Below are 53,959 nucleotides of genomic sequence, written 5' to 3' on the forward strand. Positions count from 1 at the left end.
TCCCAGCATCGATATGGGGGCTTGATTGGCGCGACCGCGGCGAGAGTGGATGAGGATGGACGCGGCAGTGCGCATTTTCTGCGCGCTGGTGTTCATCGTTTCCGCCCTGGTGCAACTGCCAGCGGGCGCCGCCATGCGGGCTGCACCGGATATGGCAGCCTATGTTCTGCCCGACGGCTCGCTTCCCGACCTCTGCCTGGCCGGCCATGACGATCCGGATGGCAAGGGCGGCACGAAAGCGCATGCATGCCAGTCCTGCTGTCTCGCCGCGCCGGTGCTTCTGCCCACGCCTCAGGCGTTTCACGCCAAGACCGCGCCTACGTTCCTGGCGCTCTCTTCGCCAGCAGCCAAGCTTTTGCTCGCTCGTCCGGTGCTGCTGGCTGGCTCCGGGCCTCGCGCGCCCCCACCGTTTTCCGCCTGATCTGCCTCTGAAGGGTTGAGTGCCAGCACGCGCACTGTCGACGAGGGGTTCTCGGTCGACGCGTTCGCTCCAGCGGCTGGCGCAACCACCACATCCAGACTTCAAGCAAGGGTAAGCCGCCAGCTGGTCATCGCTGGGCTTTTCCCGGGGGGACACCCATGACGACTGCATCTCTTTCCGGCGCCGCGCGACTGCCCGATGTCGCCGAGCGCGGCATTTCGCTCTACCGCGCGATCTGGCGCTGGCACTTCTTCGCCGGCCTTCTGGTCATTCCATTCATGATCAGCCTTGCCGTGACCGGCGGGCTCTATCTCTTCAACGACGAGATCGACGACACGTTCTTTGCCTATCGCAATATCGTTGCGGTGGGGGAGACGCCGCTGCCGCCCTCGGCGATCGTCGCCAACGCCGTCGAGGCGGTGCCGGGCAGCACGGCAGTTGCCTATCGCACGCCGGCCGTGCCGATCGGTCGGCACGCGTGACGGTGGGCGTAGGCGCAGGGCGCCTGATGGTCTATGTCGATCCCTATACTGCCGGCATACTCGACATGGTCGCCCCGAGCGACGAGTTCAACCAGGTGGTCGAAGACCTGCACAGCCTCGACTTTTTCGGCAAACGTGTCGAAACGATCATCGAGATTGTCGCGGGTTTTGCGCTGCTGCTCGTCGTCACCGGCATTTATCTCTGGTGGCCACGGCAGCAGACCGGCGGTGTGATCACCGTCCGCGGCACACCGGGGCGACGGGTGTTCTGGCGCGACATGCATGCGGTCACGGGCATCGCCTCGGCGCTGCTCATCGTCTTTCTCGCCTTTTCCGGTCTGCTCTGGTCCGGTTACTGGGGCTCGACCGTCAACGGCAAGCTGACGGCGGCTGGTCTGGGCTACCCGGCCGGGCTCTGGGACGATGTCCCGACCTCGACGAAGGTGTCGACCGACGTGCTCTCCAAGGCCGGCTGGCTGGTGGAGAACGCGCCGGTCCCGATGTCGGCGGCCGGCGGCGGCTCAGTCCCGTCCATCGGGCTCGACAGGGCCGTCGCGATTGCCGACAAGGCCGGCATGCTGCCTGGCTATGAACTGGCCATTCCCGCCGACGAGACCGGTGTCTACACCGCGGCGATTTTTCCCGCCGATCTCGCCCGCGAACGCACGATGCACATCGATCAATATTCCGGCGAGCCGCTGGTCGACATCGCCTTTGGCCAGTACCCGCCACTCGGCAAGGCGATCGAATGGAGCATCAACGTTCACAAGGGCCAGGAATGGGGGCTGTTCAACCAGCTGCTGATGCTTGCGACCTGCCTGGCGATCATATTCGTGTCGGTTTCGGCGGTTGTGATGTGGTGGAAACGGCGCCCGGCCGGGCGCATCGGCGTGCCGCCGATGCCGCCGCGGCGTAGTATCTATGCCGGATTGTGGTTGCTGGCGCTACTGTTCGGGCTGGCCTTTCCGCTGACCGGCATTGCGATCATCGTAATGATCGTTGCGGACCAGGCACTGATGCTGGTTCCGCCATTGCGCAGGGTTCTGTCCTGATTTGGCATGGGGCGGCTCGCGCCGCCCCATCTTTCCGGCTATATTGAGCACCGAAATGCAACCTCTGCACGATTTTCCTTGTCTTATTTAGGGACGGCTAACCTTTGGCCGCCTATCGTTGGTTGGGGAAGTCAGACCGATCTCGACATTGTGCTTCCGGAGGCCTTGCTTGGCGAAGAACACGTCCCGCAATCCGCGTTATGCGGCCCTCAATGTGGGCGGCAACGAGGATACGCGCTGCCTGATCGATGCGAGCAATCGTCTGGCCGATGAGATGAGCCGGATATTTCCTTCCGACCCTGACATTGCCGACCGGCATTACTGGTTGGAAACGATCATCAACCACGTGCCCGACTATATCTATGCCAAGGATACCGAGGGCCGGTTCCTCATCGCCAACCAGGTCACTATCGAAGACAACGGACTGGAATCGCTTCGCGACATCATCGGCAAGACCGATTTCGACCTGCATCCGCCACATCTGGCCGAGATCATCGCCACTGTCGAGCGCCGGGTGATCGAGACGGGAGAGCCGATCTTCGGCATCGAAGAGCGTGCGATGGTGACCAAGGGTCGCGATCGCTGGCTGATGACGTCCAAGGTGCCGTTGCGCAACAAGCGCGGCAAGATCGTCGGCATCGTCGGCGTGTCACGCGATATCTCCGACCGCAAGGCGGCAGAACGTTTGCTGGAGGGCCAGGCGCATCTTCTGGAGATGATCGCCAACGGCCGGCCGCTCGAAGAATTTTTCCGCGAACTGATCCTGCTGATCGAGGCGCTGGTGCCGCGGATCCGCGGCTCGATCCTGCTGCTATCGGCCGATGGCCGTCACCTGCTGCATGGTGCCGCGCCGAGCCTGGACGAAACCTATTGTGGCCTGATCCATGGTCTCGAGATCGGCCCGAAAGCGGGCTCCTGCGGCACGGCCGCCTGGCGCGGCGAGCAGGTGATCGTTGCGGATATTCATAGCGACCCGCTCTGGGAGGATTGCAAGGAGGTCGTCACGCCCTACGGCTTCCATGCCTGCTGGTCGACACCGATCCATTCTCGCGATCGGAAGGTGCTCGGCACCTTTGCCCTCTATTCGGAAACCGTGTGCGTTCCCGACGAACCCCAGAAGGAGCTGATCGCCATGGCAGCCCATCTGGCGGGCATCGCGATCGAGCGCAAGCAGGCCGAAGACCGCATCAGCTTCATGGCTCACCACGATGCGTTGACCGGTTTGCCGAACCGGGCGCTGTTCGAAGAGCAGGTCGCCGAAGCCCTGGAAGCGTTGCGCGGAACGAGGCAATGGGCGGTCCTCGCCTTCCTCGATCTCGACAACTTCAAGCTCGTCAACGACACGCTGGGTCATGCGGCGGGTGACGAGTTGCTCAAGGTGACCGCCACGCGCATGCGCGCATCGGTGCGCAAATCCGATATGGTCGTGCGCGTCGGTGGCGATGAATTCATCCTTCTTCTGAACGGCCTGCCCTGCGAGCGCGATGTCGTGCTCGCACGCCTTGAGGATATTCGGGCGGCTATTGCTGCGCCCATGCAGATCAACGGCCGCAGCCTGCAGATATCCTGCAGCATGGGCGTTGCCTGTTTCCCCAACCAGGGCAAGACGGTCGGCGAGCTGCTCGCCAATGCCGACATGGCGATGTACCGCGCCAAGGAGCTCGGCCGCAACAATCTGCAGGTTTTCACCGAGGAGATGGCCGACAAGGCCCACGAAAAGCTGTTGAAGCAGGCGGAGTTGCGCCAGGCGATCGCGGGGCAAGAATTCCTGCTGCATTTCCAGCCGCAAGTGAATATCGAGAGCGGCCGGGTCTTTGCCGCCGAAGCGCTGCTTCGCTGGCGGCATCCCGAGCGTGGCATGATTTCGCCGGGCGATTTCATTCCGCTGGCCGAAGAGACCGGACTGATCGTGCCGATCGGCGATTGGGTGCTGCGCGCCGCCTGCCGTCAGTGCAAGGCGTGGCACGAGGCCGGGCTGCCGTTGCTGATCGTCAGCGTCAACGTTTCCGCACGCCAGTTCCGCGAGCGAAACTGGGCGGCGCATGTCGCCGCCGTTCTCGCCGAGACCGGGCTGGAGCCGCGGTTTCTCGAGCTGGAATTGACCGAGAGCCTGATCATGCAGGACGTGCCGGGCGCATTGGCGACCATGCACGAACTGAAGGCGATCGGCGTGCATCTGGCGATCGACGATTTCGGCACGGGATATTCGAGCCTTAGCGCATTGAAGCGGTTTCCCGTCCGTCGCCTGAAGATCGACCGATCCTTCGTCGAGGATATCCCTGGTGATGTCGACGACAGGGCCATCACCGCGGCGATCATATCGCTCGCACAAAATCTCGGGCTGCGGGTGATCGCCGAAGGGGTCGAAACCCAGGCGCAGGTGGAGTTCCTGCGCCATAGCGGTTGCGACGAGATCCAGGGCTATTTTTTCAGCCGCCCGCTTGCATCAGCGGATTTTGAGGCGCTGTTGCGCCAGCCCGGCTTGAACGCCGACGGCATTTGAGCCACGCCGGCGTAACGCCGAAAAAGCTGTCGGAAACGTGATCCGACGTTTACCGACACAAGCCTCGTTCCAGCCGTAGATGCCAGCATTCTTAAATTGGGCGGGTCTGCGCGAATCGTTTCATTAATCAATTTCGTGCAGCACTCCAGTTCGTCGCGCACTCAAGCCTTTCAGAGTTCGATGTCCTCTTCAGTTATTTTCTCCCGTCGCCAGTTTCTCCGCACGTCCGGTATTGCGCTCGCCTCCGCGGGCCTTGCGAGCTGCACGTCTTCGATGAACACCGATCGCTTCCGCCAGGAAACTGCGCCGATCTTTCGCAATCCTGCTCTTGAAGGGCGTTGGGTCGATCCGCGTGCCGAGGTCATTCTGGAAGGCCCTGCCTATGGAGGTCCGTTGCCGACGGGCCTGCCGCCGCAGAGCGCCTATTTCGGCGATATCTATGCCGCTGTCGACGATGGCGGCAATCAGATCCCGGCCGTGCCTTATCGCCAGATCGATGCACGCTTCTATCGCCAGGAGGTCAGCGATCCCTTCGGCGAGCGTCCGGGCACGATCGTCGTCGATACCGGTGACAGGTTCCTCTATCTGATCCAGCCGGGTGGCAGCGCATTGCGCTACGGAGTTGGTCTCGGTCGCGAGGGCTTTGCCTGGTCGGGCCGCGGCGTCATCCAGTGGAAGAAGAAGTGGCCACGCTGGACGCCGCCCGATTCGATGATCGCGCGCCAGCCGAAGCTGGCAAAGTATTCCGCCAGCAATGGCGGCATGGCACCTGGTATCGACAACCCGCTGGGCGCCCGCGCGCTCTACATCTTCCAGAACGGGCAGGACACGCTCTACCGCGTGCATGGCTCGCCCGAATGGCAGTCGATCGGCAAGGCCGTTTCGTCGGGTTGCGTGCGCATGCTCAATCAGGATGTCATAGATCTCTATGACCGCGTGCGAGGCAAGGCGCCGATCCTCGTCGTCTGAGCTGCGCTTACAGCGCCGCAGGTTGGATCAGTCCGGGCGTTCGACCTGCGCGCCCGGTTTCTGTGCTGCGCAAGATCGGCGCGACAGCCACGATCCCGGCACGTTTCTCAAGTTTTGAAATTTCGACGTTGCCGCCCGCGATCAGACTTCGCTCTCGCCGGAGGAGAGCCGTCGCGTCAGCTGATGTAGGGTTTCCCTGATTTCACGGGCTTCCTCCAGGCTGCAGCCCGACGCCTTGCCGATATCAGCGAGAATGCCGAAAGCCTCCGTCTTGAGGTCATGACCCTTCTCCGTCAGGCTGACGATCACCTGCCGTTCGTCGCCGGGATCGCGTTGCCGACCGACATAACCTGCCGCCTCTAGCCGTTTCAGCAGCGGGGACAACGTTCCCGAATCGAGCCCGATCTCTTCGCCGATACGCTTGACCGTCATTCCGTCCTGTTGCCAGAGCGCCAGCAGCACGAGATATTGCGGATAGGTGAGGCCAAAACGATCGAGGAGCGGCTTGTACGCGCGGTTGAAGGCATGCGCAGCGGAATAGACGGCGAAACAGAGCTGTTTACCGAGCGTCAGCGCTTCGTCCGGGAGCGTGTCGAATTGTGCCGCTTTGATCGTCATCTCAGCATTGTCGCAAATTTGGGCCGAAAATGCAATTTGCAAAATTAATTTGCGCACAATTTAATTTTGCAGTATGTAATTCTCATTCGACAACGAAACGCAAAGGAGACCCCGCCAATGCCCATTCTCTATCGTACCACTGCATCCGCAACCGGTGGCCGCGCCGGCCAGGCCAAGAGCGCCGATGGCGTTCTCGACGTTACGTTGACCGTGCCGAAGGAACTTGGCGGCGACGGCGCCCGCGGCACCAATCCCGAACAGCTCTTCGCTGCCGGCTATTCCGCCTGCTTCCTCGGCGCGCTCAAATTCGTCGCCGGCAAGGAGAAGGTAAAGCTTCCGGAAGACACCACCGTGACGGGCACGGTTGGCATCGGCCCGCGCGAAGACGGCACCGGCTTCGGCATCGACGCTGCACTCGAAATCACTTCGCCGGGCGTCGACAAGGCGGTTCTCGAAGATCTCGTCCAGAAGGCGCATATCGTTTGCCCCTACAGCCATGCGACCAAGGGCAATATCGACGTCACGCTGACGGTCGCCTAGAGCCTTTGCAGGAAAGTGCGAAGCGGTTTTCCGTCAGGAAATGCTTGGAAACAAAGAGGCCGAGCGTTTGCGGCTTCGTTTAAACCGGAAACGCTCTAAGCCTCTCGTTTCGCTAATAAACAATAAAGCCCGGCTCCCGCCGGGCTTTATTGTTTGTCTGCTCAGCTTCGCGCGTCATTGACGGCGAGGGCGCGCTACCCGTTTCCTGCCGCGCGCAGCAGCATCAGGCCTTCTTCAGGAATTCGGTGCGCAGCACGAGGCCCTTGATCTTCTCGACCCGGCACTCGACTTCGTCAGGATTGTCGGTGAGGCGAATGCCCTTGACCACCGTGCCGCGCTTCAGCGTCGTCGAGGTGCCCTTGACCTTCAGGTCCTTGATCAGGGTGACGTTGTCGCCGTCGTTGAGGATGGCGCCGTTCGAGTCTTTCACGTCCATGGGATGTCCTTTCAAGATGCAGGCACGCCCTGATCCGGCGGATCAGGGCGTGCAGAGATGGTCTATTCTATCGCCGCGGCGGACAGCGTCCGCGCCGTTGCGCTGCGGCGCTTCCGCTTTAGAGGAGCCGGGGAAACGCCCTCGCTCCTGCCTTTCCGTATCTCCTGACGGAAAACCGCTTCGCACTTTCCTGGAAATACTCTAGCGCCTGCTCAGGCTGCCAAGGATGCCGCGAACCAATGCGCGGCCAACCTGGGTTGCAACGGTGCGGGCAACCGATTTCATCGCCGCTTCCACCACGGTTTCGCGTTGATATCCGGAGGAGCGCGGACGGGCCTGCTTTCCGGCCGGGGCCGCAGACTCGTCGTCGCCGAAGCCCGGAAGCGTCCAGCGGCCACCGCCGGTATCGGCTTCCACCGGCGCCTGCTCGGCTTGCTGCTGCGCTTCCGCCACCTTCTTGGCGCGCGCGTCAGCATTTCATAGGCCGAATCTCGGTCGAAATCTTCGTCGTACTGGCCACGGACGGGGCTGACATCCATGACCTTCTGCCGCTCTTCCGCCGTCAGCGGGCCGACACGCGATTGCGGCGGGCGCACCAGCGTGCGCTCCACCATCGACGGCGCGCCCCTGCCTTCGAGCGTCGAGACCAGCGCCTCGCCGGTGCCGAGATTGGTGATGACGGTGGCGCAGTCGAACTCCGGGTTCGGGCGGAAGGTGTCGGCGGCGGTCTTCACCGCCTTCTGGTCGCGCGGCGTATAGGCGCGCAGCGCATGCTGGACGCGGTTGCCAAGCTGGCCGAGGATCGTTTCCGGCACGTCGAGCGGGTTCTGCGTCACGAAATAGACGCCGACGCCCTTGGAGCGGATGAGGCGGACGACCTGTTCGACCCGCTCGGTCAGCACCTTCGGCGCATCGTTGAACAGCAGATGCGCCTCGTCGAAGAAGAACACCAGCTTCGGCTTCTCGGGATCGCCGACCTCAGGCAGCTCCTCGAACAGCTCGGACAAAAGCCACAGCAGGAAGGTCGCGTAGAGGCGCGGGTTCATCATCAGCTTGTCGGCGGCAAGCACCGAGATCGCGCCGCGCCCGTCATTGGTCGTGCGCATGATGTCGGTGATCTTCAGTGCCGGCTCGCCGAAGAAATGTTCGGCGCCCTGCTGTTCCAGGATTAGCAGTTCGCGCTGGATCGAGCCGACGGAGGCCTTGGAGATGAAGCCGAACTGGTTGGAAAGCTGGGTGGCGTTCTCGCCCATGTAGTTGAGCAGCGCCTGCAGATCCTTCAGATCGAGCAGCGGCAGGCCGCCCTGGTCGGCGATCTTGAAGGCGATGTTGAGCACGCCTTCCTGAGCGTCCGTCGCATTCATCAGCCTCGACAGGAGGAGTGGACCCATTTCCGACATGGTGGTGCGGACGCGGTGGCCCTTTTCCCCGTAGAGATCCCAGAAAATGACCGGGAATTCCTGGAACTCGTAGGGGTTGGTCGGCAGGCCGATCTGTTCGGCGCGCTTGAGGATGAAGTCTTTGGCCTCGCCGATCGCACCGATGCCCGAGAGGTCGCCCTTGACGTCGGCGCAGAACACCGGAACGCCGGCGTTGGAAAATCCTTCGGCGAGGATCTGCAGGGTAATGGTCTTGCCGGTGCCGGTGGCGCCGGTGATGAGCCCGTGGCGGTTGCCGAATTTCAGCTCGAGATATTCGCCTTTGTTGATCGTATCATCCGGCTTGCGGCTGGCGCCGATAAAGAGCTTGCCTTCTTCCACCATGTGGGCTTCATCTCCGTTTCATCAATGAAAGCGGGCGGTTCGCGGCATGTCTGCCGGGCCCGTCATCGAAATGTGGCTCGTTCCTGTTATAGGCGGTGCTGCTCCACCCGGCAACAAGGTGATTGCGGCGCGCAACCCGAAACCAGCGGAGCTGGTGGCGGCCGATCGGTCGCATTGCCAAGCGGTCACGACCGTGAAACGATTGCCCCGAGCCGCGGAATTGCGCCGCTACGCGATGCGCGGAGAGCTGCTTGAAAGCTGGTGGATTGCCCGGCATTCCATCCATCGTCGCTTGTTATTTCGGAAGCGATCATTTACCTTGACGTCAACGTCAAAATTCAACGAGGAGTTATCCATGAATGAACTGGTCACGCGCGTAGCGGAGAATGTCGGCCTAGAGCCTGCGACGGCTGAAAAGGCTGTCGGCATGATCCTCGGCTTCCTGCAGCGCGAAGCGGCTGACGGTCCGGTCGCCCAGATGATCGAATCGATCCCGGGCGCAACCGACCTGATCGCACAGTACAACGGCGAAGGCACGGGCGGCGGCGGTCTGCTCGGCGGCCTGATGTCGGCGATCGGCGGCGGCGGTGTCATGGCGCTCGGCCAGCAGCTGATGAGCCAGGGCCTCGGCATGGGCGAGATCACCTCGCTCGCCAAGGAAACCATTGCTTTCGCCAAGGAAAAGGCTGGCGCCGATGTCGTCGACGAAGTTGTCGCCTCGGTCCCGGGCCTCAGCCAGTTCGTCTGATCTCTTTCGGCTCTGCTTGAAGAAAACCCACCGGCGCCAGCGCCGGTGGGTTTTTTGTTGTCTTGGTGTCGTACCCTCGATCGACGATAGAGCGTTTCGGGTTTGGACGAAGTCGCAGAAACGCTCTATCTCTTTGTTTTTTACGGATTTCCTGACGGAAAATCGCTTCGCACTTTTCCTGGAAATGCTCTAACCATCGGCACCGTGCTTCAGCCGCCGCGTCATCGCATCGATCTGGCGTTCCGTTTCCCGTACCTCGGTCTGATGAAGCGGCAGTCCCTTTGCCAGGCTCGGCACGACGCTGGCCATCGTCCCAGAGAAAGCAGGCCGAGCCCGCCGTATGCCCAGGTGTGGGGATCACTTCAAAATCCGCGGAAGGCAGTTCGCGATCAGCAAAACCACCGGCCATTCGGCAATGTGCCCGGATCTGCCGGCGTTCCAGGGTCCAAACAGCGGTGCGCCGAGGTGGTCTGAGGCCCAATCGCAGGAGGGCATCGCCTGGTGATGGTGGTTGATGTGCTACCGTGCGATCGCGCCCACCGAAACGAGGCCTTCGGCCTCTTCGGCCAATTGCCGCGAGGCGCAGACGAGCAGGGTGCCAGCATCGCGACGAAGTACGAAGGCGCGACCGGTGAAATTGGGGGCGAAGCTGAGCCGTTCCGCCCCGGCGCCGTAGAGGGTGTCGAACAGATGCTCCATCACGCTTTCTTCTGTTCCTTAACAGGAAGGGCGCGATCAAGAGTTGTCGCCAGCAGGATGCAGGCGAGTGCGCCGATGCCGATGAAGGCCGCACCGGAAGTCCAGCCGTAAACTTCGATCGCGGTTCCGACAGCAACAGGTCCGATGAGCTGCCCGAGATTGCTGCCTTGCATCAAGAGGCCCATCGCCATCGGTGCGGGCGCCGGGCTTGGCGACAGCATCGGTACGGTCGATATCAAGGTCGCAGGGATCAGTCCGCCAATCGCCGAAAATAGCACGCATGATGTAAACGTCAGCAAGTCACCCGACTGCGAAAGGAAGATCCAGAGGCCGGCAGCGCCCATCAGCGTGGCTGCAGTGATAACCAGACGACCGCGGCCGACGCCGCGGGACAGCATGTGGCCGGCGGCAAGATTGCCGATGACGTTGGAAAGCGTGATGAGGGCACTGAGCACCCCAGCCGTTCCAAGCGCGACGAGCAGGATCGGCAGGAAGCTGGACAGGGTGAACGTCATAAGGCTGTAGAGGGCGAAAAGGGCGAAGAGCAGCACCGGCCCTCGGCTTTTCACCGTTGCGATCACGTCCGCGTGGAAGCCGCCAGCGGATGGGCGGGGCCTGCTCTGCGAGGGCGATATCGCTGCAATGATCGTCAACAGGCTGAGGAGCGCGACGAGGCGTTGATCCACCAGATTGCCTGCCAGGAGGCAAACAGAGGACCCGTGAGCATCGCGATTGCCATGCCCGCCGGCATGAAGCAGCTCCAGACCGCAAAGACCAGATCACGCCGCCCGGAGCCGACAATGCGCATGAGGATCGCCGGACCGGCAACGACGACGAGCAGGAAACCGAACCCCTCGAAGATGCGGGACAGGATGAGCAGCGTGAAGTTCTGGCTCGCGGCACCGGTGATGATGCCGAGCAGGAGGATGCCCATGCCGACGCCGAGCATGCGCCGGTCGCCGATGGCCGCGACCATGGCTCCGGCCGGCATGCCGCCGACAACGCCGACGATCGCAAAGACGGAGGTAAGCCAGCCGAGTGCGGTCAGGTCGAGCCCGAGATCGGCCTGCAGCAGGGGGCCGGCGATCAGCCCCTTGCCCACCTGCATTGCGGCGACCATGCCGGCGGCAACGACCGCCGTTACTGCGGTCCAGCTGGTCCTTTCCGGGACGAAAGCGACGACCGTCGACATCAGGCCACCTCCGCCACACGCGCCCGGCCGCGACCAGCGCCCGCGCCAGTTCGGCGACGTGGCGGCCCTGGAAGCGTGCACCCTCCAGATCGTTGGTGCTTGGCTGCCGGTCGCCGCCATTGCCGTCGTCGGCGAGCGTCGAGGCGCCATAGGGCGAGCCGCCGCTGATCTCATCCATGCGCATCTGGCCCTTGAAGCTGTAGGGCAGACCGGCGATCACCATGCCGAGATGCAGCAGCACCGTGTGTGTTGCCAGGATCGTCGACTCCTGGCCGCCGTGCTGGCTGCCGGTCGAGGTGAAGACGCTGCCGATTTTTCCCACCAGCGCATCCCTGGCCCAGATGCCGCCCGCCTGATCGAGGAAGTTCTTCATCTGCGCGGCCATGTTACCGAACCGCGTCGGCGTGCCGATGATGATCGCGTCATAATCGGGCAGTTCGGCAACGCTTGCGGCGGGTGCGTCCTGGTCGCGCTTGTAGCCGGCATTGATGGCGACGGCTTCCGGTACGATCTCCGGCACCCGTTTCACCGCAACGCTGGCGCCTGCGGCCCGTGCGCCTTCCGCAACGGCTGCGGCCATGGTCTCGATGTGACCGTAGGAGGAGTAGTAAAGCACGAGGATCTTTGTCATTTCCGGTTCCCTTGTTGCGCTTGCTTCGGTCTGCGGAGCGTTCGCGGCCGCTGATGTCAGGCAGGATGGGTGCTTTCATCGATCTGAAAAAGTGATATAAAATGCATCAAACTGATCTATGGAATCGATCATGATTGACGCCTTGACCCTGGACCAGATGCGGACTTTCGTGGTGGTTGCCGAAAGCGGCAGTTTTCGCTCCGGCGCTGCCGGCTGTCCCGCGTCCAGTCTGCCGTCAGCCACGCCATCGCCAATCTCGAGGCCGGGCTCGGGGTTTCCTTGTTCGATCGCTCCGGCCACCGGCCGGTGCTGACACCCGAAGGCCAGGCTCTGCTTGCCAATGCGCGCGATATCCTGTTGCGCGTCGATGCCATGCGTGCCCGCGCCCGCGGCCTCGGCGAGGGCATCGAGCTGGAACTGTCGCTGATCGTCGATACGCTGTTTCCGATTGTGACCGTCGGCGCTGCACTGAAGGAAATGCGGGTGGCCTTTCCCTCGGTTGCCATCAGGCTTTCGGTTTCGCCGCTCGGCGGCCCGCTCGATGGCCTGATCGAGCGACGCTTCACGCTCGGGATCATGGTGGGTGAAGATTTTCGCGATCCGGCGATCGGCCGGCAGGCGCTGACGGACGTCCAGCTGATCGCGGTGGTGGCCGCGCAGCATCCGCTGGGTCTGAACGCCGTCAACGGCGTGCTCGGCAGCCCGGAGCTCGCCGACCATCTGCAGATCGTCCAGTCGGATCCCTCGCAGCGATCGGAGGGGCGCGACTTCGGCGTGCTTTCGCCGCAGACCTGCCGAGTCAGCAACCAGGATACCAAACATGCGATGATCCTGGCGGGGCTCGGCTGGGGGCGGTTGCCGCTGTGGCAGGTGGAGCGCGATCTCGCCGAGGGCCGGCTCGTTCGCTTGCCTACGGCCTCGCTCGGCCGCAACAGCCAGGTCGCCGCCGAGGCCTATCTCGTGCACCGGATCGACGAGCCGCTCGGGCCGGCGGCGCGTGTTTTTGGCGACGCGCTTACCCGACTTTGTCGGCGCTGACGGCCGCGCCTATCTCCTGCCGGCGACGGCGAATATCAGCGTGAACATGACCAGTACCATGCCGACCCCGAGCGGACCGGCAGTGGGATTGATCAGCGCCATGAGAAAGCCGGTGGCGCCCGATCCGGCCGCGCTGCCGGCAGCATAGGCCAGCGAAAAGGCGGCACTGCCAGCCACCAGCATGCTGCCGCGATATTGCTCGCCGAGCATGGTCAGCGCTGCCGTGTAGAGGGCGAAGCTGGCAGCGCCGATCAGCGCGAACAGCGCCAGCAAGAGCGGTGCCGACGTCACCAACGGAATGGCGAGATAGCCGGTTGCCGCCACCGCGGCTGCAGTAATCGCCACCCGCCGACGCGGCAACTTGTCGAGCAAGACACCAATGAAGGGCTGCGCCAGTGCCGTCGGCACCGCAAGCACCGTCACGCTCAACGCCGCGAAGGCCTGACTGTGGCCGGACTTGACGAAATAGACCGGCATCGCCGAGATCGCCGCAATATCGGCAAAGCCGAACATCAGCACCATCAGGATCAGGGTCGGCGCGTGCCGGAAGAACGCGAACAGATCGCGCGTCGAAGATGGCTCCGGCCGCGTCCGCGCGCCCATCGTCAGAAGGCCGGTGAGGAAGGCGACGAGCGCGATATAGATCGCCAGCAACGCAAAGCCGAGCCCGCCGCTGGTGCCGAGAAGCGGGATCGCCAGCGGCCCGGCGGCAAAGCCGCCGCACATGCCGGCGCCGTAGAGGCCGGATACCCGGCCGCGCAGCCGGTCCGGGCAGGCGGTGTTGAGCCAGGCTTCGCCCAGCATGAAGACCATACTGACGAAGAAGCCGAGCGCGAAGCGGGCGATGAACCAGACCGGAAGCGAGGAGGTGGACGCAAGTGTTGCGAGGCAGAGGGAACAGCCGCAGAGGCTGGCGATGATCAGCTTGTCTGCGGAGGCAAGTCGCGTCAGATGCCCGAGCAGCAGGGTCGCCGCGGCAAGGCCGGCGGCAAAGCCCATGGCATTGAGACCGATCGTGGCGGCCGAGACGCCGCGGCCTTCCAGCGACAGCGAAATCAAGGGATAGGTGAGCCCTTGCGCGACGGAAAAGGCGGTAACGCCAAGCACGACGGCGATGATGGCCGGCCAATCCGGAGCGATGTCGCCCACCTCAACGGTTTTCGACGTCATCGGCCCCTCCCATCGACAGTGCGTCCCCTGGGGAGATCGGCATCGATCTCCCCAGGGGATCTGCATAGATCATCCGCCGCCGGTTTGGAACTCGACCGGCGGCGGATCGGCAACTATTGTCAGGCGGCCTTGTCCCACACCGGCGACAGACCCTCGGGGCTGACGATGCGGCCGTCCGGACGGGCGAGGCCATGGATCGCCGCCATCTCGCCGTCACCAAGCGCGAAGTCGAAGATGTCGAAGTTTTCCTTCAGGCGCTCGATCGTTGCTGTCTTCGACAGGGTGATGACATCCTTCTGCTGCACCAGCCAGCGCAGCGTCACCTGCGCCGCGGTCTTGCCGTGGCGCGCACCGATGTCCTTCAGCAGCGGATCGTTCGGGATCTTGCCGTTGGCCATGGCGTAGTAGGCTGTGATCGACATGCCGTGCTTGCGGGCCGTGGCGAGCACCTTCGTCTGGTCGAGATAGGGATGGTATTCCACCTGGTTGGTGGCAACAGGCGCGTCGCTGAGTTTCACCGCCTCTTCCATCTGGGCGGTGTTGAAGTTGCTGACGCCGATGTGGCGGACCTTGCCGGCCTTGTGCACTTCATTCAGTGCGCCGATGCGCTCGGCCATCGGCACGTCGCTACCACCCGGCCAATGCAGGAGAAGCAGGTCGACGTGATCCGTCTTGAGCTTCATCAGGCTCTCGTCGACAGAGGCGAGAAAATCGCGATGGGCATATTTGTCGACCCAGACCTTGGTGGTGAGGAAGATATCGGCGCGGGCGATACCCGATTTGTGGATGGCTTCGCCGACTTCAGCCTCGTTGCCGTAGATCTGGGCGGTATCGACGTGGTGGAAGCCGAGCTTCAGCGCTTCCGGCAGCACGCGCAGCACGTCGGCACCGGGCATGCGAAAGGTGCCGAAGCCGAGCGCCGGGATGTTGGCGCCGTTGGAATTGACCGAATGCATGTGGGAACTCCTTGTTTTTGCAGAACGCCCGGCCATCGGCCGGGCGGGAAAGAGGCGAGGGTATAGGTGGGCCAGTTGGCCGCTTGGTCAAGCCGGCTGGGCGACTGTTTCTGCCTTGCGATCGAGTGCGCCGCTCAGAAGCGTCAGCAGCAGCGCGCCAACGACCAGAACGGAACCGACGACCGGCGTCATGCCGAGGCCAAGCGACGAGGCAACGATGACGCCGCCAAGCCAGGCGCCGATGGCGATACCGAGGTTGAAGGCGGCAATGTTGAGCGCCGAGGCGACGTCGACAGCGCCGGGCCGATGCTGCTTGGCAAGCTGCACGACGTAGAGCTGCAGGCCGGGCACGGTGGCGAACGACAGGAAGCCGAGGCTTGCCAGTGTCACCAGCGTCAGGACTTGCGACGTGGCCGTGAAGGTGAAGAGCACAAGGACGACGGCTTGAGCAAGGAAGAGGCCAACCAGCGCCTTCACCGGATCGCGGTTGGCGATCTTGCCGCCGGCGATGTTGCCGATCGCGATCGCGACGCCGTAGAGCACCAGGATCAGGCTGACGGCGCCTTCGGAAAAGCCGGTGATTTCCTGCAGGATCGGCGCCAGGAAGGTGAAGGCGACGAAGGTACCGCCATAGCCGAGCGCGGTCATGGCGAAGACGATCAGCAGCCGACCAGAGCCGAGAACGCGCACCTGGTCGATCAACCTTGCCGGCGGCGCCTTGGTCAGCGTGTTTGGCAGCAGCGTGGCGATGGCGGCAAGCGCTATGACTCCAAGCCCGGTGACAGCCCAGAATGTGGCGCGCCAGCCGAAGGTCTGGCCGATCCAGGTGCCGAGCGGCACGCCGGTGACGATGGCGACCGTCAGGCCCATGAACATCATGGCAATCGCCGAGGCACGGCGATCCTCGGGCACGAGGTCGGCGGCAATGGTCGAGCCGACGGAGAAGAAGACGCCGTGGGCGAAGGCGGAAATCACGCGGGCAATGAGCAGAGGCTCGTAGCTCGGCGCCAGTGCCGCCGCGGCGTTGCCGATGATGAACAGCGCCATCAGTCCGACCAGCAGCGGCTTGCGCTCGATCCGGCCGGTGAGCGCCGTCAGGATCGGTGCGCCGAAGGTGACGCCGAGCGCGTAGACGCTGACGATGAGGCCGGCAAGCGGCAGGGTGATGTTGAGATCGTCGGCAACCGTCGGCAGCAGGCCGACGATGACGAACTCGGTGGTTCCGATCGCATAGGCCGCGATCGTCAATGCGAAGAGTGCAATGGGCATGACAAGACCTTTTCCCGTCCGGCTGGGAGGACCGGGCGTTTTGGTGTTGATGTGTTCGACGGGAATATGAGGGTGGAGAGCTTGCGCGATAATCCGTATAATCGGATAAACGGCTGTGAACTGAATTCATAGGTGAGTGATGGACAACCGCGCCGGTGAAATGGAGGTCTTCGTCGCCGTCTGCGAAACGCGCAGCTTTTCTGCCGCCGGCCGGCGGCTGAGGCTATCGCCATCTGCGGTCAGCAAGCTGGTCACCCGGATCGAGGATCGGCTGGGCACGCGCCTGCTGGTGCGCTCGACCCGGTCCCTGCAATTAACGCCGGAGGGTGAAGTCTACCTGCAACGCGCCCAACGCATTCTGACCGAGATCGCCGAGACCGAGCAACTGGTTGCGGCCGGCGGCCGGCTCTCTCCCCGCGGGCTTCTGCGCATCAACGCATCGGTCGGCTTCGGCGAGCGCTACATCCTGCCGCTCGCGCCGGAATTTCTCGAACGTTATCCGGAGGTGCGCCTCGATCTGACCCTGACGGACAGCCTGATCGACGTGGTCGGCGAACGGGCCGACGTGGCGATCCGCACTGGCCCCTTGCGCGATTCGTCGCTGAAGGCGCGCAAGCTGATGGAGAGCCGGCCGGTGGTGATCGCGTCACCGGCCTATCTGGCCAGACACGGCGTGCCGCAGACGCCTGCCGACCTGGAAAATCACAATTGCATTCGCTTCAACTTCCGCCGCAGCGTCGACGAGTGGGCCTTCCGTGCCCCCGGCCAAACTTCGGCCGAGCTTCTGTCGGTCTTCGGAAATCTGCAGGTCTCGAGCGGCGCGATCGTCCAGCAGCTTTGTCTCGCCGGTGTCGGCATCGGCCGTATCGGCCGCTTCCACGCTGAGCCGGACTTGGCCGCGGGACGGCTGGTTGCGTTGCTGGAGGATTATCGGCCGGACGAGATCGAAACGGTCTACGCCGTCTATGCCGGCCATGAACATCTCGCGGCCCGCATCCGCGCCTTCATCGACTTCCTGGCCGAACGGATCTGATGCATGGCCCGCGGGATGGTGTGTCTTAGTCGGCCTTGACGGCGACGACGAAGAACCTGGGAAAGCGCAACAGCACCCGGCCGTCGCTCATCGCCGGATAGGCGTCACGGATCCGGTCGGTATAGGCTGCAGCAAAGGCGTCGCGTCGCTCAGGCGGCAGCGCATCGAGATAGGGGCGCAGGCCCGTGCCCTTGACCCATTCGACGATCGCTTTGGTGTTCGCCAGCCGGTGATAGTAGATCGTGTGCCAGACCTCGATATGGGGCGCATGGCGCGACAGACGCTCGACATAGACAGTCGGTGCCGGCAACGCATTGCGGCGGATCGTCCGGCCCTCGAAGGCATCGGCGAAGTCGGCGCTGCGGGCCGTTTCTTCCATCAGCAGATGGGTCGGTTGGTCGATATTGTCGGGCATCTGCACCGCCAGCGTACCGCCGGGCGCAAGCGAAGCGGTCAGCCGTTCCAGCACGTCGAGGTGATCGGGCAGCCACTGGAAGACGGCATTGGCGAAGAATAGCGACGCGCCCTTCGGCGGCACCCAGGTCGCCAGGTCAGCCTTCTCGAAGGTCAGGCCCGGCAACCGCTTGGCGGCGGCCAGCAGCATGTTTTCGTCGCTGTCGAGGCCGGAAAGGGAGGCGTCCGCAAATCGCTGGTGGATCAGTTCGGTCGAATTTCCCGGGCCGCAGCCAAGATCGAAGGCAGGACCGGAGGGCAGGTCCGGAACCTGCGCCAGCAGATCGCGTGCCGGCCGCGTGCGTTCGTCTTCGAATTTCAGGTATTGCGACGCCGACCAAGCCATTGAGACAAAACCTCAGATACCGAATTGCAGACTTTCGAGCGAAGGCAGGATCAACGCCGGCCCCTGGTCACGATATTCGTCAGGCATGTCGGCCCGGTTGATCCAGACCGTGCGGAAGCCGAACTTCGTCGCCCCTGCAATGTCCCAGCGGTTTGACGACTGGAAGGAAACCGCATGCGGGTAAAGCCGATAGCGCGTGGTGACGAGATCATAGACCGCTGGTGCCGCCTTGTAGGTCTTCACCGTGTCGACGGAGAAGACGTCGTCGATGACGATCTCGAGCGCTGCATTGTGCACCGCTGCAGCCAGCATATCAGGTGAACCGTTGGAAAGGATCGCGAGCCGCGCTCCGCGCTCCTTCAGCCCTTTCAGAACGGCGGGAACCTCCGGGTAGCAATCGAGCGTCCAATAGGCATCAAGCAGCGGTTTCCTCAGCTTGCGGTCGGCGGAAGGGAAGCGGGAAAATGCGTAGTCGAGCGATTGCTCGGTCAGTTGCCAGAAGTCCTGATAGGCGCCCATCAAGGAGCGCACCCAGGAATATTCGAGCTGCTTGGCGCGCCAGAGTTCGGAGAACGCCTGTCCGTCCGGACCGATCTCGGCGGCATGGCGCCGAACCGCCGCATGCACGTCGAAAAGCGTGCCATAGGCATCGAACACATAGGCCGCGTGGGACATTCTTTCCTCCCGTCTGTCATCCCCGGCCACACAGCGGGACAAAATGTCATACCCCGTAAAAGCGTGGCCGAAAACAAAGGCTTACCGCATTGTGCCGGTGTTGGCACGCCGCGAATACCGTTCTTTTGCGCGATCATGTCAAAGATTTGTGCGTTGCACAACGGCATTGCGCCACCAGGCGTCAGCCTTTGCCTGGTTTCCAGACCTTTGCGGGGAAGCGGAGGGCCTGTTTGGCAAGCTTTCCCTTGAGCCCGAGCGCCGCATCGCAAAGCCCGACCACATGCCGGTTCGGCTTGGCTTCCGGCCGCAGGGCATGCAACGCCGCGGCCGCTTCCTCGGGCGACATGTACCGCGCAAGAATGCCGAGGCTCAGTGCCGTCGCGCGGCCGATGCCGCGCAGACAGTGCACCAGCAGATGCGCATCCTCAGGCAAGCCGTCGATAAAATTGAAGGCCGCCTCGATCGCGTCCGGACGGGCGGCGTCAGGAGCATCGGGGTCGGTGGCGTCGCCGAAATAGAGTTCCAGGTGCTTTTCGGGCGGCAGCTCGATCATCGACAGCAGCCGGCTCGCCGGCGCCCGCATCGAGATCAGGTGCGTCGGTGCCCAGAGCGCCCGATTGTGCCGCGCCTCCGTTTGTGAACTGATGACCATCTGGATGGGCCATCCGTTCGGATGGGCCGGATTGGCATTAAGAACGGGGCTGTAGAGTTCTTCCCCGGTGGCAGCTGCCGCTAGCGCCATGACAGGACCTCGTCGTGATTCTTCCTGTGGTGATTTTGCCCTGAAACCGGTTCTGACTTAAGGGCAAAATCGCATCCGCAGCCAAAAGCAAACAGGCTTTGGAATGTCCCCTTCAGAACCGTGTGATCACGCTGATGCCGAGATCGGTGGCGCGGTCCATCGAAACGAGGGCAGGGATCGCTTCCTCGAGCGAGATCTCGCGGCCGATCAACTGTTGCGGATTGAGCTTGCCGCCAGCGATCATCGACAGCATGGCGTCGTATCGCCAAGCCTGCATGCCATGGCTGCCATAGATCTCGAGCTCGTGGCCGATCACCTGCGCCATTGGGATTTCCGGCGTGGCATGGTCGCCGAGCATCAGGCCCACCTGCACGTGGCGGCCGCGCCGGCGCAGGTTCTTGATCGAGTTGAAGCAGGTGACGGGATGGCCGAGCGCGTCGATCGAGACATGGGCGCCGCCGCTGGTGATCTCCTTCACGGCACCTGCGACGTCGTCCGTGTCGCGGCCGTTGACCGTGGCAACGGCGCCGAGCTTCTTGGCGAAGGCGAGTTTTTCTTCGGAAATGTCGATCGCGATCGGATGTGCGCCAAGTGCAGCAGCAATCATGATCGCCGAAAGGCCGACACCGCCGCAGCCGTGAACCGCCACCCATTCGCCGCCCTTGACCCGTGCCTGGTCGGCGACGGCGCGAAACGAGGTGGCAAAGCGGCAGCCGAGGCTGGCGGCAGTCTTGAAGTCCATGTTCTCAGGCAGATGCACCAGGTTCTGGTCGGCGAAATCGAGTGCGACATATTCGGCAAATGAGCCCCAATGGGTGAACCCCGGCTGGAACTGCGCCTCGCAGACCTGCTGGTTGCCCGAACGGCATTCGCCGCAGCGGCCGCAACCGGAAACGAAGGGTACCGTCACCCGGTCGCCGACCTTGTAGCGCATCACGCCGCGGCCGGTGGCGGTCACGATGCCGGCGAGCTCGTGGCCCGGCACGTGCGGCAGGCGAATGTCGGCGTCGTGCCCCATCCAGCCATGCCAGTCGGAGCGGCACAGACCCGTCGCCTCGACCTTGACGACCACGCCGTTTTCGGTCGGCGTCGGATCGGCAAACGTGCGAATCTCGGGCGTCTTCTCAAAGGCGTCGTAGTACATGGCTTTCATCGGGGCACTCCTTGCGATGTCTGGCCGGTGCGGCGCGACCGTCTATGTGCCGCGCCATCAGAATTTCGTCGACCTCTTCCTCGCCGTCGAGCAGGCCACCTGGAACGCGCCCGATTTCGTGGAACTCTTCGCGCCTGTAGAAGCGGATGGCCGTCTCGTTGTCGGCGCGGGCGACGAGCTCCAACATCCGGATGCCGGTCGAGCGGGCATGGTCGGTCAGGTGTGCAAGAAGCTCGCGCGCCACGCCGGAACCGCGCGCCTCGCGGCGCACATAGACCATGATGATGGTGGCACGGTGCGCCATCCGGCTGGAGCGCTGGCGCATGAGTCCCATCATGCCGACAGGCTCACCCCCGTCGAGCGCGACGAAGACGGTGTTTGCGGCGAGCCTTGCCTGCCATTCCGCCGTCGACAGCCGCGCCCAATCCGCCGCGGTGGAAGCGAAGGCTTGCGGCTCGCGCTGCAGCGCCTCCAGCCGTATGCGGCGGAAGATTTCCACGTCGTCCTGATCAAGATGCCTGATGATGTGCACGTCTGCCCCTTTGCCCTGCGAGAGAGACTACGCGAGAGGCCGTTCCGGTGCCAGAATGGACGCCATGACATTTTTTGATGTACCCATTCACCCCCATGCTGCTTTTTCGAGCTATGGCGGAAGATACGGAAGACAAAACGTGAAGGAGACGCAGATGGCCGTCGATACATCCCCCCGCTCAGTGACCTGGACCTATGTCGACGGCGAATGGCTGTCCGGCAATCCGCCGCTGATCGGCCCGACCTCCCATGCCATGTGGCTGGGCTCGACCGTGTTCGACGGCGCCCGCTTCTTCGACGGCATCGCGCCGGACCTCGACCTGCATTGCCAGCGCGTCAACCGCTCGGCAACGGCGCTCGGACTGAAGCCGACCGTGAAGCCGGAAGAGATCGAGGCCTTGACCTGGGAAGGCGCCAAGAAATTCGACGGCCAGACCGCGCTCTACGTCAAGCCGATGTATTGGGCCGAGCATGGTGCGGCCGGGATGGTCGCCATCGATCCGGAATCGACCCGCTTTGCGCTTTGCCTGTTCGAGGCGCCGATGGGTAACGGCCATGGCGGCTCGTCTCTGACCCTGTCGCCGTTCCGCCGGCCGACGCTCGAATCCATGCCGACCGATGCCAAGGCCGGCTGCCTCTATCCCAACAATGCCCGCATCCTGACCGAGGCGCGGTCGCGCGGCTTCGACAATGCGCTGGTGCGCGATATGCTCGGCAACATCGCCGAAACCGGCTCGTCCAACGTCTTCCTGGTCAAGGATGGCGTCGTGTTCACGCCGGCCGCCAACCGCACCTTCCTTGCCGGCATCACCCGCTTCCGCGTCATGACGCTGTTGCGCGAAGCCGGTTTCGAGGTTGTCGAGGCGACGTTGTCGATGGCCGATTTCGAGGCTGCCGATGAGATCTTCACCTCCGGCAACTATTCCAAGGTCCTGCCGGTCACCCGCCTTGACGACCGTGACCTGCAGGCCGGACCGGTCGCCGCCAAGGCACGCGATCTCTACATGGATTGGGCCCATTCGAGCCAGGACGCCTAACGAGATCGACTATGGCGCGGGTCAGGTTGCCCGCGCCACGGTCGCGGCCCAGGTCTCGACGCTGCGCAGCATCGTCGGCGCATGCTCGGGATCGTCAACGAGTTCGGCCAGTTCCGACAGCCGGTGCACGCCGGTCAGCACCGCGATGCGCCGGCGGTCGAGGGCCCGACCCGTCAGTTCTTCATAGGTTTCGACAATCCGCGCCGTCAGATCCGGCGAAATGAAGTTCGAATAGATGAACTCACGGTGAAGCGGGCCAATGCCTGAATCGGCAAAATCATAGATGCCGTTGAGCCGGCGCTCCCCATGGTCGAAGGCCATGTTCCAGCCATGGCCATCGAAGAAGCCGTAGGTGGAGCCGTGCGGGTCGGGGCCCAGGCGCTCGAAGGCTTCGACAGTTTCCGCCGCCAACGTGGCAAGGTCGGCCGGAAGAGCCGGCAAGGCCTTGCCCCGGATCGTCTCCACCGTTGGTCCGTGAAAGGCTGCTTAGCGCCCCTGCACGATCTTTATGAGGTTGACCGTAGGTTGGCCGGGGCGGACGTCCGCATACTTCAGCCGGCCCGATGCCAGAGCGCTCGTCAACCGCTTGCAGGTCAACGCCTGGACCTTGTTGATCGGAACGCTCATGATCAACGCGCCAGTTTCGAGGTCGGATTTCGACCATCTCTTGCTGATGCAATCCTTCACAATCGCTCTCTGAAGCGCGGGGCTGCCTTGAACCGCCGTCTGCACCGTCTCATACTCGCGCTGGCTTGGGGCGCAGGAGGCTAGGGTCAAAAGGGTAAACGCGAACGAAGCAATATGGATCGGTTTCATGGCAATCTCCGGTTGGAGAATTGCCGGTAATTGTGGCGGCTGTGATTCGCAACCCTGACGTTGGGCGGTGCGGTTTCCGGCCGGTTGCTCGACGATGAGAGCCGGAAACCGCTTGCATGAGCGCTTGTGCGCGCAAGCTCGCGCGAGCCTGCGATCACAGATCGCCGGCGACAGCCTACTTGTCTGCGGCCGGTGCCACGACCGTGACGGTGTCGGCTGCCAGTTCACCGCCGATTTCCACCGTCTTCTTCTGCTTGTCGTAGACGCAGATCTGGGTGACGGCATTTTCGGCGCCCTTGGGCTTGCCCGAGACCAGCGCCAGCCCGAAGCTTTCCGAGCCGAACGGATCGACGACGACGACCGGCTTGTCGAGCGAAGGGGCGGCCGCAATGCACTTCTCCGAAACGTCGGCCCGGAATTCTTCCCAGGCATCGCCTGAGGACGCATGGGCGCCGGTCGCGGCAAATCCGGTTGCTGCCACAAGGGCAAGGGTCAGGATCGGGCGATGCAGCATGTTCAGTCCTTATTCTCAACTGGTTGCAATGGGTGCACGCTGCCCGCGAAACGTGGCGCGAATGTGCTCGGGCCGCGGGCGCTTTCAAAATGATGTTGAAAGTATATTCCGTGGGTTGAGGAAAAATTGGCATCGCATCGGTTGCCTCCGTCAAGGCCGGTGCCTATGTTCCCGCTCACAGATTTCTTTGACGAAATCCCATGCCAAGAGGAGATGCCCACATGGCTTTCGAATTGCCGAACCTTCCCTATGACTACGATGCGCTGGCGCCCTACATGTCGCGCGAGACGCTCGAGTACCACCACGACAAGCACCACCTCGCTTACGTGACCAACGGCAACAAGCTTGCCGAGGAAGCCGGTCTCTCCGACCTCTCGCTCGAGGAAGTCGTCAAGAAGTCCTATGGCACCAACCAGCCGCTGTTCAACAATGCCGGCCAGCACTACAACCACATCCACTTCTGGAAGTGGATGAAGAAGGGCGGCGGCGGCACCAGCCTGCCGGGCAAGCTCGACGCAGCCATCAAGTCGGATCTCGGCGGCTACGACAAGTTCCGTGCCGATTTCATCGCGGCTGGCACCGGCCAGTTTGGTTCGGGCTGGGCATGGCTTTCGGTCAAGAACGGCAAGCTCGAAATCTCCAAGACCCCGAACGGCGAGAACCCGCTCGTTCACGGCGCTTCGCCGATCCTCGGCGTCGACGTCTGGGAACATTCCTATTACATCGACTATCGCAACGCGCGCCCGAAGTACCTCGAAGCGTTCGTCGACAGCCTGATCAACTGGGATTACGTACTCGAAATGTACGAAGCGGCTTCCAAGTAAGCCTTCCCAAGCCTCGACTTCAGGACCCGGCGCTTGCGCCGGGTCTTTTCGTTTGGGGGTGACCGGTGGAGGCGGGATGCTCGGCCGTCACCAACGTGTCATCGCCCGGCGCTACTGCATGTTTCCTTAAATCGTCTTCGATTTAAGGATAAAAACATGCAGCAATTCAAAGTGCTACAGCAACCTTTGCGCATCTAATAGGACGCGCAGCGCTGTAGGGAGAAGCACCATGCACGCAGACACATCACCTCTCCTCCGCTTCGGCGTCATCGCCGACCCGCAATATGCCGCTGTGGAACCGAACCTCGTCCTCGGCCGCTATTATGCCAACAGCCTGACGAAGCTCGCCGAAGCGATCGAGACCTTCAACGCCGAAGACCTCGCCTTCGTGGTGACGCTCGGTGATATCATCGATCGAGGCTGGCAGAGCTTCGATGCGATCCTGCCGCTCTACGACAAGCTTCGTCATCCCAAGCATTTTCTGCTCGGCAATCATGATTTCGGCGTCGATCCGGAGAAGCTCGGGCAGGTTTTCGGCCGGGTCGGCATGCCCTCGCCCTATCAGACATTTGCGATGGCCGACTGGCGGTTCGTGTTGATCGACGGAAACGAGGTCAGCCTTTTCGCCCCGCCACCCGGCGACCCGCGGCGAACCGCAGCCGAGACGTGGATCGAGACGCTGAAATCGCAAGGGGCCGATAACGCCCATCCCTGGAATGCCGCGCTCGGCGACGTGCAGTTCGCCTGGCTGGAGGAGACGCTGCGCAAGGCGGAGGCTGCCGGCGAGCAGGTGGTCGTCATGGGCCACTACCCGGTCTATCCGCCGAACGCCCACAACATGTGGGACAGCCAGCGCATCGTCGATCTCTTCGGTCGTTTCAAAAACGTCGGCGCCTATTTCTGCGGTCACAACCACGACGGCAATTACGGCCTCGCCGACGGCACTCATTTCGTCAATATCAAGGGCATGGTCGAGACGCCGGATACGACAGCCTATGCGATCGTCGAGATCCATGCGGACAGAATGGCAATCCGCGGCTACGGCCGCGAAACGGATCGAACCCTGCAGTTGGAGACGATCATGCCCCGCCTGGTTGTGGCCGCCAGCCGCTGATCCAGAGGTCCCGCAGGCCTTCGCCTTCGCCTGGAAAGAAGTCGTCGGTCGCTTCGCAATGTTCGACCCGATCGGCGCGGAAGTTGCGGATCGCCTGACGCAGCTCGCACCAGGCGACGATATTGGCGGTTTCGGAATAGTAGATCAACGCGACCGGCCGGATCGTCCGCTCGGTGGCGCGGCCGAGTTCGTCGCGATAGTCGATGCCGAGCTTGCGTTCGTCGCGGATCGCGCGACGCACCAGTGCCAGATCGACGCCGGTAGGTGAGGGTGCCACCGTTCCCCAGGCATGCAGCGCCTGTGAGCGAAGCGCAAGCCGCAGCGGTTCTGGCACAGCACCTGTGATCTTCTGATTGACGCGGCCGGCTGCCGCCCTCAGCTCCTCGTCTCCGGTGCGCGCCAGCAGCGCCAGCGCCAGTACGATCGCCTCGGTTTCCTCGATCGAGAACATCAGCGGCGGCAGGTCGAAGCCGGGGCGCAGGATATAACCGATGCCGCGACCACCTTCGATCGGCACGCGCATGGCCTGTAGGGCGGCGATATCGCGATAGATCGAGCGCGGCGTCACCTCCAGCGTCTCGGCCATTTCAGCGGCGGTCACCGGCTTTCGGGCCAGCCGCAGGATCTGGATAATCTCGAACAGGCGCGAGGCCTTGCGCATCGAAAAAACTCCGCTGTTCCAAAACGCTCCTGACAAGACCCTGTCAGTTGGCGACGCTTATAACATTGGGCAACGGATTGAAAAATAAGCAATCCGCTCAGGCAACGATCGAACGGACCTCGGACAACTGACATGAGCTATACGGAAAATCTCTGGCTTTTCTTCACCCTTCTCTTCGGCATCATCATCGTGCCGGGCATGGATATGATCTTCGTGCTGGCGAATTCGCTGACCGGGGGGCGAGCCTCCGGCCTGTCGGCGACGGCCGGTATCATGGCGGGCGGTGTCCTTCACACCCTCTACGCGGCGCTCGGGGTCAGCGTCATCCTTCATCTGGTGCCGCAACTGTTCAACGTGCTGCTCATCGGCGGTGCCGCCTATATCGCCTGGATCGGCTATTCCCTCATCCGCAGTTCCATCACCATCGGCGGTATCGACGGCGCCGCGCGGCTGTCGCGCTGGGCGAGCTTTCGTCAGGGCGCACTCACCAGCCTGATGAACCCGAAGGCCTATCTCTTCATGCTGGCGGTCTATCCGCAGTTTCTCAAACCCCAATTCGGGCCGGTATGGTCGCAGGCGGCGGTCATGGCGTTGATGATCGCCACCACCCAGCTTGCCGTCTATGGCGGCTTGGCGCTCGCCGCCGGTCGCGGCCGCGACTTTCTCGTCGGCAGCCCCGGTGCGACGGTTCTGATCGGCCGTATCGCCGGCGTTGTTCTGGTGCTGGTCGCAGCTTTCACCGTCTGGCAGGGCTGGGCCGGCGGACGGTAGAGCCGTCACGTACAAACATGACTGCTGTAGTCATGTTATTGGAACGACGCGGTCGAGACGATCAAGAATCGCGCGGCCGCGTCAAATTATGCTGTTGTGACAAGGACATCAAAAAAATGTTACTTCCGTCGAAAGGCTAAAATGACATCATGCCGGCGCATTCAACACGAAGGCCGCAGATGCGGATTCGAATGACCGGGAGATCACGATGAAGATACGCGCTCTAATGCTTGCGGCCGCCCTCGCTGGGCTTGGCGTTACCGCCGTGACCGCGGCTGACGAACCGCAGGCGGTTCGTCAGGCCCTGATGAAGAAGGTTGGTCAGGCTGCTGGTGCGCTCGGTGGTATCGCCAAGGGCGAAAAGCCTTATGACGCTGAGATCGTCAAGGCGTCGCTGACGACCATCTCCGAGACGGTCAAGGTCTTCCCGGACCATTTCCCGGCCGGTTCCGAAACCGGTTTGGAGACGGAAGCAAGCCCGAAGATCTGGGAGAACATGGACGATTTCAAAGCCAAGGCGGCCAAGCTTGGTTCTGACACCGACGCCGTGCTCGCCCAGCTTCCGGCCGATCAGGCTGGCGTCGGTGCGGCACTCGGCATGCTCGGCAAGGATTGCGGCAGCTGTCATGAGACCTATCGCCTGAAGAAGGACTGACGGTAGGTCGTTCTCCCCGAAATTCTCAGACGATGCGCCGACTGTTTCGGCGCATCATCGCGCTGTTGCCGCAGTAAGGTTGTGGCTTGTCACGCAGTTTTGAGTGTGAGCGAACCTACTGCATGTTTCCTTAAAACGTATCCGATTCAAGGATAAAAACATGCAGCAATTCAAAGTGCTACAGCGGCCTTGGCGCGTCTGATAAGACGCGCGGCGCTGTAGCGGGTTGGGGATGCAGTTGAAAGGAAGCCTGATGGGCCGACGGATTAGAAAGCTGGTCTCGGGTCTCGTGATTCTGGGCCTTGTCGGCGGTGCGGCCTTTTGGTGGCTGACCAAGCCCGCGCCCTGGGCGGCGGCTCATTGGGAGGGTCTCGGAGAGCCAGATCTGACCAATGGCGAGCAGATTTTCTGGGCCGGCGGCTGCGTCAGCTGCCATGCAAAGCGCGGCAGCGAGGGTGACGCCCGGCTGGTTCTTGCCGGCGGGCCGCCGCTAAAAAGCCCATTTGGCACCTTCCACGCGCCGAATATCTCGCCTGACGAAGCGGCCGGTATCGGCGGATGGACGCTTGCGGAATTCGGCAACGCCATGACGCGGGGCGTCGGTCGAAACGGCGAACATCTCTATCCGTCCTTCCCCTACGCCTCCTACATCAGGATGACGCCGAAGGATGTCAACGACCTCTGGGGCTACATCAAGACGCTGCCGAAGGCGAGCGACGTTGCGCCGGACCACGAGCTGCCGTTCCCCTATAATATGCGGTTGGCGCTCGGCGGCTGGAAGCTGCTGTTCCTCACCGACACCCCACGCGTGACCATCGATGCCGCCGATCCGAAGCTGACGCGCGGCCAATATCTGGTCGAAGGGCCGGGTCATTGTGGCGAGTGCCATACGCCACGAAACGCGCTTGGTGGCTTCGAGCCGGCCCAGTGGCTGGCTGGCGCGCCGAACCCGGAAGGTAAGGGACGCATCCCCGACATCACGCCGGGCTCGAAGAGCATCGGCGGCTGGAGCGCCTCCGACATCGCCTCCTATCTCGAAACCGGTTTCACGCCGGAATTCGATTCCGTTGGTGGCTCCATGGTCGAAGTCCAGAAGAATATGGCGAAGTTGACCGCTGCCGACCGCGAGGCGATTGCCGCCTATCTCAAGGCCGTTCCCGCACTCTGAAGCGTAGTCCGGGCCGCTTGATTCCGGGTGGTCGGCACGCTCTAACGTCTCCTGGAACTACTGCATGTTTCCTTAAATCCTATTCGATTTAAGGATAAAACATGCAGCCATTCAAAGTGCTGAAGCGACCTTGGCGCGTCTGATAAGACGCGCGCCGCTGTAGGAGAAGACTTGCCATGCGTGCTCATGAAACCGTGCCCTACGACCAATGGATCGAGCGCAGCCCCGAGGAGATGGCAGCGCGTGCGGCTGAATTCTACGAGGACATCAACCGCCGCCGCACCACGCGCTCCTTCAGCGAAAGGCCAGTGCCGAGCGCGGTGATCGAGACCTGTCTGCTGGCAGCCGGCACCGCCCCGAGCGGCGCGAACCACCAGCCCTGGCATTTCGCGGTCATCGAAAGCCCTGGCATCAAGGCGAAGGTGCGTGAAGCCGCCGAAGAGGAGGAGCGCGTCTTCTATCAGCAGAAGGCCCCGCAGGAGTGGCTCGACGCGCTGGCGCCGCTTGGCACCGATGAGGACAAGCCGTTTCTGGAGACGGCGCCCTACCTGATTGCCTCTTCTCGCAGAAGCGTGGTGGCCCCAATCCGGGCGACACGAAGAAGAACTACTACATCAACGAAAGCGTCGGCATTGCCACCGGCATTCTGATCGCGGCGCTGCACCATGCCGGGCTCGCGACACTGACCCATACGCCGGCGCCGATGAATTTTCTCAACGAAATCTGCGGACGGCCGGACAGCGAAAAGCCGTTTCTGATCCTGGTGGTCGGTTACCCCGCGCCCGACGCGACCGTGCCGGTGGCCGGCAAGGTGAAGAAGCCGCTTGAGCAGATATCGACCTGGTTGTGATCGCCGAAGCATGTCGCGCAAAAGTGTTCAGCGGTTTTGCGATGCCGACAGGCGCAAAAGACAAAGATTTTGAAGCGCGGCAAGCGAATCCTACTGCATGTTTCCTTAAATCCTATTCGATTTAAGGATTAAAACATGCAGCCATTCAAAGTGCTACAGCGACCTTTGCGCGTCTAATAAGACGCGCGGCGCTGTAGAGATCGTGATGCGCTTTAACTTGCTCATGCGGCTGTCGTTGCTGCCGCATGTTCCCGGCCATAAAGCGCTGCATAGCCGTCGAGTTCGGGCGAGCCGAGACCGAGCGCGCGAAAGATCTCGACCGCAAAGGTGACCGGCGCCGTGCCGGCAGCCGTGACCACACGGTTGTGGCTGAGAGCCTGCGGCTGATCGCGATAGGAGCCGTGTCCGTGATAGCCGCGGAGTGACGCAAGGCTGTCCGCGCTGTTTCCGGTGTGATCCGTGGCGTCGAGAATTCCGCTCGACGCCAGCGCATCGACGCCGCCGCAGATGGCGGCGACCAGCCGTTCCTGCCGATGGAAGGAGCGGATCGTGGTGGAGAGGTCGGGGGCGTCGGCGGTTCCCCAGATCGCGCCGCCGCAGATCACCAGGCCATCGAAGCCCGCGGGGTCGAGCGCGTCGATCGACAGATGCGCGGAGACGTCGAGCCCGCCCATCGACGTGACTGCCGCGCCGTCCAGGGTGGCGACGTCGATATCGACGCCGAGGTGAGCGCGCGCCGTCGCCATCAACAACGCGCATTCCCAATCCGCAAACCCTTCATGAAGCACGATTGCAAGCCGCATCGCCTCATCCTCAGCCAAGTTTCTGCATATAGCGCATGCCCGTTACCGGGCGAGGTACGAAGCGCTCGGATTCGTAGAAGTGATGGGCCTTGAAATTACCCGTGGCGGCGCTGACCGACAGGTAATCGCAGCCGGCCATCTTCGCCTGTTCGCGCGCCTTGGCGACGAGGTGGCGGCCGATGCCGGTGCCGCGATTGTCGGAGCGCACGAAGAGATGATGCAGCTCCATGCCGCGCGCGCCTTCCGCAGCCCGGTAGATCGGCACGAGGATGGCGTAGCCGATCAGTCGGTTGCCGGCCTCCGCGACAAGCGCGGTGATCCAGGGCGTGCGACCGAAGAGGTCGCGCTCGAGCTGCTCCGGCGTGATCGGGGCTGCGTCGCCGTGATGGGCGGCGAGTTCCGCGATCATTTCGCGCAGTTCGGGAAGGTCGCGCTGTTTGGCGCAACGGATCGTCACCATCGGCGGCCGCGTCGATGGCAGAGGATGGAGAGAGGGGATGGCGGTCTGTAGCATTGTCGGCTCCTCATGGTTCTCTAGCCATCAGGTGCCGTGAAAAACAAAAGCCGCCTGATGGCGGCCTTGTTGAAATTGATCAGCAGGCCGCTCCTATGGGAACAGCCAAAAATACGCGCGGCAGATGGGTGCGTTCTTGATCATGTGCGTAGATTGTCCGTTTCCGCGCTTTTGTCAACGGGGATTTTTGCACTGAGTTGGAGACGGGTCGCGACTCCGTTCGAAGTCGGCCCAAGTCTGCAGCCTCGCGCCGGCGCTCAATGGTCGCTGTCGCACATGGAATGGTCTGCAAGCGCACGGATGACGTAGCAATCGCCGATCGTGTGGTCGCCGTTGCAGGCGACGATGCGCTCGAGCTCGCGTTCCAGTTTCTGCAACTGGGCGATTTTCTCCCGCACGGTGATCAGGTGTTCCCTGGCGATACGGTCTGCTTCGCCGCAGGGGCGCTCCGGATGCTGGCTCAAGGCCAGCAGATCGCGGATCGATTCGATCGAAAGCCCCAGATCGCGTGCATGGCGGACGAAGGCGAGACGTTCGAGTTCGCGTTTCTCGTAGCGCCGCTGGTTGCCTTCGGAGCGTTCCGGGGCCGCAATCAACCCCATCTGCTCGTAGTAGCGGATTGTCGGAATTTTTACGCCCGTGCGGCGGGAGAGATCGCCGATCGAATACATGTCCATGCTCCAAACCTATAGCTTCTGGAGCATTAGATAATCGCTTTCCGGCGACGGTCAATGTGGGGCTGGGAGGAAAGGCCCGATCGGGCCTTTCCCTTGGCGATGCCGGTTAGCGTGCGAGAAGGGCAAGCAGCGTCTCGTCGAAGAGATCGCTTTCCTCAAGCTGCGGTGTGTGGCCGCTTTTTTCGAACATGCGGACCGTCAGATCCGGAAAGTCCCGGCGATAGGCGTCCCAGGTCTCGGCCGGCGCAACGAGATAATCGCATTGCCCGAGTGCCAAGAGCACCGGCATCGCAAGCCGGTCGAGCCCGTCCCGAATATCGATGTCGCGAAACACTTCGCCCCAGAGATGGTCGAAGACGGGATTGTTGACGGTGACATCACGCCATAGCGGTGCCGCGTCGAAGGCGGGTAGATGCCAGCTCTTGGCGCCAAGACGGATGAGCAGCGACTTGAACCGCTCCTCCGGTCGGGCGGCGATATCGGTGCCAAGTTCGGCCATCTCGCGCTCGAAGATCGCCTTGCGCTCCGGCGCGACCAGCTCCTCCCACCGGCGATCGGCAAGCGCCGTATGCGCGGCGGAATGGCTCGGTCCGGTGCCGACCATGATCACGTGGCTGATATTCTGGGGATGGCGTTTGGCGTATTCGAGCGCCATGTAGCCGTGGCCGGAGTGCCCGAGGACGGCGAAGCGATCGAGACCGAGATGCCGGCGCATCCACTCGATATCGTCGAGGACCACGTCGAAGCCGATATCATCGCGCGTGTAGGACGCATGCGCCGGCGCGAAGCCGCGGTGATCGATGAAATGGAGCTTTGTCCGCTGGCGCAGTTGCTTCGAGAAGGTACTGGGATAGTAGGCGGCGCTGCCAATGACGAGCAGCGGCATGCCGCTGCCCTCGATGCGATAGCCGAGCTCGAACGGACCGGCGCGCAGGCTACCGGTTTCAGGCAGGGATGAACTGGTCGTTGTCATGGATATGATCCTGCAAACGGCCGGAGAACGATGGCTCAATGGTTGGCGCTCTCATCGGCCTTAAAAAAATGCCCACGCCAAACGGTGCCGCGAGGCGGCCTTGGCGTCGGTGGTTCTTTCTTGCCGGTGAGCGTCGCTAACGGATCAGGCGCACGGATCAGTATCCCTGTTTTGTTGCGACTTCATACCAGTCCGCTCTGTTGAGCCGCAACCGTCGAATCGAGACATTCGGGCCGTCATCCTCTCATTCGAAAAAAGGTGGCACAAGGACGCCACAATCACCGCCTAGCGATCTGCACGGCACTCGATTCGGCCCAGCGTCGATCCGAATGCATGTTTTGCAACAGTTAGTTAGAGCGTCGGCATATATGCGTGGCGCACGACGGAGGAACACGTGCCGCTGCTCATCAATCGCCGCCAATTGCTCGTCGGCTCCGCGCTGATCTATCCGGCAATCGCCCTCGGCCCGGCCGCAAAAGCCGCCACCGGCGGCGATGTCGATACACGCCTTGCCGAACTCGAAAAGTGCACGGGCGGACGGCTTGGCGTTTCCGTTCTCGATATGGAAACCAACGTGTCGTTCGGCCGCCGCGAGAGCGAGCGTTTCGCCATGTGCTCGAGCTTCAAGACGCTGGCGGCGGGATTCGCGCTCGCCCGTGCGGATCAGGGCGCCGAAAAGCTTGATCGCCGTATCGTCGTTGCGCAGAAGGATATCGTCGCCCATTCGCCGGTAACCGAGAAGCATGTCGGCGGCGAGGGCATGACGATCGCCGAACTCTGTGCCGCGACGTTGACGACAAGCGACAACGCGGCGGCAAACCTTTTGCTGGAAAATTTCGGCGGTCCGCCGGCGCTGACCGCCTGGTTGCGCACGATCGGCGATGAGACCACGCGCCTCGACCGGAACGAGCCCGCACTCAACGAGGCGAAAGTGGGTGACCCACGCGACACGACCACGCCTGCCGCAATGCTGGAGACGCTCGGCAATCTTGCTTTCGGCCCCGTGCTGGCGGAAGCGTCGCGCAAGCTGTTGATCGAGTGGATGGTCGCCAATACCACTGGCGACCTGCGCATCCGCGCCGGCCTGCCGAAGGCCTGGAAGGTCGGCGACAAGACGGGAACCAACGGCAACGGCGCCGCGTCTGACATCGCCATCGTTTGGCCCGAGGGTAGGGGACCGCTCCTGATCGCGGTCTACATCGCTGAGGCGACGGCGCCGCTGGCTGAGCTGAACACCGTCTTTGCCGATGTCGGCCGGATGGCGGCGGAGATGGTCTAACCGCCGATCGTCAGGTGAGCACTGGTCATGGCGTCTTCAGCTGTCTTCAATCTGATAACCTGGCCGCTGCGACGTCCAGCATTGTTATAGTCAAGGCGATCTACAGCATTCCGGGCATGAAGCCCCAGAAATGTCGTCGCGTTGAAGCTTGCAGGCGATTCATGCGGCGCTTCCGTCGGCGATATCGGATGCGGTATCGTCGCGCTGCTGGTCGATGCCCATCGCGCGTTCGACCGCCTTGCGGATTTCCTCCTCGATCGCTTCGCGCTGCTCCGGATCCATCGCCTTCAGCTCGTCTTCGGTGATGCCATGCGCTTCCAGGATCTGTGCACGGATCTGTTCCGCCAGGCTCATCTTGGCGCGTTTCAGGAATTCGTCGCTGACTGAATCGCCGGAGGCGGTCTGTTCGCCGCTTCCGATCGAAGGCTTGGCCTCTTCTTCCCGGGATGCGCTGATCCAGAAGGCGTTCGATAGCGAGGCCGACGTGGATGCCGGCGCAATGGTCGGCGAGAGCCGCGGGCGCGTGTCACCGCCGCCAGTTTCTTCGAGCGGCATGACCGTTCCCGATTGGGCACGGCGCTGCGAGAAATAATAGTTGGAGATGCTGCTATCGATCTTCATGGGAAGCCCCCGGAATCTGCTGTCCGGGGGAGGCTGCTTCTGGTGGCTTGCGCGGGGCTTGCCGATGCAACCCATTAGCGAGAATTAGGGATGCCTTTTCGCGTTTTAGGGTAGGGTATAGGCGATGACGTAGTCTCCGGGCTTTGTGCCGACCGAGCCGTGGCCGCCGGCGACGATCACCACATATTGCTTGTCGCCGACCGTGTAGCTCATCGGCGTCGACTGGCCGCCGGCCGGAAGGCGCGCCTCCCAGAGCTGTTCGCCGGTCGTCACGTCATAGGCGCGCAGATAATCGTCGACTGCCGCCCCAAGGAAGGCGACGCCGCCCTTGGTGATCATCGGTCCGCCGATGCCGGGAACGCCGACTTTGAAGGGCAGCGGCAAAGGCGTCATGTCCTCGACGGTGCCGTTCTTGTGTTTGTAGGCGATCTTGCCGGTCCTGAGGTCGGCACCGGCAACATAGCCCCATGGCGGCGCCTGGCAGGGGATTTTTAGCGGGCCGAGGAACGGGCCCATGAAGACGCCATAGGGCGCGCCGTCGTTGCGGTTGAGGCCTTGCTCGGATCCCTTTTCGTCCTGGCCCTTCGGCGGGATCTGATCGCGCGGAACGAGACGAGAGGTGAAGGCGAGGTAGGTCGGCATGCCGAACATCACCTGTCGCTCCGGGTCGACCGCGACCGAGCCCCAGTTGAACGTGCCGAAGTTGCCGGGATAGACGAGCGTTCCCTCAAGCGACGGCGGCGTATAGCGACCCTCGTATTTCAACGAGCGGAACGATATGCGGCAGGCGAGCTGATCGAACATCGTCACGCCCCACATGTTCCGCTCTTGCAGCGGGGCGGGCATGAAGGTCAGGCCGGAGACCGGCTGGGTCGGTGCGGTAAAATCTTCCGGGATTGCGCCCTTGGGTGCCGCGACTTCCGCAATCGGGATGATCGGCTCGCCGCTCCGTCGATCGAGCACATAGATGTCGCCCTGCTTCGTCGGACCGACGAGTGCCGGCACGACCGTGCCATCCTCCTTGGTGACGTCGAGCAGTGCCGGTTGTGCGGGCACGTCCATGTCCCAGAGGTCGTGGTGCACCGTCTGTTGCACCCAACGCACAGCACCGGAGTTGATATCGAGCGCGACGATGGAGGAGGAATATTTCTCCACGTGCTCGCTGCGCCCCATGCCGAGCTGGTCCGGCACCTGGTTGCCCATGGGAATATAGACGAGGCCAAGGCCCTCGTCGTAGCTGAATACCGACCAGCTGTTGGGCGAGTTGGTGCTGTAGGTCTGGCCCTCGGCAAGCGGCGTCGCTACATCGGGATTGCCGCTGTCCCAGTTCCAAATGAGCGCGCCGGTGTTGATGTCGAAGGCGCGGATGACGCCGGATTGCTCCTGGGTGGAATAGTTGTCGTTGACGGCGCCGCCAATGATCAGCTTTCCGGCAACCGCAACCGGCGGCGAGGTCGAGTAGTAATAACCGGCCGGATTGTATTTCATGCCCTTTTCGAGGTGCAGCACACCGTTGTCGGCAAAGCCGGTGCAGACGGCGCCGGTTGCCGCATCGAGCGCGATCAGGCGGGCATCGGATGTCGGCAGATAGACCCGCTCGGCGCAGACGCTGCCGGCGGTTGCCGCCGGGTCGGCCCAATAGGTGACGCCGCGGCAGGTCTGGTGCTGCCGGTCAGGGTTCATGCCGGAGTTGCTGTCATATTTCCACTTCTCTTCGCCGGTCGCCGCGTCAAGCGCGATCGCCCAGTTGTGCGGCGTGCAGGCAAAGAGCGTGTCCTTCACCTTGATCGGCGTCACCTGATAGGTGGTCTCGCCCACGTCTTCGGGGCGTTTGATGTCGCCCGTCTGATATTGCCAGGCGACCTTGAGATTGGCGACATTTTCGGGCGTGATCTGATCGAGCGGCGCATAACGCTGACCGAATGGCGTGCGCCCGTATTGATGCCATTCTCCTGATGGTACGTTGCCGCCGAGAGGCGGATTGGCGGCGACCACGTCGCTCGGCAGATCGCCGCGGATGTCGTGCGGATCCTGGGTCATCGAGTAGCCGGCAATGCCGATCGACACGAGCACGGCAAGCGCCAGCGGCCAGGCACTGGCGGCATACCGTTCTCCTGTCGGGCTCTCAAATCCGAGCGGACGCCGGACCGCCGGTAGCATCAGCCACAGGCCGAGCAGCACGATGATGCCGCCACGAGGGCCCAGTTGCCACCAGTCGAAACCGACTTCCCAGACGGCCCAGGTGAGCGAGCCAAGGATGACGAGCGTATAAAGCCAGATGGCGGCGGCCTTGCGCATGAAGAGAAGGATGGCCGTCAGCAGGAAGCCGATGCCGGCGATGAGATAATAGGGACTGCCGCCAAGCATCAGGAGCTTGGCTCCGCCGCCGCCGAGCGCAAGGCCAATGAGGGCGAAGACGATGGCCGCCAGAATGAGCATGGTGGGAACTCCCGAATTGAAGAACGGCGCCGTGGCACGGCTTTTTCATTGAGGCGGCGCGAATGAGCGGCCGCGCGGGAAAAAATCGGTTTCGGGGTCGGCGGTCGCGAAGGAGGCCGCGGCCGTCAGATCGGGCTTGGGCAAGTCACGCGACTGCCCGCCCCCTAGCACCTAACGCGCCGGTCCTGCCTTTCAATAGCCATAATTTCGCAGCGCAAAAAATTAGGGTGCCCGCAATGAAGTTGCGCGCCGAGGGATCGAGTGACGCTTTGCTGCTTTGATGTGAGGGGGCAGCCGTCGTCACGCGGCAGACGATCACTGTCGCGCGCTCACCGCGCGGTCTCGGCTGACTAAGCGAGCCGAAGGCGCAGCGGTTTGGTGTTTTCCCGACGCAGCACGCCCTTGGCCTCGAGATCGAGCTGGACGGCCTTCAGCCACCAACCGGCCTTCGCGCCGCCTGGAAAAAGATCGTCCGGCAGCAATGGCAGCAGCTTCTGCTTGGCTTCCGCGATCGTGAGGGCGGACTGCTCACGCGATAGGGCGGTGAGAAGCGCATCCTTCATTGCATCGTACTTCACCTTGTCGACACGTGTGACGTGTCCTGGGGAAACGATGTTCTGGATCTCGACCTTTTCACGTTCCATGGCCATCAAGCTCTCCCTTGACATAGTCGATCTTCGGGGACCGGAAAGCCATTGCCGCCCAGGCGCCGATCAGCTTCAGCATGGATTTTCCGGAATGACCGGCGTAGCTCGGCAGGTCGTTCTTGACGCTGACATCTGCCCGGCGGTCCCGCGTCATTACCCGCATCTGCAGGGGTGGGCGGGCGTCCTTGTCGAGACGATGCCGGTAGAGCGTCAGCCAATGGCCGCTGGTAAACTCGAGAAACATCGGCGCATTGCAGCAGGTGGCGACGACACGGCGGGTCTTCGACGTCGGCGTCAGCCGGTGCTCGCGAAGCTGATCGGCCCCACGCACGCAGTCTATCCGATCCTTGCGGAAGAGCACGAAGTCCGTGGACCCATCGCTGTTGAGTACTGGTGCGGCGCCGGGTATTGCCTCGAGCAGTGCGCCTGCCTTCCGGCAGCTCGCGCAATAGCAGGCGGTCGCCACGATCGGCCTGCCGACGGCGTGCATCTGCACCCGCCCGCAGTTGCATTGCGCATTCAAGGTCCGGTTTTCGCTCTTGCTCACCCGCCGTCTCCGCCTTCATAAGAAATCAAACTGTACCGTCCAGTTTGATTTGTCAATGCGGTCGTGCTACTGCGACCTTTGCGCGCCTAATAAGACGCGCGGCGCTGTAGTCAGGAACTTGTGCTATCGCGTGCTCATCTGAGAGGTCGTGGTTGAGAATGACGAATCCCGTCGAGACGCGAATGACGAGAAAGCGCCAGTCCATCCTGACTGCCGCCACTGAGCTGTTTCTGCAGCGCGGGTTCCTCGCGACCAACATGGACGAGGTGGCGGCGATGGCCGTCGTGTCGAAACAGACCGTTTATGCCCACTTCGGAACCAAGGAGGCGCTCTTCCTCGATATTGTCACCGGCATGACGGGCGTGGCCGGTGATGAGCTGGAGGAGCAGGTCGCCGATCCCATAGATGGGCGCCCGATCGAGGATTTTCTGCTCGATTTCGCCGAGCAGCAGCTGGCGATCGTCATGACGCCGCGGCTGATGCAACTGCGGCGCCTGGTGATTGGCGAGGCGGAACGCTTTCCGGAATTGGGCAAAAGACTGCATGCGAAGGGGCCGCGTCGTTCGATCGACAGGCTCAGAAAGGCCCTTGCTCATTACCGCGAGGCCGGCGATGTCGAGGCGCAGGACCTGCGCGCCGCTGCGTCCTTCTTCAACTGGCTGGTGATGGGCGAGCCGTCAACGATGCCATGCTGCTCGGCGATCGGGCGATTCCCGATGCCGGTGCTCTTCGCGCCCACGCAAGGGAAAGCGTGCGGATATTCCTGTCGGCCTATGGCCGAAAGCCATAGGCCACGACTACCGGGCGCGCGCACTATGCTGCCGTCGATTTACCTCACGTGCCGCAGAAGGTTTGCCGCACTTCCTCTTCCGGCTGCGGCGGATCGGCATAGGCGGTAAAACGCGGCTGGTCTTCGTAGGGCTTGGACGTCACGTCGACGAGCGCTTCGAACAGCGAGAAGTCGGCATCTTCCGTCGCTGCTGCAATCGCCTGTTCGATACGGTGGTTGCGCGGAATATAGGCCGGGTTGACCGCCCTCATTGCCACGGTGCGCTCGCCTGCTGCGCCGGGCTCTCGCTCCAGGCGCTGTCGCCAATCGGCAAGCCATGAGGCAATCCTGGCAGGGTCGGTGAACAGGGATATCAGGGCAGCGTCCGCCGCTGGATCGGCCGCACAGTCGCAAAGCCGGCGGAAGGTGAGGATGAAGTCGGCTTCACCGTGATGCATCGCCGTCAGCAGCGCCTGGACGAGATCAAGGTCGCCTTCCTCCTCGCCGACAAGCCCGATCTTGCGGCGCATGCCGTCGAGCCAATGCCGCTGGAAGATCGCGCCATATTCGCCGAGCGCATCGTTCGCGAGATCGACCGCGGTCGCCGCCACCGGATCAAAGAGCGGCACCAGCGTCTCGGCAAGCCTCGTCAGGTTCCATTGGCCGATCGCCGGCTGGCTCGCATAGGCGTAGCGTCCGAACTGATCGATCGAGGAGAACACCTTCTTCGGATCGTAGGCATCCATGAAGGCGCAGGGGCCGAAGTCGATGGTCTCACCCGAGATCGTCATGTTGTCGGTGTTCATGACGCCATGGATGAAGCCGACATGCAGCCAGCGGGCAATCAATACCGCCTGCCGCGCGACCACCGCCTTGAAGAAGGCGAGATAGGGGCGCTCGTCATCCCGTACCTCCGGGTAGTGGCGGTCGATCGCATAGTCGGCCAGGGCCTGGACCGAAGCCATGTCGCCGCGCGCCGCAAAAAACTGGAAGGTGCCGACGCGGATGTGACTTGCCGCAACACGGGTAAAGACGGCACCCGGCAGGATCTGCTCGCGATAAACAGGTTGGCCGGTTACCACGGCGGCAAGCGCTCGCGTCGTCGGGATGCCGAGCGCGAACATGGCTTCGCTGACGATGTATTCACGCAGCACCGGGCCAAGCGCTGCCCGCCCGTCGCCGCGTCGCGAGAACGGGGTCTGTCCCGGTCCCTTCAGCTGGATGTCACGCCTCTGCCCGTTCCGATCGATGACCTCGCCAAGAAGGATCGCGCGGCCATCGCCGAGCTGCGGCACGAAGGTGCCGAACTGGTGGCCGGCATAGGCCATGGCGAGCGGCGCGGCACCGGCAGGCACGCTGTTGCCGGAAAAGATCTGCCCGCCGTCGCGCCCGAGACTGTCGACGTCGAGGCCGAGTTCTTCGGCAAGCGGCCGGTTGAGCTTGATCAGCCAGGGTTCGGCAACCGGTGTCGGGTCGACACGGGCGAAGAACTGCTGCGGCAACCGCGCAAAACTGTTGTCGAAGCGAAAGACGTCGGTTTCGGCGGTCGGCGAAGGAGGCGCGTAGTTCATGGTTCTGCGGTCAGCGGTTTCTGCCGGGACTTCCGGCCACCGCCCTTTCGCGCCAAGTCTACACGAGCTGTCCCCGTTTCGCGAGGGTTGACAGACGAGGCGGCGCCCTCCCGCGAGAGGTCGTTCGCGGGAGGGCCGGGAGGGCGAGTACCGTCTTCGTTTCAGGCGCTAAGCGCCGTCGGCGATAGGCAGGCCTCGCAAATCGCCGCGATATGGCGGTGGTCGGTGCCGCAGCAGCCACCGAGAACGCGCAGTCGCGGCAAACGATCGGTCAGCATCCGATACTGCTGGCCGAGCGCCGTCGGATCGCCGGGATCGAGCGTCTCGCTTTCGTCGAGCTCGCTGTGGCTTTTCGTCGAGGCATTGGCGCGGATGCCGCCGATCCTGTGGACCCAGGCGCTACCGGCATCGAGACTCGCGTCGAAGTGGTCGGGATGGGCGCAATTGATCATGTAGTATTGCGGAAACCGGCCGGTCGCCGCATCGACGGTCTCGATCGCATCCTTGAGCGCGCGGCCGTTCGGCAGCCGCCCGTCTGTCTCCACCGTAAACGAGATGGCGCAGGGCATGCCGTGGCTCTGCGCCGAGCGGGCGATGCCGATTGCCTCGTCGATATTGGTGATCGTATAGGCGCAAATCATGTCGGCGTCGCTGACGGCGAAGGCAGCGACCTGTGCGGCATGATAATCCTCGGCCTCGTCAGGGCTCATGCGACCAGCCCTGTAGCCGTCGCCACGCGGGCCGATCGCACCGCTGAGCACGATCGGGGCCCGCGGCCGCTCGTACTCGGCGCGCAGTTCCGTCAGCAAATAGACGGCATCCTGGTTCAGTTCGGCGAGCGCCCTGGCATCATAGCCAAGCTTGGCGCCCCAGTCGGCGCTCGCACGCCAGGTCGCAGAGTCGAGCACGAAGCCAGTGCCGTGGTGTTGTGCGATGTCGAGATAGCGCGTGTAGTAGTTTAGCAGCCGCCGTCGTCCTTCGGACGTCGACAGCAGGACGAAGGAGGCAAAGTGCGGGAGCTCGACGCCTTCGTGAAAGATCAGCGTCGTTTCCATGCCGCCGTCGCTGAGAAAGGTTGCACCTTTCATGAGCGGCAGGCTGCGTCGGTATTTGGCCATGTCGGTCTCCACCCGTTTTTTGCTAGCGTTGGATCCCGGCGGAGCGCTCCCATTCCCGCAAGGATGGTTAAATTTCTGCCTTTTTATCGTCTTCTAAACTAGGCGACTTAAGGTATACTATTGCTAATATACGTAAATATCTCAGTGAAATCATAGGCTTGCTGGTTGCGATTTGCCGCGGCATTGCTCGCTGGTCGCCATGTCATTGGTGGAAACTGTACCGAAGGTAGGGAAACGGCTAATGCGAAAGGGTGAGGAAACGCGCGCCAAGATTCTCGACGCCGCCGAAGTCTCGGTGCTGGCGAAGGGATTTGGCGGGACCTCGATCGATGAGTTGATCGCCGAGACCGGTATCACCAAGAGCGGTTTCTTCTACCATTTTCGCGACAAGAACGAGCTGGCGAAGGCGCTGCTCGAACGCTACGTTGAAAACGACGAGCGGATCTATGACGAGATCTTCAGCCGGGCGCGCGAGCTTGCGGACGATCCGCTCCAGGCGTTTCTGCTTGGCCTCAAGCTGTTGTCGGAACTGCTCTCCGATCTTCCGAACGGTCACCCCGGCTGCCTGGTTGCGGTGATCTGTAGCCACGAGCGTGCCTTCGACCGCGACATACAGGAGATCAATCGGCAAGCGGCGCTGATGTGGCGCCGCCGTTTCGGAGCGATGTTCCGCGATATCATGCAGGTCTACCGGCCACGTGAGCCGCTGGATGTCGACCAGCTTGCCGACATGGTCTCAACGGTGATCGAGGGTGGCATCATCCTGTCGAAGGCGCTGAAGGAGCCTAAGAACCTGCCCGCCCAGCTGCTGGTCTTCCGCACCTTTGTCCGGCTGCTGTTCCAGCCGGCAGCCCCGTGAGCATCAGTCTTTGTCGTCTTCCATGGTCTGCGCCATTTCGGCGAGCTTGCGCACCGTATTGAGGTTGCGCGCGGTGCCCGGCTTCAACGCCGGCAGCTTCAGCTTCGATCGCCCGGATCCACCAGGATAGTGCACATAGATTTCGTGCCCGGCGACCTGCACTTCCTCACCGTCGGGCGCGACAAGCCTGTCGAGCGCGTCCGCCGGCGCCGCATTCGGCAGGAAGACCACATGCAGCAGATTGGTCTTGGCGTCGGGGAAGGGGGCGTTCTCGGCAACCGTCTGCAGCTGCCTGGCGTTCTGGATCATCACGCCGGGCGCCTTGCCGAGCTTCTCGCCAAGCGCAGCATCGAGTTTTGCCGCCGCCTCCGGCGCCGGCAAATCGGAGCGGAACAGCACGTTGCCGCTCTGGATATAGGTCTTCACGTCGTTAAAGCCGAGCCCCTCGCAGATCGCTCTGAGGTCGGCCATCGCCAGCATGCCGGCCCCGCCGACATTGATGGCACGAAGGAGGGCGACGTGAACGGGCATGGTGCGTCTCCTCTTGCATGTTTCCTTAGATCGTATCCGACCTAAGGCTAAAACATGCAACCATTCAAAGTGCGACAGCGACTTTTGTGCGTCTGAAACGACGCACGGCGCTGTAGGTTTTACATTCTGCCGGCGACCTTGATGGCGAAGGCATACTCGAAGGCGATCTCTTCAAGTCGCTGGAAGCGGCCGGAGGCGCCGCCGTGGCCGGCGTCCATGTTGGTCTTCATCAGGATCGGCTCAACGCCCGTGGTCTTTTCGCGCAGGCGGGCGACCCATTTCGCCGGTTCCCAATAGGTCACGCGCGGGTCGGTCAAGCCGCCGAGCGCAAGGATTGCAGGGTAGGGTTTTGCCCCGACATTGTCGTAGGGCGAATAGCCGGCGATGATGTCGTAGAACTCAGGGCTGTCGATCGGATTGCCCCATTCCGGCCATTCCGGCGGGGTCAGCGGCAGGGTGTCGTCGAGCATGGTGTTGAGCACGTCGACGAAGGGCACCGCGGCGATGATGCCGGTGAATTTTTCCGGAGCCATGTTGGCGATGGCGCCCATCAGCATGCCGCCGGCCGATCCGCCTTCGGCGACGATGTTCGCGTAGGACGTGAACTTCTCCTGATTCAGATAGTCAGCGGCGGCGATGAAGTCCTTGAAGGTGTTGGTCTTCTTGGCCATCTTGCCGTCCTCATACCAGGAGAAGCCCCGGTCCTTGCCGCCGCGGATATGGGCGATGGCATAGACGAAGCCACGGTCGGCGAGCGACAGGCAGTTGGTATTGAAGCCGGCAGGAATGGTGATGCCATAAGCGCCGTAGCCATAGAGCAGGCACGGTGCCGAACCGTCGAGCGGCGTATCCTTACGATAAAGCAACGTCACCGGCACCTTCGTTCCATCCCAGGACGGCGCGAAGACGCGGCGGGTGACATAGTCGTCGGGATTGTGCCCTGATGGTACTTCCTGTGTCTTGAGCAGCGTGCGCTTACGCGTCGCCATGTCATAGTCGAAGAGCTGCGACGGCGTCGTCATCGACGAATAGGAAAAGCGGATGACGTCGGTGTCGTATTCGGCAGCGCCGGAGAGCCCAAGCGAATAGGCTTCCTCGGCAAAGGCGATCGCGTGCTCTTCGCCGGTCTTGCGGTCGCGGATGACGATTTCCGGCAGACCGTCGCGGCGCTGCAGCCAGACGAGGTGGCGGGCATAGGCCATGTGGCTGAGGATCAGCGTACCCGGCCTATGGGCCACGACCTCGCGCCAGTTCTCCTTGCCCGGTGCTTCCACCGGCGCTTCCATGATCTTGAAATCCTTGGCGCCGTCGGCATTGGTGAGGATGTAGAAGACGTCGCCGCCTTCGGTCATGGCATATTCGAGACCGATGACGCGACCGGCGACCAGCTTCGGCTCGGCCGTGAGATCCTTGGTCGAAAGCAGGCGATACTCGCTGGTCTCGTGGTCGTTGATGTCGATGTAGATGAAGTCGTCGAGGAGCGATCCGCCGACCGACATGAAGAAACCTGGGTCCTTTTCTTCATAGACCAGCCGATCGTCCGCCTGGGGCGTACCGAGCACGTGGTGGAAGATCTTCGACGGACGGTGGTTGTCGTCAAGCACGGTGTAGAAGAAGCTCTTGCCATCAGGCGCCCAGGCGCCGCCGCCGCCGGTGTTCTCGATCACGTCGGCAAGATCCTCGCCGGTCGAAAGGTCGCGCACCTTCAGCGTGAAATATTCCGATCCCTTGTCGTCGTACCCCCAAAGGCCGCGGCTGTGGTCGGTCGAGTGGTCGAGGCCCGCAAGGCGGAAATAGGACTTGCCTTCGGCTTCCTTGTCGCCGTCAAGCAGCACCTGCCGGATGGTCTCGTCCTTATTGTCGGCGTCGCGCGGGATGCGGAAGTAACGCGGCTGCTCGCCGCCGGTTACGTAGAGGCTGCCATAGGCAAAGGGGCCATCTTTCACCGGTATCGAACTGTCGTCTTCCTTGATGCGGCCGCGCATCTCGGCAAACAGCGTCTTCTGCAGCGCCTTGGTGTCGTCCATCGCCGCGTTCATGTAGGCGTTTTCGGCCTCCAGATGCTTGCGGATGTCAGGGTTGAGGATCGAGGGATCCTTGAACATTGCCTGCCAGTTGTCGTCCCGCAGCCAAGCGTAGTCGTCGGTGCGGGTGATGCCGTGGCGCGTATCGGTCACCGGCTTTTTCGCGGCGACGGGAGCTTCGGGCAGGTTCTTGAAAACGGACAAGGCGTGTCTCCGGGATTTATGCGGCGGGAGACAATGAGATAGAGAGCCCGGCTGCGACGATCAAGCGGAAAGGACTTCGCCGGTCGATGGTTCCTTCTCCCCATCGGTGGGGAGAAGGCAGTGGAACGCGACCGGGCAAGCGTTCGATCGTTCGCTGGGCAGACCCAAGGCAGTGAGGAACGACTAGCTCTTTGCTTTCAGTTGCTTTCGATATTCCTCCACCGGCAGGCCACCGACGCCCCAGTCTTCGAATGCCACCTCGTCGATGACGACGAAGGTGGTGGCCGGGTTCTTGTCGAGCACCGTGACGAGCAGGTCGGTGACGCCCTTGATGAGCGCCGCCTTCTGTTCGCTGGTCGCGCCTTCGCGGGTGATCTTGATGTTTACATAGGGCATTGCTGGCTCCTTAGCCTGGTTGTCGGATGTCGTAGTGAAAGACCTTGGCGATGATCTGCCAGCGTCCGTCAACGAAGATCAGCGACAGGAAGTCGGTGAACGCCTTCTCGCCGATTGCGCATTGTACCTTGGCGAAGGCCGTCACCGGGCCGGCAAATTCGATCGAGACGATCCTGTCTGCGCGCACCTCGCCACGGCTTGCCGGCGAGGGACGTTTGTCGACGATCGGGAAATACCTGTTCATGTCGAGTTCGAGCAGTTCTCCCCCAGTCGCGGTGGCGTAGTGGGCTTTCGGGTGAAAAACCTCGCGCAGGATCGCCGTGTCGCTGTGGTAGAGCCCGTCGAAGTAGCGCCCGAGCACATCGATGACGGCCGCAAAGTGCGGATCGTTGTGGGTGCCGCTCATGCCGCGATCAGCCCTTCGGCCTTCATGGCTGCCTGCACTGCCGGGCGCTCGCGAACACGCTGCATGTAGGCCGTCAGGTGCGGCCACGGGCTAAGCGAAATTCCGGTGACGCTGGTCCAATTGACGACGGTGAAGAGATAGGCGTCGGCAACGGAGAAGGCTTCGCCGAGCAGATGGGCGCGACCATCGGAAAGCAGGGTTTCGACGTTGCCGAGCCGTTTGGAAACCTGCGCCGCGGCCGTCTCCTTGGCATCGACGCTTGCCGTCTTGCTGAACAGCGGCGAGAACGCCTTGTGCAGTTCGGAGGCGATGAAGTTCAGCTGCTCCTGCAGGCGGGTGCGTTCCAGCGTGCCGTTGGCAGGGGCAAGCCCGGCCTTCGGAAAGCGATCGGCAATGTACTGCACGACGGCCGCACCTTCGGTGACGACGTCGCCGGTTTCGAGCACCAGTGCCGGCACATAGCCCTTGGGGTTGACCGCCTTGAAATCGGCGCCGCTTTCGGTGAGGTGCGTCGCGGTATCGACCTTGACGATCTCGAACTCGACGCCCGCTTCGCGCAGGCTGATATGGGGCGAGAGCGAGCAGGCGCCGGGGGCGTAATAAAGCTTCATGGCCATGTTCCTTTTGCAATGATGGTCTCTGTCGAAGACGGCGGAACCTAAACCGAAGCGATAACTTTTGTATATGAGATTACTTTATGTTACCGACGTTTGCGGTTTCCCCACGGTAACTGGAGAATTTTGCCCATGAGCTTGAAAATTCGAAAGAATAGAGCTGCGGCATTGCCGCCGACCTGCCCGGTCGGGGAGTGCATGGTCATGCTTGGCGGCGCCTGGGCGCCCAACATCATCTGGTATCTGAGCGGCGGTCCACGCCGCTTCAGCGAACTCAAGATCGATATTCCCGGCATTTCGGCGAAGGTGCTGAGCACGCGCCTGAAGGATATGGAGGAAAAGGGTGCGATCGAACGGCGGATCATGCCGACATCGCCACCTTCGGTCGAATACAGGCTGAGCGATCTCGGTCAGGAATTCGTCCCGGCGATCCATGCGATCGTCGAAGTCGGTTACAAGCTCAAGCTTCGCCGCGAGGCAAAGCTTGCAAAGGAAGCCGCGCAGAATGTCGCCCAGGTAGAGCTCGCCTGACGGCGGGATGTTGCGCGATCGTGACGGCTACCACCGACCTTTGAGGGACTGCGCCGCATGCTCAATGAAGGCGCGAACCTTCGGCGTTTCCGCCTGGCGATCGACGAAGCAGGCATAGAAGTCGAAGGGCTCGTGGTCGGTGTTGGCAATGCCTTCGCGCGGTGCGCCGCCGAACAGCGGCACAAGCAGGCCGCGCGCAATCAGGTCCGTTGCGATGAAGGCACCGAGCCGCGTGATGCCGGCGCCGGCGATCGCCATTTCGGCAAGTGTGTCGATATCGTTGCTAACGATCGTTGCCTTCAGTTCCGGCTCAAAACGCAGTCCATCCCGCACGAAACCCCAGCGAAAGATTCGCCCGTGCCCGGCATAGCGGTAGACGAGGCAATGATGATGGATCAGGTCTTCCGGGTGCTCGGGCCGGCCGCGCCGCTCGATGTAGGACGGGGAGGCACAGATGACCATCGGCACCGAGGCAAGCTTGCGCGCAATCAGCCCAGGCTCCAGCTGCAGGCCGAAGCGCACGCTGATATCGATGCCCTCGCCGATGTGGTCGATCTCCCGATCGGTGACGACGAGTTCGATCGAGACCTCCGGATGGCGTGCGGCAAAGGATGGCACGAGAGGCGCCACCACATGACGGCCGAAGGCGACCGAGGACGCGATCTTCAGCGATCCCCGCGGCTCCTGGCTCAGCGATGCGACTGCAACGGCTGCGAGTTCGAGATCATGGACAACGCTGCGCACCCGGTCGAAATAGACCCGGCCGCTTTCCGTGAGGCCCAATTGCCGGGTCGTGCGGCTAAGCAGTCTGGCGCCGAGCGCCCGCTCCAGTCGGGCGATATTCTGGCTTGCCGAGGCCGGCGTGATGCCGAGTTTGCGCGCCGCCGCGGCGATACTGCCTTCCTCCACGCTTCGAACGAAACTCTCGATGCCGCGCAACGTATCCATAATGACATCCATCGACTGTGTATTCCCATTCGATGGTTTTGCCTAACTCTGAGCAAGGCTGCAATGGCCTACCTCCGCGCGACGTCATCCGTATAGTGCCGGCCATGCCGCTGGGATGGTCCGTGCGGGCAAGCTATGGAGATCCTCACCATGGAAGATACGATGCCACCGCCGCGGATCGCGCGCAGCCGCAAGCTGCCACCGCGGGCGGTGCCGATTACCTTTGCCTTCTTCATGTCGGCGATCATGGCGTTTCTGATGTGCTGCGTCATCGTCGGCGTAAACACCGGTATCGATGCCGGCTACCCCGGCCGTGTGCTCAGCACCTATGCGCTGGCGATGCCGGTCGCTTTCCTTTGCGTGCTGACAGTCCGCCCCTTCGTGCTAAAACTCGTCGGTGCCGTCTGCCGCATGCCTGGCTGAGCGTGCGGGTCCGTCCCGGATTTCCGGGGCGGCTGTCAAGTCAGAACTGTCGTCGGCTTGCCGCAGCCGATGGTGCCATGCGCGAAGCTCGTCGCATCACAAAAGCGATCGGCGTGACAATTGAACGACACCGCATCGGAGCATGCTGCTGTATAGGATAGGCGTTTCACTTTCTTCAGCAGTTTGGACGAATGCATGTTGAACAATTCTTACGGCAAGCTTGCCTCTCATGTTTATAATTTAGACAAATATATTGGAAAGTCCTTCGGCGACGTCGAGTATTATCTCGAGCGTTTGAACGAGTGTTCCGGCCCGATACTGGAACCGGCTGTCGGCAACGGTCGCGCGCTGATTCCGCTGCTTGAAGCCGGCCTTGACGTCAGAGGCTTCGACGCGTCGCCAGAAATGCTCGGCTATTGCCGGGCGCATTGCAAGGAACGCTCGCTGACACCGGCGCTATCGCAGCAGACTTTCGAGGCCTTTGCCCATGAGGAGCGCTTCGAGGCGATCGTCATTCCCGCCGGATCGCTGCAGCTGATCGCCGACCATGCCACGGCGATTGCGACCGTCAAACGTTTCCTAGACCATCTTCGGCCGGGCGGTCGCCTGATCTTCGACCTGTATCCGCATGATCTTTTCGCCGACACCCAGCCGAGCATCCGCAATTGGCAGACCGAGGCGGGCGACCTGCTGACGCTGACCAGCCAACGGGTCAAGGCCGACCTGATCGCCCAGACGACCGTGTCGCATCTGCGCTACGAACTCTGGTGCGAAGGCAAGCTGGCGTCGAGCGAGCTCGAATTCTTGACGATGCGCTGGTGGGGCGTGGAGGAAATGGCGCTGACCCTGCGTGCTGCCGGCTTCGTCGATCTCGTCGTTTCCGGCAATTACGACTTCGGCAGCGCGCCGAAGCATGGCGACGAGGTTGTCACCTTCGAGTGCCGCCGGCCGCGGTAGCCGACAGCGTTCTCCAGCAAAAGAAAGCCACGCCCCCACATGGAGGGCGTGGCCGCAAATGTTATCGGCAACGGCTTGCGGCGTTGCTCTGGTCAAGCGGCGAACCGTTCACGGTCAGCACCGAGCCGGGAGCCTGCGTGATGGTGCCGGGTGCCCAACCGGTGTCGAGCAGGCAATCCTTCGGTGTGTTGGTGACGCTGACATTGCCCTTTATGTCGGCAGCCGGGCCGGAGAAGTAGAGGCCCGCCGTACCGGCCTTGTCGACCGTCATGTTGTTGAGAACGATGTTGCTCGCGGCGCCGCCGAGGAACTCATAGTCGCTGCCGTAGATATAGGCGCCATAGGTGCCGGCATTGGTGACGGTGACGTCCTGCAGCGAAATGCCCGAGACCGGGTTGAAGAAGATGCCGGCGTTGCGCGTGCCGTCGATCTTCAGGCCCTTGACGTCGACATTGGTGGTCGTCGCATCGAGGTTCGGGCTGGAGATCAACATCAGGCCATTGATGCCGCCGGCGAGGCGCATGTCGTTGATCGCAACGTTCGACGTGCCCTGCAGCACCACCAGATCCATGTCGCGGTCCTGCTTGGAATTGTCGATCGTCACGCGGTCGAGTTGGATGTCCTTGCCGGCGACGAGCAGCACGCCTTCGCGACGAGAGTTGCTGATGGTGACGTTGTCGAGCTTGATATCTGTCGTGCCGGTGATTAGCTCGTATTCGGTGCGGCTGAGTTTCTTGAATTCGCCGCCGGCAAACACGCCATAGGTGACCTTGTCGATCGTCGTGTCGCGTACGGTCACGTTTGTGCTGCCGATCGCGCTGACGGCGGCATAGGGTGCCTTGTTGGGATTGTAGACCGAGAACTCGCAGGCTGTGTTGTTTTCGCAGATGAACAGGTCATGGATGCGGCTGTTCTCAACCACCGCGCCGTCGACGCGCGTGAAGCGAATGCCGTCATGATTGGTGGCGGAGATGTCGACATTGTCGATCGAGACGTTTCCAGCATCGGCTGCGGCGATGCCGGCGAGACCGCCGCGCACGGACAGCGACGCGATGCTGCTGCCGGACGCCATGGTGACGACGTCTTGTGCCGGATTGTATCCGGTGAGGGTCGTTGCCGCTCCGTGGTTGACGAAGGATGCGGTTGCTCCTCTCCTTGCGCCGCGCACCGCAATAGAGCCACCGCCACCGACAAGCGCCTGGCCGGAGCCGAGCGTCAGCGACTGGTTGAGACCGAGATTGCCATCGGCAAGGATGAGCGCATCGGCCCCGGCTGCGCCGATCAGAGCGTTGATCGAGGCCGCGTCGCCGTTCGCCGAGGAGATGTTGACGACCTTGCCGGGGTTGCGGCCGTTGGCAACGAATTGCGCCGCCTCGACATCGCCGGTTGGGCCGGCATGCGTGCGGATTTTGCTCGAGCGCTCGACACGCTGGACCATCGGGTCGAAGGCATCACTTGCCTTCGCCGTCGCCCCGAATGGGATGCGCAGGCGTGCCATGACGGCACCCTTGAGCTTGTCCTCATTGTCGTAGGTGCCGGTAACGCCGAGTGAGACGGTCGATCCCTCGGAAAGCCCGGGCAGGTTGGCGAAGGTCAGCTCCGCGCGCAGCTTGGCGCCGAACATGTCGTCGAGGTTCTTGCCGCCGTACCAGTAGCTGCCGCCGAAGACTTTCAGCTGGACGTCTGATCCTTCGTCGAAGACCGGAAGCCGCCGGCCGATTTCGGCGTCGAGCCCGCGCCGCCCGCGCTCCTTGCCTTCCTGGACGACGAGCACATGGTCGCGAACATAGGCGGCATTGAAGGCGCTCAGCGTCTTGGCGCCGGAAAGCGGCAGATAGAGATTGCTGCGCATTTCGAGGTCGCCGCTGAGCGCCTCGAGACCGAAGGATACCTGGCTGAACGAATTGCCGTACTCGCTCTTCAGATAGTCGTAGTAGCCATAGGCGCCGATGACCCACTGGTCATTGGCGCGGAAGCGGTAACCGGCGCCGATCGAGCCCTGCCGGACCTTATCGTTTTCTATCGTTCCGCGTGTATCGATGAAAATGGCGTTGCCGGAGTCGAGCACGAAAGGCAGGAAGAAGCCGCCACTGACAGCCGAACCGCCGCTGAAGAAACCGCCTTCGATTTCGGCCTGCGGCCTGAACTCCACAGCCAGGGCCGGGGACGAAAGCATCGTGGCGTCTGCAAGCGCAAACGCTAAAATAGTGTTGTATTTCATATTATTAACTCCGCATACACTGGGCGTGGCGACGCCCATGGCGGTGCGGTTAGATTATAAGACTATTTTACTCAAGTTTATTGATAGATTATCCAAAATCTTTCCAGCGGCGTGATGACGCAGGGCGCGCCAGTGCCGCGTGTTTACAATCCTGGCGATAATCTGGGAATTCGTCTCGGCTGCCGAATCCGCTCAGAAAGGCCCCGCCGCTCGGTCGAACTGGTCGTCCAGCAGAAATACGACCGCGTTGCGGAGTGAGCGACGCAGCGCAGTCGTGGCGGCGGTGGAGGAGGGGTCGCGAGGCGGCGTCAGGCTGCAAGCCTGAGGCCGATCCCCCAGGGATCGACGAGATTGTAAGCAGTGCCGTTTCGCTCGACCTGAATGCCCATCTCGTCGAGCTTGCCAACCGCCTTTGCAAGCTCTGCCGGATCCTTGAACTGGATCGTGTAGTCGGAGAGGCCGGTCATATTGTTCTCGCGCTTGGGCGCGCCGCGAGAGTTCCAGATGTTGGCCGCGACATGGTGGTGATATTTGCCCGAGCCGAAGAAGCTTGCGCCCGGGTAGCGCGCCATCAACCCGAGCCCCAGCACGTCCCGAAAGAACGCGTCTGCCTCGGGGATATCGGACACCTGCAGATGGATGTGCCCGATGCCGGTACCGTCGGCAAGCCCGTTCCAGTCGTCTTTCGGCGCCTCGTCATAGAGCGCCTGCAGGTTGAGCGGCAGCGTATCCATGCCGACGGTTCCGTCCGGCTTGAAGTTCCAATCGGTCCGCGGCCGATCACGATAGACCTCGATGCCGTTGCCTTCCGGGTCGGCGAGATAGATCGCTTCGCTGACGAGATGGTCGGACGCGCCCTGCAGGCGGACATTGTTATGGGCGGCATGGGCGAGCCAGCGTCCTAGTTCCTGACGGTTCGGAACGAGGAAAGCGGTATGAAAGAGACCAGGTGCGTTTCGTGGCGCCCTGGCGACATTGCCGGCCGTGGTCAGCGTCAACAGCGGCCGGGCGCCAACGCCCAGCGTCTCGCCGCTGGCGCTCGTCTCAAGCGGCTTAAGACCCATGATGCGCTGATACCACTGCGACACTGTCGCCAGATCCTCCACGACCAGATGCGAATGATCGACATGCGCCGGCATCGCCAATGCGTGATTGGCCGCAATGTCGATAGGCGGTGTGCTCTGGGTGGATATCATCTGTTGTCTCCTTGCGCGGCGAAACCGGTGGCCCTTTCGGGCCTCAGTTTCGTTGAAACTGCCCGGTGAATATGGGCCGAAGTCGGCGTTCACGGAAGACCGTCAGTCATTTGATGTTGTGTTCGATGAGCGTTGACAGTGGCCGTTGTCGCCCTAGCTCAATTACACAGGGCAATGCGATCGCGGCGCTTTCGATTTGATTTCAATCAATGCCGGAAGAACCGTCTGGGCTCAGTCTCGAATGCGTGGGATTTGCCCCCGCATTTCGGTGCCGGCGATCCGGGTAGGCAACGCAAAGGAGTGCAGCATGTACAAGAAGATCATCGTCCCTATTGCCATGGATCAGCTGGAGCATGGCGAGTCCGTGCTCGGCATTGCAGAAAAGCTGATCGATGAAGGGGGCGAGATTGTTCTGCTCAATGTCGTCGAGGATCTGAACGCCTATGCCCAGGGCTACATGATCGTCGATTTCCCGCTTGAGATGGTCGAGGAATCGCGCAAGCATGCGACGAAGACGCTGGAAGCGATGAAGGCCAAGCACGGAATCAATGGACGCATCGAGATCCGCACCGGCGGCGCGGCCGGCACGATCAATGCGCTCGCCCACGAAGAAAACGCCGACCTCGTCATCATTGCCTCGCACCGGCCGGGTCTCATTGACTATTTCATCGGATCGACCGCCAGCCGGGTCGTCAGCCATTGCCCCTGCGCCGTTCTCGTCGACCGGTGAGCCGCCAACAATCAAGAACAGGAGCGGGGCGCGCCCGAAGCGCCACGACTTCAAGGAGTCTTCCCATGGACAAGCTTGCGCTTGACGACTTTCGTGAACGGCTGAGCAGCCGCAAACGCGAACTCTACGGC

The 53,959-nt window shown here is 62.4% G+C and carries 57 protein-coding genes and 5 pseudogenes (1 of these 62 only partly in view); 24 read left to right on the forward strand and 38 right to left on the reverse strand.

The features are described 5' to 3' along the window. Positions 1-67 precede the first annotated feature (67 nt). The 4 genes and pseudogenes from BKP54_RS14035 to BKP54_RS14050 all read left to right on the forward strand — a co-directional run bounded on the left by BKP54_RS14035 (position 68) and on the right by BKP54_RS14050 (position 5,427). Complete coding sequence (locus BKP54_RS14035) at positions 68-421, forward strand: hypothetical protein (protein WP_128090418.1); 354 nt, start codon at positions 68-70, stop codon at positions 419-421. Positions 422-579: 158 nt separating this feature from the next. Further along, positions 580-1,955: pseudogene (locus BKP54_RS14040) on the forward strand (PepSY domain-containing protein). A 169-nt stretch (positions 1,956-2,124) separates the two neighbouring features. Further along, positions 2,125-4,458, forward strand: a complete 2,334-nt coding sequence (locus tag BKP54_RS14045; protein ID WP_025426254.1) for an EAL domain-containing protein — start codon at positions 2,125-2,127, stop codon at positions 4,456-4,458. A 180-nt stretch (positions 4,459-4,638) separates the two neighbouring features. Next, positions 4,639-5,427, forward strand: a complete 789-nt coding sequence (locus BKP54_RS14050) for a L,D-transpeptidase family protein (protein ID WP_025426255.1) — start codon at positions 4,639-4,641, stop codon at positions 5,425-5,427. 141 nt (positions 5,428-5,568) lie between these two features. Here BKP54_RS14050 and BKP54_RS14055 read toward each other — a convergent pair whose 3' ends face one another. Further along, positions 5,569-6,045 carry a MarR family winged helix-turn-helix transcriptional regulator gene (locus BKP54_RS14055; protein ID WP_025426256.1) on the reverse strand — a complete coding sequence of 159 codons (477 nt, stop codon included), beginning with the start codon at positions 6,043-6,045 and terminating at the stop codon, positions 5,569-5,571. A gap of 117 nt (positions 6,046-6,162) precedes the next feature. On the opposite strand from BKP54_RS14055, the gene BKP54_RS14060 reads away from it, so the two are divergent. After that, positions 6,163-6,585, forward strand: coding sequence for an organic hydroperoxide resistance protein (locus BKP54_RS14060; RefSeq protein ID WP_025426257.1), 423 nt, complete (start codon positions 6,163-6,165; stop codon positions 6,583-6,585). A 223-nt stretch (positions 6,586-6,808) separates the two neighbouring features. Here the strand turns inward: BKP54_RS14060 and BKP54_RS14065 are convergent, their stop codons facing one another. Both BKP54_RS14065 and BKP54_RS14070 read right to left on the reverse strand, forming a co-directional pair. Continuing rightward, positions 6,809-7,021, reverse strand: coding sequence for an alkylphosphonate utilization protein (locus BKP54_RS14065; RefSeq protein ID WP_025426258.1), 213 nt, complete (start codon positions 7,019-7,021; stop codon positions 6,809-6,811). A 201-nt stretch (positions 7,022-7,222) separates the two neighbouring features. Then, a pseudogene (locus BKP54_RS14070) lies at positions 7,223-8,784 on the reverse strand (helicase HerA-like C-terminal domain-containing protein). Between the two features lie 355 nt (positions 8,785-9,139). On the opposite strand from BKP54_RS14070, the gene BKP54_RS14075 reads away from it, so the two are divergent. After that, positions 9,140-9,532 carry a DUF2780 domain-containing protein gene (locus BKP54_RS14075; protein WP_053250731.1) on the forward strand — a complete coding sequence of 131 codons (393 nt, stop codon included), beginning with the start codon at positions 9,140-9,142 and terminating at the stop codon, positions 9,530-9,532. Here the strand turns inward: BKP54_RS14075 and BKP54_RS35075 are convergent. From BKP54_RS35075 to wrbA, 5 genes and pseudogenes are all read right to left on the reverse strand, one after another. Continuing rightward, positions 9,516-9,941 (reverse strand): MBL fold metallo-hydrolase, encoded by a 426-nt coding sequence (locus tag BKP54_RS35075; protein WP_128090419.1) that lies wholly within the window; start codon positions 9,939-9,941, stop codon positions 9,516-9,518. The two genes, BKP54_RS14075 and BKP54_RS35075, sit on opposite strands and share 17 nt — an antisense overlap. Before the next feature lie 110 nt (positions 9,942-10,051). After that, the gene (locus tag BKP54_RS14080; protein WP_025426261.1) at positions 10,052-10,231 is read right to left on the reverse strand and encodes a hypothetical protein; all 180 of its coding nucleotides are present in this window, start codon (positions 10,229-10,231) and stop codon (positions 10,052-10,054) included. Further along, positions 10,231-10,917 (reverse strand): MFS transporter, encoded by a 687-nt coding sequence (locus BKP54_RS35080; protein WP_128090420.1) that lies wholly within the window; start codon positions 10,915-10,917, stop codon positions 10,231-10,233. The genes BKP54_RS14080 and BKP54_RS35080 overlap by 1 nt, the downstream gene beginning before the upstream one ends. After that, entirely contained in the window at positions 10,881-11,423 is a 543-nt protein-coding gene (locus BKP54_RS35085; RefSeq protein ID WP_158071694.1) for an MFS transporter, read from the reverse strand. The genes BKP54_RS35080 and BKP54_RS35085 overlap by 37 nt, the downstream gene beginning before the upstream one ends. A gap of 19 nt (positions 11,424-11,442) precedes the next feature. Continuing rightward, a pseudogene (wrbA, locus tag BKP54_RS14090) lies at positions 11,443-12,054 on the reverse strand (NAD(P)H:quinone oxidoreductase); the annotation flags it as partial. A gap of 130 nt (positions 12,055-12,184) precedes the next feature. Here wrbA and BKP54_RS14095 point away from each other — a divergent pair. Continuing rightward, positions 12,185-13,092, forward strand: a pseudogene (locus tag BKP54_RS14095) (LysR family transcriptional regulator). 9 nt (positions 13,093-13,101) lie between these two features. On the opposite strand, the gene BKP54_RS14100 reads toward BKP54_RS14095, so the two are convergent. The 3 genes from BKP54_RS14100 to BKP54_RS14110 all read right to left on the reverse strand — a co-directional run bounded on the left by BKP54_RS14100 (position 13,102) and on the right by BKP54_RS14110 (position 16,487). After that, positions 13,102-14,262, reverse strand: coding sequence for an MFS transporter (locus BKP54_RS14100; RefSeq protein ID WP_025426264.1), 1,161 nt, complete (start codon positions 14,260-14,262; stop codon positions 13,102-13,104). 119 nt (positions 14,263-14,381) lie between these two features. Next, on the reverse strand, positions 14,382-15,218 hold the full coding sequence (locus tag BKP54_RS14105) for an aldo/keto reductase (protein ID WP_025426265.1): 837 nt from the start codon (positions 15,216-15,218) through the stop codon (positions 14,382-14,384). A gap of 87 nt (positions 15,219-15,305) precedes the next feature. Continuing rightward, positions 15,306-16,487 carry an MFS transporter gene (locus BKP54_RS14110; RefSeq protein WP_025426266.1) on the reverse strand — a complete coding sequence of 394 codons (1,182 nt, stop codon included), beginning with the start codon at positions 16,485-16,487 and terminating at the stop codon, positions 15,306-15,308. Between the two features lie 139 nt (positions 16,488-16,626). Between BKP54_RS14110 and BKP54_RS14115 the strand changes: the two genes are divergently transcribed. Beyond that, on the forward strand, positions 16,627-17,520 hold the full coding sequence (locus BKP54_RS14115) for a LysR family transcriptional regulator (protein WP_025426267.1): 894 nt from the start codon (positions 16,627-16,629) through the stop codon (positions 17,518-17,520). 25 nt (positions 17,521-17,545) lie between these two features. Here BKP54_RS14115 and tam read toward each other — a convergent pair whose 3' ends face one another. From tam to BKP54_RS14140, 5 genes are all read right to left on the reverse strand, one after another. Then, positions 17,546-18,319 (reverse strand): trans-aconitate 2-methyltransferase, encoded by a 774-nt coding sequence (gene tam, locus BKP54_RS14120; protein WP_025426268.1) that lies wholly within the window; start codon positions 18,317-18,319, stop codon positions 17,546-17,548. A 12-nt stretch (positions 18,320-18,331) separates the two neighbouring features. Then, positions 18,332-18,994: a haloacid dehalogenase type II gene (locus BKP54_RS14125; RefSeq protein ID WP_025426269.1), complete on the reverse strand. Its 663-nt coding sequence runs from the start codon at positions 18,992-18,994 to the stop codon at positions 18,332-18,334. A 181-nt stretch (positions 18,995-19,175) separates the two neighbouring features. Next, the gene (locus tag BKP54_RS14130) at positions 19,176-19,736 is read right to left on the reverse strand and encodes a phosphatase (protein ID WP_025426270.1); all 561 of its coding nucleotides are present in this window, start codon (positions 19,734-19,736) and stop codon (positions 19,176-19,178) included. Positions 19,737-19,848: 112 nt separating this feature from the next. Continuing rightward, positions 19,849-20,889, reverse strand: coding sequence for a zinc-dependent alcohol dehydrogenase family protein (locus BKP54_RS14135; protein ID WP_025426271.1), 1,041 nt, complete (start codon positions 20,887-20,889; stop codon positions 19,849-19,851). Continuing rightward, positions 20,861-21,421, reverse strand: coding sequence for a GNAT family N-acetyltransferase (locus BKP54_RS14140; protein WP_025426272.1), 561 nt, complete (start codon positions 21,419-21,421; stop codon positions 20,861-20,863). The genes BKP54_RS14135 and BKP54_RS14140 overlap by 29 nt, the downstream gene beginning before the upstream one ends. 154 nt (positions 21,422-21,575) lie before the next feature. Between BKP54_RS14140 and BKP54_RS14145 the strand changes: the two genes are divergently transcribed. Beyond that, positions 21,576-22,457, forward strand: coding sequence for a branched-chain amino acid aminotransferase (locus BKP54_RS14145; RefSeq protein WP_025426273.1), 882 nt, complete (start codon positions 21,576-21,578; stop codon positions 22,455-22,457). A 21-nt stretch (positions 22,458-22,478) separates the two neighbouring features. Here the strand turns inward: BKP54_RS14145 and BKP54_RS14150 are convergent. The 3 genes and pseudogenes from BKP54_RS14150 to BKP54_RS14160 form a co-directional block, all read right to left on the reverse strand. Beyond that, positions 22,479-22,919 (reverse strand): annotated as a pseudogene (locus BKP54_RS14150) (phosphotransferase); the annotation flags it as partial. A 24-nt stretch (positions 22,920-22,943) separates the two neighbouring features. Next, positions 22,944-23,273: a hypothetical protein gene (locus tag BKP54_RS14155; RefSeq protein ID WP_025426275.1), complete on the reverse strand. Its 330-nt coding sequence runs from the start codon at positions 23,271-23,273 to the stop codon at positions 22,944-22,946. Between the two features lie 175 nt (positions 23,274-23,448). Continuing rightward, on the reverse strand, positions 23,449-23,784 hold the full coding sequence (locus BKP54_RS14160) for a hypothetical protein (protein WP_025426276.1): 336 nt from the start codon (positions 23,782-23,784) through the stop codon (positions 23,449-23,451). 224 nt (positions 23,785-24,008) lie between these two features. On the opposite strand from BKP54_RS14160, the gene BKP54_RS14165 reads away from it, so the two are divergent. Both BKP54_RS14165 and BKP54_RS14170 read left to right on the forward strand, forming a co-directional pair. Continuing rightward, positions 24,009-24,611: a superoxide dismutase gene (locus BKP54_RS14165; RefSeq protein ID WP_025426277.1), complete on the forward strand. Its 603-nt coding sequence runs from the start codon at positions 24,009-24,011 to the stop codon at positions 24,609-24,611. Between the two features lie 229 nt (positions 24,612-24,840). Then, positions 24,841-25,725 carry a metallophosphoesterase gene (locus BKP54_RS14170; RefSeq protein ID WP_025426278.1) on the forward strand — a complete coding sequence of 295 codons (885 nt, stop codon included), beginning with the start codon at positions 24,841-24,843 and terminating at the stop codon, positions 25,723-25,725. Here the strand turns inward: BKP54_RS14170 and BKP54_RS14175 are convergent. Continuing rightward, positions 25,691-26,386, reverse strand: coding sequence for a YafY family protein (locus BKP54_RS14175; protein WP_025426279.1), 696 nt, complete (start codon positions 26,384-26,386; stop codon positions 25,691-25,693). The two genes, BKP54_RS14170 and BKP54_RS14175, sit on opposite strands and share 35 nt — an antisense overlap. A gap of 132 nt (positions 26,387-26,518) precedes the next feature. Between BKP54_RS14175 and BKP54_RS14180 the strand changes: the two genes are divergently transcribed. The 5 genes from BKP54_RS14180 to BKP54_RS36500 all read left to right on the forward strand — a co-directional run bounded on the left by BKP54_RS14180 (position 26,519) and on the right by BKP54_RS36500 (position 29,830). Next, positions 26,519-27,157 (forward strand): LysE family translocator, encoded by a 639-nt coding sequence (locus BKP54_RS14180; RefSeq protein ID WP_025426280.1) that lies wholly within the window; start codon positions 26,519-26,521, stop codon positions 27,155-27,157. 208 nt (positions 27,158-27,365) lie between these two features. Next, positions 27,366-27,812 (forward strand): cytochrome c, encoded by a 447-nt coding sequence (locus tag BKP54_RS14185; RefSeq protein WP_025426281.1) that lies wholly within the window; start codon positions 27,366-27,368, stop codon positions 27,810-27,812. 253 nt (positions 27,813-28,065) lie between these two features. After that, entirely contained in the window at positions 28,066-28,980 is a 915-nt protein-coding gene (locus BKP54_RS14195) for a cytochrome c (protein WP_025426282.1), read from the forward strand. A gap of 176 nt (positions 28,981-29,156) precedes the next feature. Further along, entirely contained in the window at positions 29,157-29,630 is a 474-nt protein-coding gene (locus BKP54_RS14200; protein WP_245317833.1) for a nitroreductase family protein, read from the forward strand. A gap of 53 nt (positions 29,631-29,683) precedes the next feature. Continuing rightward, positions 29,684-29,830: a hypothetical protein gene (locus tag BKP54_RS36500; protein ID WP_245317834.1), complete on the forward strand. Its 147-nt coding sequence runs from the start codon at positions 29,684-29,686 to the stop codon at positions 29,828-29,830. A 221-nt stretch (positions 29,831-30,051) separates the two neighbouring features. Here the strand turns inward: BKP54_RS36500 and BKP54_RS14205 are convergent, their stop codons facing one another. From BKP54_RS14205 to BKP54_RS14220, 4 genes are all read right to left on the reverse strand, one after another. Continuing rightward, entirely contained in the window at positions 30,052-30,633 is a 582-nt protein-coding gene (locus tag BKP54_RS14205) for a DJ-1/PfpI family protein (RefSeq protein WP_025426284.1), read from the reverse strand. A 10-nt stretch (positions 30,634-30,643) separates the two neighbouring features. Then, a complete protein-coding gene (locus BKP54_RS14210) occupies positions 30,644-31,147 on the reverse strand; it encodes a GNAT family N-acetyltransferase (RefSeq protein ID WP_025426285.1) in 504 nt (167 codons plus the stop codon). A gap of 257 nt (positions 31,148-31,404) precedes the next feature. Then, positions 31,405-31,818: a helix-turn-helix domain-containing protein gene (locus BKP54_RS14215; protein ID WP_025426286.1), complete on the reverse strand. Its 414-nt coding sequence runs from the start codon at positions 31,816-31,818 to the stop codon at positions 31,405-31,407. Between the two features lie 112 nt (positions 31,819-31,930). After that, on the reverse strand, positions 31,931-32,797 hold the full coding sequence (locus tag BKP54_RS14220) for an alpha/beta hydrolase (protein WP_025426287.1): 867 nt from the start codon (positions 32,795-32,797) through the stop codon (positions 31,931-31,933). A gap of 394 nt (positions 32,798-33,191) precedes the next feature. Between BKP54_RS14220 and bla the strand changes: the two genes are divergently transcribed. Next, complete coding sequence (bla, locus tag BKP54_RS14225) at positions 33,192-34,076, forward strand: class A beta-lactamase (RefSeq protein WP_084814541.1); 885 nt, start codon at positions 33,192-33,194, stop codon at positions 34,074-34,076. A 159-nt stretch (positions 34,077-34,235) separates the two neighbouring features. Here the strand turns inward: bla and BKP54_RS14230 are convergent, their stop codons facing one another. The 4 genes from BKP54_RS14230 to BKP54_RS14245 form a co-directional block, all read right to left on the reverse strand. Further along, positions 34,236-34,697 carry a hypothetical protein gene (locus BKP54_RS14230; protein WP_025426289.1) on the reverse strand — a complete coding sequence of 154 codons (462 nt, stop codon included), beginning with the start codon at positions 34,695-34,697 and terminating at the stop codon, positions 34,236-34,238. Positions 34,698-34,802: 105 nt separating this feature from the next. Beyond that, positions 34,803-37,136 (reverse strand): glucose/quinate/shikimate family membrane-bound PQQ-dependent dehydrogenase, encoded by a 2,334-nt coding sequence (locus tag BKP54_RS14235; protein ID WP_025426290.1) that lies wholly within the window; start codon positions 37,134-37,136, stop codon positions 34,803-34,805. Between the two features lie 350 nt (positions 37,137-37,486). Next, complete coding sequence (locus BKP54_RS14240; RefSeq protein ID WP_025426291.1) at positions 37,487-37,786, reverse strand: hypothetical protein; 300 nt, start codon at positions 37,784-37,786, stop codon at positions 37,487-37,489. Next, positions 37,770-38,330, reverse strand: coding sequence for a hypothetical protein (locus BKP54_RS14245; protein WP_025426292.1), 561 nt, complete (start codon positions 38,328-38,330; stop codon positions 37,770-37,772). The genes BKP54_RS14240 and BKP54_RS14245 overlap by 17 nt, the downstream gene beginning before the upstream one ends. 257 nt (positions 38,331-38,587) lie before the next feature. Between BKP54_RS14245 and BKP54_RS14250 the strand changes: the two genes are divergently transcribed. After that, positions 38,588-39,229 carry a TetR/AcrR family transcriptional regulator gene (locus BKP54_RS14250; RefSeq protein WP_245317835.1) on the forward strand — a complete coding sequence of 214 codons (642 nt, stop codon included), beginning with the start codon at positions 38,588-38,590 and terminating at the stop codon, positions 39,227-39,229. Here BKP54_RS14250 and BKP54_RS14255 read toward each other — a convergent pair. Both BKP54_RS14255 and BKP54_RS14260 read right to left on the reverse strand, forming a co-directional pair. Continuing rightward, the gene (locus BKP54_RS14255; RefSeq protein WP_025426294.1) at positions 39,165-40,670 is read right to left on the reverse strand and encodes a protein adenylyltransferase SelO; all 1,506 of its coding nucleotides are present in this window, start codon (positions 40,668-40,670) and stop codon (positions 39,165-39,167) included. The genes BKP54_RS14250 and BKP54_RS14255 overlap by 65 nt on opposite strands. A 161-nt stretch (positions 40,671-40,831) precedes the next feature. Further along, entirely contained in the window at positions 40,832-41,788 is a 957-nt protein-coding gene (locus BKP54_RS14260) for a homocysteine S-methyltransferase family protein (RefSeq protein WP_025426295.1), read from the reverse strand. Positions 41,789-42,029: 241 nt separating this feature from the next. On the opposite strand from BKP54_RS14260, the gene BKP54_RS14265 reads away from it, so the two are divergent. Beyond that, positions 42,030-42,647, forward strand: a complete 618-nt coding sequence (locus tag BKP54_RS14265) for a TetR/AcrR family transcriptional regulator (protein ID WP_025426296.1) — start codon at positions 42,030-42,032, stop codon at positions 42,645-42,647. Positions 42,648-42,650: 3 nt separating this feature from the next. On the opposite strand, the gene BKP54_RS14270 is transcribed toward BKP54_RS14265, so the two are convergent. The 5 genes from BKP54_RS14270 to gstA all read right to left on the reverse strand — a co-directional run bounded on the left by BKP54_RS14270 (position 42,651) and on the right by gstA (position 46,819). Next, a complete protein-coding gene (locus BKP54_RS14270; protein WP_025426297.1) occupies positions 42,651-43,178 on the reverse strand; it encodes a DUF1697 domain-containing protein in 528 nt (175 codons plus the stop codon). 119 nt (positions 43,179-43,297) lie between these two features. After that, positions 43,298-45,406 (reverse strand): S9 family peptidase, encoded by a 2,109-nt coding sequence (locus BKP54_RS14275; RefSeq protein WP_025426298.1) that lies wholly within the window; start codon positions 45,404-45,406, stop codon positions 43,298-43,300. Positions 45,407-45,589: 183 nt separating this feature from the next. Further along, positions 45,590-45,802, reverse strand: a complete 213-nt coding sequence (locus BKP54_RS14280) for a 4-oxalocrotonate tautomerase family protein (RefSeq protein ID WP_025426299.1) — start codon at positions 45,800-45,802, stop codon at positions 45,590-45,592. A gap of 10 nt (positions 45,803-45,812) precedes the next feature. Continuing rightward, positions 45,813-46,208, reverse strand: coding sequence for a nuclear transport factor 2 family protein (locus tag BKP54_RS14285; RefSeq protein ID WP_025426300.1), 396 nt, complete (start codon positions 46,206-46,208; stop codon positions 45,813-45,815). Beyond that, entirely contained in the window at positions 46,205-46,819 is a 615-nt protein-coding gene (gene gstA, locus BKP54_RS14290; RefSeq protein ID WP_025426301.1) for a glutathione transferase GstA, read from the reverse strand. Before gstA ends, BKP54_RS14285 begins: the two co-directional genes overlap by 4 nt. Before the next feature lie 135 nt (positions 46,820-46,954). Here gstA and BKP54_RS14295 point away from each other — a divergent pair, with 135 nt between their 5' ends. Further along, entirely contained in the window at positions 46,955-47,353 is a 399-nt protein-coding gene (locus tag BKP54_RS14295; protein ID WP_025426302.1) for a helix-turn-helix domain-containing protein, read from the forward strand. 27 nt (positions 47,354-47,380) lie between these two features. Here the strand turns inward: BKP54_RS14295 and BKP54_RS14300 are convergent, their stop codons facing one another. After that, entirely contained in the window at positions 47,381-48,313 is a 933-nt protein-coding gene (locus tag BKP54_RS14300) for a LysR family transcriptional regulator (protein WP_107026877.1), read from the reverse strand. A gap of 138 nt (positions 48,314-48,451) precedes the next feature. Here BKP54_RS14300 and BKP54_RS14305 point away from each other — a divergent pair, with 138 nt between their 5' ends. Both BKP54_RS14305 and BKP54_RS14310 read left to right on the forward strand, forming a co-directional pair. Beyond that, positions 48,452-48,724, forward strand: coding sequence for a DUF2798 domain-containing protein (locus BKP54_RS14305; RefSeq protein WP_025426304.1), 273 nt, complete (start codon positions 48,452-48,454; stop codon positions 48,722-48,724). A 195-nt stretch (positions 48,725-48,919) separates the two neighbouring features. Next, positions 48,920-49,681, forward strand: coding sequence for a class I SAM-dependent methyltransferase (locus BKP54_RS14310; RefSeq protein WP_225906455.1), 762 nt, complete (start codon positions 48,920-48,922; stop codon positions 49,679-49,681). 61 nt (positions 49,682-49,742) lie between these two features. Here the strand turns inward: BKP54_RS14310 and BKP54_RS14315 are convergent, their stop codons facing one another. Together BKP54_RS14315 and BKP54_RS14320 are read right to left on the reverse strand one after the other, a co-directional pair. Next, positions 49,743-51,902, reverse strand: a complete 2,160-nt coding sequence (locus BKP54_RS14315) for an inverse autotransporter beta-barrel domain-containing protein (protein ID WP_025426306.1) — start codon at positions 51,900-51,902, stop codon at positions 49,743-49,745. 308 nt (positions 51,903-52,210) lie between these two features. Beyond that, complete coding sequence (locus tag BKP54_RS14320; protein ID WP_025426307.1) at positions 52,211-53,098, reverse strand: VOC family protein; 888 nt, start codon at positions 53,096-53,098, stop codon at positions 52,211-52,213. 307 nt (positions 53,099-53,405) lie between these two features. Here BKP54_RS14320 and BKP54_RS14325 point away from each other — a divergent pair, with 307 nt between their 5' ends. Further along, complete coding sequence (locus tag BKP54_RS14325) at positions 53,406-53,828, forward strand: universal stress protein (protein ID WP_025426308.1); 423 nt, start codon at positions 53,406-53,408, stop codon at positions 53,826-53,828. A 65-nt stretch (positions 53,829-53,893) separates the two neighbouring features. Beyond that, positions 53,894-53,959, forward strand: partial view of a TraR/DksA C4-type zinc finger protein gene (locus tag BKP54_RS14330; protein WP_025426309.1) — the 5' end (the start) only. The gene runs 279 nt beyond the window's last position; only the first 66 of its 345 coding nucleotides appear in the window; the start codon lies at positions 53,894-53,896; its stop codon lies off the right edge, out of view.

The sequence above is a fragment of the Ensifer sp. 1H6 genome, assembly GCF_001976035.1.
Classification (GTDB): Bacteria; Pseudomonadota; Alphaproteobacteria; order Rhizobiales; family Rhizobiaceae; genus Ensifer; species Ensifer canadensis.

What these genes read in the sequence shown, in the direction of transcription:
- BKP54_RS14280 (WP_025426299.1), bottom strand. Translation starts at nt 45,802, where the DNA reads ATGCCCTATGTAAACATCAAGATCACCCGCGAAGGCGCGACCAGCGAA.
- BKP54_RS14110 (WP_025426266.1), bottom strand. Translation starts at nt 16,487, where the DNA reads ATGCCCATTGCACTCTTCGCATTGACGATCGCGGCCTATGCGATCGGA.
- BKP54_RS36500 (WP_245317834.1), top strand. Translation starts at nt 29,684, where the DNA reads ATGAATTTTCTCAACGAAATCTGCGGACGGCCGGACAGCGAAAAGCCG.
- BKP54_RS14185 (WP_025426281.1), top strand. Translation starts at nt 27,366, where the DNA reads ATGAAGATACGCGCTCTAATGCTTGCGGCCGCCCTCGCTGGGCTTGGC.
- BKP54_RS14240 (WP_025426291.1), bottom strand. Translation starts at nt 37,786, where the DNA reads ATGGCCATGGAACGTGAAAAGGTCGAGATCCAGAACATCGTTTCCCCA.
- BKP54_RS14320 (WP_025426307.1), bottom strand. Translation starts at nt 53,098, where the DNA reads ATGATATCCACCCAGAGCACACCGCCTATCGACATTGCGGCCAATCAC.
- BKP54_RS14315 (WP_025426306.1), bottom strand. Translation starts at nt 51,902, where the DNA reads ATGAAATACAACACTATTTTAGCGTTTGCGCTTGCAGACGCCACGATG.
- BKP54_RS35075 (WP_128090419.1), bottom strand. Translation starts at nt 9,941, where the DNA reads ATGGCCGGTGGTTTTGCTGATCGCGAACTGCCTTCCGCGGATTTTGAA.
- BKP54_RS14180 (WP_025426280.1), top strand. Translation starts at nt 26,519, where the DNA reads ATGAGCTATACGGAAAATCTCTGGCTTTTCTTCACCCTTCTCTTCGGC.
- BKP54_RS14310 (WP_225906455.1), top strand. Translation starts at nt 48,920, where the DNA reads ATGTTGAACAATTCTTACGGCAAGCTTGCCTCTCATGTTTATAATTTA.
- BKP54_RS14255 (WP_025426294.1), bottom strand. Translation starts at nt 40,670, where the DNA reads ATGAACTACGCGCCTCCTTCGCCGACCGCCGAAACCGACGTCTTTCGC.
- BKP54_RS14270 (WP_025426297.1), bottom strand. Translation starts at nt 43,178, where the DNA reads ATGCCCGTTCACGTCGCCCTCCTTCGTGCCATCAATGTCGGCGGGGCC.
- BKP54_RS14125 (WP_025426269.1), bottom strand. Translation starts at nt 18,994, where the DNA reads ATGTCCCACGCGGCCTATGTGTTCGATGCCTATGGCACGCTTTTCGAC.
- tam (WP_025426268.1), bottom strand. Translation starts at nt 18,319, where the DNA reads ATGGCTTGGTCGGCGTCGCAATACCTGAAATTCGAAGACGAACGCACG.
- BKP54_RS14230 (WP_025426289.1), bottom strand. Translation starts at nt 34,697, where the DNA reads ATGAAGATCGATAGCAGCATCTCCAACTATTATTTCTCGCAGCGCCGT.
- BKP54_RS35085 (WP_158071694.1), bottom strand. Translation starts at nt 11,423, where the DNA reads ATGTCGACGGTCGTCGCTTTCGTCCCGGAAAGGACCAGCTGGACCGCA.
- BKP54_RS14155 (WP_025426275.1), bottom strand. Translation starts at nt 23,273, where the DNA reads ATGAAACCGATCCATATTGCTTCGTTCGCGTTTACCCTTTTGACCCTA.
- BKP54_RS14080 (WP_025426261.1), bottom strand. Translation starts at nt 10,231, where the DNA reads ATGGAGCATCTGTTCGACACCCTCTACGGCGCCGGGGCGGAACGGCTC.
- BKP54_RS14145 (WP_025426273.1), top strand. Translation starts at nt 21,576, where the DNA reads ATGGCCGTCGATACATCCCCCCGCTCAGTGACCTGGACCTATGTCGAC.
- BKP54_RS14285 (WP_025426300.1), bottom strand. Translation starts at nt 46,208, where the DNA reads ATGAGCGGCACCCACAACGATCCGCACTTTGCGGCCGTCATCGATGTG.
- BKP54_RS14210 (WP_025426285.1), bottom strand. Translation starts at nt 31,147, where the DNA reads ATGCTACAGACCGCCATCCCCTCTCTCCATCCTCTGCCATCGACGCGG.
- BKP54_RS14200 (WP_245317833.1), top strand. Translation starts at nt 29,157, where the DNA reads ATGCGTGCTCATGAAACCGTGCCCTACGACCAATGGATCGAGCGCAGC.
- BKP54_RS14195 (WP_025426282.1), top strand. Translation starts at nt 28,066, where the DNA reads ATGGGCCGACGGATTAGAAAGCTGGTCTCGGGTCTCGTGATTCTGGGC.
- BKP54_RS14250 (WP_245317835.1), top strand. Translation starts at nt 38,588, where the DNA reads ATGGACGAGGTGGCGGCGATGGCCGTCGTGTCGAAACAGACCGTTTAT.
- BKP54_RS14135 (WP_025426271.1), bottom strand. Translation starts at nt 20,889, where the DNA reads ATGAAAGCCATGTACTACGACGCCTTTGAGAAGACGCCCGAGATTCGC.
- BKP54_RS14300 (WP_107026877.1), bottom strand. Translation starts at nt 48,313, where the DNA reads ATGGATGTCATTATGGATACGTTGCGCGGCATCGAGAGTTTCGTTCGA.
- BKP54_RS14265 (WP_025426296.1), top strand. Translation starts at nt 42,030, where the DNA reads ATGCGAAAGGGTGAGGAAACGCGCGCCAAGATTCTCGACGCCGCCGAA.
- gstA (WP_025426301.1), bottom strand. Translation starts at nt 46,819, where the DNA reads ATGAAGCTTTATTACGCCCCCGGCGCCTGCTCGCTCTCGCCCCATATC.
- BKP54_RS14170 (WP_025426278.1), top strand. Translation starts at nt 24,841, where the DNA reads ATGCACGCAGACACATCACCTCTCCTCCGCTTCGGCGTCATCGCCGAC.
- BKP54_RS14305 (WP_025426304.1), top strand. Translation starts at nt 48,452, where the DNA reads ATGGAAGATACGATGCCACCGCCGCGGATCGCGCGCAGCCGCAAGCTG.
- BKP54_RS14295 (WP_025426302.1), top strand. Translation starts at nt 46,955, where the DNA reads ATGAGCTTGAAAATTCGAAAGAATAGAGCTGCGGCATTGCCGCCGACC.
- BKP54_RS14060 (WP_025426257.1), top strand. Translation starts at nt 6,163, where the DNA reads ATGCCCATTCTCTATCGTACCACTGCATCCGCAACCGGTGGCCGCGCC.
- BKP54_RS14205 (WP_025426284.1), bottom strand. Translation starts at nt 30,633, where the DNA reads ATGCGGCTTGCAATCGTGCTTCATGAAGGGTTTGCGGATTGGGAATGC.
- BKP54_RS14100 (WP_025426264.1), bottom strand. Translation starts at nt 14,262, where the DNA reads ATGACGTCGAAAACCGTTGAGGTGGGCGACATCGCTCCGGATTGGCCG.
- BKP54_RS14115 (WP_025426267.1), top strand. Translation starts at nt 16,627, where the DNA reads ATGGACAACCGCGCCGGTGAAATGGAGGTCTTCGTCGCCGTCTGCGAA.
- BKP54_RS14235 (WP_025426290.1), bottom strand. Translation starts at nt 37,136, where the DNA reads ATGCTCATTCTGGCGGCCATCGTCTTCGCCCTCATTGGCCTTGCGCTC.
- BKP54_RS14130 (WP_025426270.1), bottom strand. Translation starts at nt 19,736, where the DNA reads ATGGCGCTAGCGGCAGCTGCCACCGGGGAAGAACTCTACAGCCCCGTT.
- BKP54_RS14325 (WP_025426308.1), top strand. Translation starts at nt 53,406, where the DNA reads ATGTACAAGAAGATCATCGTCCCTATTGCCATGGATCAGCTGGAGCAT.
- BKP54_RS14075 (WP_053250731.1), top strand. Translation starts at nt 9,140, where the DNA reads ATGAATGAACTGGTCACGCGCGTAGCGGAGAATGTCGGCCTAGAGCCT.
- BKP54_RS14050 (WP_025426255.1), top strand. Translation starts at nt 4,639, where the DNA reads ATGTCCTCTTCAGTTATTTTCTCCCGTCGCCAGTTTCTCCGCACGTCC.
- BKP54_RS14065 (WP_025426258.1), bottom strand. Translation starts at nt 7,021, where the DNA reads ATGGACGTGAAAGACTCGAACGGCGCCATCCTCAACGACGGCGACAAC.
- BKP54_RS14175 (WP_025426279.1), bottom strand. Translation starts at nt 26,386, where the DNA reads ATGCGCAAGGCCTCGCGCCTGTTCGAGATTATCCAGATCCTGCGGCTG.
- BKP54_RS14165 (WP_025426277.1), top strand. Translation starts at nt 24,009, where the DNA reads ATGGCTTTCGAATTGCCGAACCTTCCCTATGACTACGATGCGCTGGCG.
- BKP54_RS14260 (WP_025426295.1), bottom strand. Translation starts at nt 41,788, where the DNA reads ATGGCCAAATACCGACGCAGCCTGCCGCTCATGAAAGGTGCAACCTTT.
- BKP54_RS14105 (WP_025426265.1), bottom strand. Translation starts at nt 15,218, where the DNA reads ATGCATTCGGTCAATTCCAACGGCGCCAACATCCCGGCGCTCGGCTTC.
- BKP54_RS14215 (WP_025426286.1), bottom strand. Translation starts at nt 31,818, where the DNA reads ATGTATTCGATCGGCGATCTCTCCCGCCGCACGGGCGTAAAAATTCCG.
- BKP54_RS14055 (WP_025426256.1), bottom strand. Translation starts at nt 6,045, where the DNA reads ATGACGATCAAAGCGGCACAATTCGACACGCTCCCGGACGAAGCGCTG.
- BKP54_RS14220 (WP_025426287.1), bottom strand. Translation starts at nt 32,797, where the DNA reads ATGACAACGACCAGTTCATCCCTGCCTGAAACCGGTAGCCTGCGCGCC.